We start from the raw sequence: 57,671 nt of genomic DNA on the forward strand, positions 1-57,671 counted from the left end.
GGCAGAGTCATAATTCCGTGTACTACTTCCTATACCACGCTGATCAAATCGTAATGTAGCAATCCCTTTTCTTACAAAATAATCCGCCAGCACAGCAAACGGACGATGGCCAAAAGTTTCATTATCCCTATCCGGATGACCAGCACCCGGAATGAGTATGATTACTTTATATGGCTCCTGTGCTTTGCTACCCGGTTTTGTCAGCGTACCACCCAGCAGCACTTTATCAATTTTATTGACAAATTTAATATCCTCAGTATCGTATGCAAACGGTGGCTTTGGCGTCTGCGGACGCTCCGCCGGCAAATCATCTTCCTTCACTTCTTTGCGGGAAAAGTAAATGCTCACCCTGTTGTTCACCTGGTAGAAGAAACCATTGTAGGTATTACGGTTCGTCCATGCACCCATAAATACCACACCGATACGTGGAATGGCAAACTTCAGACTATCGTTGGTCACGGCTATGGTATCCATGTCCACTGGTGCATCCTCTTCATCCGGATTCACCATCTGCCCTTCCCAATCACCATCTACTTTGTCGAAAGTGAGTACTAATCTTTGCTTCTGCCCCTGTGGGGTTTTCAGAATACCATACCATTTCCCGCTAATGTCAGGACCGGATTGTGCAAATACAAATCCTCCCAGGCATAAACCCAGGCAGGTCAAAACCACATATCTAAGCATAAGTTCGTTTATTTCTTAACGACCGCCAGCAACAGGCAAACCCATCCTGCGATGAAGAATACTCCACCGATCGGTGTCAGAATACCAATAATTGAAGGAAAATCTATTTTTGCGAATTTCACAAATGTAATCAGATAAAGGGAACCCGAAAACAGGATCACTCCAGTGATGAAGCAGCGTCCGGCCCATTGCGTAAGGGAACCTGGAATATGAACATATAGCAATGCAACAGCTATTAAAGCCAAAGCGTGGTAGAACTGGTAAGTCACCCCTGTCTTATAAGCCCTCTCTAAAAGCGTCGTAAATGGTTTTTCAGGATCAGCCAGGTCGTAAACCTTAGCCAGGTCATATAACTTATGTGCTCCGAAAGCACCCAGTATTACGCCTAATATGCCAAATACGGATGCCCAGATTAAAAAGCCCTTATGCATTATCGTTCAATCTTTTGGTAAATGTATCTAATGTTACGTTGTCAGATTCAGCTATTGTAATTTGCGCCTGTTGATAGAAAGGTTGCCTTTCGGCCAGTTTTTTCTCTACGAATGCCATGATCTCGTCATCAGGCAAATCCGCTATCAGCGGGCGTTTTGACTTCTTACGCTTCAGGCGGTCTACGATCAGAGACAGTTCCGGGTTCAACCAGATAGTGGTACCTCTGTCATTCATTACATCCATATTATCCTGGAAACAGGGTACTCCTCCTCCACAGGAAATCACGAAATGCTCCCCTTCTGACAGCTCACGCAGCCAGAAACTTTCCTTTGCACGGAAATAATCCTCTCCTTTGTTCGCAAAGATATCACTGATGGACATTTCTTCTGATTCTACAATTACATCGTCCAGGTCATAGAATGGTAACTCAAGATGCTCAGCCAGCTGTTTACCCCAATAGGACTTTCCGGCACCCATAAAACCTAATAAAAAGATTTTCAAGCAGTGTATATTTAAATAGTTAATGGATTAAATGGTCCAGGATAGGCACAGGCCGTCCGCAATAATGTATTGCAAAGATAGTCTGGCTTTTTTATCTGCTTTGTTAAAATTACAGTGCATAAACCCATATAATTGATATGGGAATGGCTCTAACTGCATATTTTCCTTAAAATCAACCTTTCCCAGGCCATACCACTTGAAAACCGCCTCCTTGGCACTCCAACAAATGGTCTTGTGAGCAAGAGCATCGGCCGGATCGATAAATTCCCGCTCCCTGGGTGACAGGAACTTATGGGAGACTTTCTCGATTTTATCGTTCATTCTCTCAATATCTACACCTACCGCACCTTCCTGGCTTACAATGGCGGCTACAAAATCGCCACAATGAGAGATAGAAAAGTGTAAACTATTACACATTAATATAGGTTTTTTGCTTTCCGTGATCTGGATACTATCCAAAGGAAAGCCTGGAAATAACTCCGTCAACAGGTAACGACCGGCAAAATGCTGCAGGCGTTTGTGCGGATGATGTATGGCCGGGGATATGTTCACCCTTTTCCTGAAGAAGGTTTCGTCCTCTCCGATCTGCCAAACCCCCAGCCGGCTGCCGGGAGATATTTGTATCGTACGTATTAATGGCATATCTTGCCAAATTAATACATAATAACCAAAAACAACTTACCCGATCTATGATCCTGTCAGACAAAAGGATATTGGAGGAAATTGAGAAAGGCACTATCGTCATTTCACCTTACGACCGGAAGTATCTCGGCACCAACTCTTACGACGTACATCTGGGCAAATATCTGGCTACATATAAAGACCGTGTACTGGATGCCCGCTTGCACAACGAAATTGAACATTTTGAAATAGGACCGGATGGCTTCGTACTACAGCCGGGTACACTGTACCTGGGCGTGACAGAGGAGTATACTGAAACACATGCACATGTGCCTTTTCTGGAAGGCAAGTCAAGTACAGGACGTTTGGGTATCGATATTCATGCTACGGCAGGTAAAGGTGATGTAGGTTTTTGTAATACATGGACGCTGGAAATAAGCTGTGCACAGCCCGTGAAGATATATGCGGGAATGCCGATCGGGCAGTTGATTTATTTTGTAGTGGAAGGGGATGTGGAGACTTTCTATAATAAGAAGGGGAATGCAAAGTATAACGGGCGTACTGTAAAACCGGTGGAGAGTATGATGTGGAAGAATCAGTTCTAAACTTATTTTAAATATCAAGTAAAAAAGCTTTTGCCTTACGGCAAAAGCTTTTTTACTTGAGGGCAAAGCCTGCAGCTGGTTTAAAAGCAGTGCAGACCTTACGCTTCGAAATTATTTCAACGAATTAATCCACGCCGCTATCTTCAGCGCATCTACCTTCGGCACCTGCGGCATCGGCGGCATTTCTGTCGCATACTCCGGCCAGTTCTGTGGCTTTGGATTCGCAATCAGTTTTAAGATCTGATCACTCGTGTATTTTCTCTTTGCAATTTCTTTATAAGCCGGTCCTACCTGGCGCTTATCAGGATTGTGACAGGCAAGACAAGTGTATTTGGCGAGCAAAGGTTTTACTTCTTCAAATGAAGGGATTTTCTTCGCAGCAGTTGCAGCATTTCCGGCATTAGTGGCATTTCCAGTTCCGACTGTTCCAGTGGCAGCTACTCCACCAGCGCCGGCTTTTCCGCCAGTTCCATTAGTTGCGGTAGTACCTTTAGTAGTTGCCGATGAACCACCAGCCTTTGCAGATGTACCAGCCGCCTTTTTCACCTTCTCTGAATTGTAAGTACTCACCTGACTCATTGCCAACTTAGCCCCCTGTGGAATATGATGCAATGTATAATACCCATTATTGTGAATCAGTGAATAAAAATGTTCCTTCTCTCTCACACCATCCAGCACGATATTATGTACATAATCCAGTCGCAGACTATCCACAATAATCCTTGCTTTCAATCCATCTTCTGATACCTTCACGCCTTTTACAGGACACTGACCAATATTCACCATAGGACTACCATACACCGCATGATACTTATACGTGAAGTTCTCTACATGATAAGACGCTACATCTTCCGCAGATTTTTTATCTACCGGCAACGTGAATTCAATCTCAAAACCATCCGGCATAGCCTTGATCGTTTTCATTTCAAACGGCATCTTTTCATTCCACACCAGTCTTTGCAAACCTTCATTCGCCTCACCGGCAGAACCCCAACCACGGTTGGTTTCACCTACAAACAAAGTATTGCCATCTTTAGCCCACGCCATTCTCAATACACCAGACTGAAATCCCTGACGGAAGTCAAAAGACACCCCCTGATATTCACCATCTACTTTCTCCATCACCACACGCATGATCTTACTCTGTCCCTGATCACCTACCAGCAACTGACCTGCAAATGGTCCAAAGCTACCTTCAGGGATCTGTACAATCTCAGAGTTGGAAATACCCTGTATACCATGTGGCAGGATCACCGCTGGCAATTGTAGATCAGGAATTTCTTTCTTTACATCCATCAACGTCACGAACTTTTCATTCACCACATTTTCTGGTTTGATATAACGACCTTCTGCATTTTTCGTGCGACGGCCATCTACCAGTGAAAAGAATTGTTTCTCTGTAACCTTTACAGGAGAATTGGGTTCCTGTGACCAGCGTAAACCTGCAGGGTGGCCGATAAAAGCACCTTTCTTCACCTGCCATACACCACCTGAACCTACCCAGTCACCCTGGTTCTCAGAGTAAAACAATTCCCCATTGATCATACCCAATCCGCAGGGAGAGCGGAAACCAGTAGCATAAGGCTCCATATGTCCATCTTCAAAAATGTGCATCATCCAGCCTCTCCATGGAACACGGCTCTCCCCTCTCCACCATTCTTCATCTCCAAAAGCAACGTTGCCGGATACAAAGAAAGATCCGTCAGGCGCTAATTTAGGACCAAAACTATATTCGTGATAATGACCGGAAAGCGGCCATGCATATACAGTTTCGTATACATCTGCCTTTCCGTCCATATTGGTATCCATCAGTTTTGTGAGTTCCCCGCGCTGTGCGCAGTACAACGCACCGTCTTTGTATACGAGGCCCAGGATCTCGTGCAGTCCACTGGCAAATTTTGTCCAGTAAGGATTACGGCTATCAGGACCATGTACCACCCAAATATCACCTCTGCGGGTCGATACACCCAGGTCTCCATTTGGCAAAACACAAAGCCCGCCTACTTCGAGCAGGATCCCTTCGGGGGCTTTCATTTTTAAGATCTTAAAATAGTCTTCTTCTTTCGGCGTTTCCTGTGCCTTTGTGACCATCGAAATTACGGCCAGCATCATACCGCAGAGCACCGCCTTTTTAAATATGTTTTTCATGTGCAGGATTCAAAAGATTAAGGAACGATTAGAAAAGAATGGCATAGCTCAGTTTACCGTGGATAGGAATGATCATTTCCTTTCCTTCGGCTGCATCACGGATAATCGGCTTTTCATTGCCGGTATCTTCCAGTTGCAGGTAATAAGCTTTGCCATCTACGATGTACAGATCTTTTGAAACAGGTTCTATTTTGCTACCTGCTACAATCTTTGCATACAATCCATCTACAGGATTTGCGACGGTTATTTCGCGATGTACACCATGACCTTCGGAGAGCACACGCACTTCATCGGTTACAGCAGTGCCATAGATCAGGTATTTGAACGTTGGGCGGTCTTTGTCATCAAGCACATAACCTTTTGGGCGATAACCGGTGCCGGTAGTATCCGTCAGCCAGGCCGCCTGCGCGTTGGCGAGTTTGGCGAGGGTAAAGGAAGGTGTGCCTAAAGTCTGCACAGTGCCACGTGGGCGGGAAGTACCATTGCCTCTGTCATGCCACATAGGGGTAGCGTCGAGGAAACCACCTCTCCATACCTGTGCCAGCAGGCCTCTATCCATATCGTAAGTGTAGTGTACCTGTTCAGGGCTACCTACGTTTACAGCATGTACAATGCGGAGGTTAGGTACGTCCATAAAGCTGCGAAGAACAGTGTTTACAGGGGCGTCTACGTAGATAGGATCTACATTGTCACGACGGTTGTTGGCCACCTGTGGTTCATTGGCTGCATCTCTTTTTTTGATGCTGATGTTCCTGAAAGCAACGGCACCATGATCACCCTGCAGGCGAAGTGGACCGGTAGCGCTTTCCGCCCCCCCTTCCATGGCGCCACGGGTAGCACCGAGGAGTTCTACATCTTCATGAATCACAGCGCCATTCAGGGTAATGAGGAGCATACGGGCATTGGCGATCTTTTTGCCATTGGCATCGAAGCGGGGCGCCTGGAAGGAAACTTTCAGGTGTTGCCAGAGGCCTGGCGCACGGCTTACATTGTAGCGGGGTGCATGGCCTTCGTAACCTTGTAGTCCCGAGGGACGGCTGTCTTCCCAGCGCTCATAAATACCGCCGTTATCGCCGGCAGTAGGGTTGGTTTTGCTCCAGCTATCAAGGAGCTGGATCTCGTACCTCCCTTCGAGATATACACCTGAGTTGGAGCCGGGAGCCATCATATAGTCCAGTTCCAGGTCTATATCTCCGTATTCGGCGTTGAAAAAGAGGTCCTGGCCCGGGTGCTTTTTGTCCGGGAGGTTCAGGAGCACACCGGTACCTGGGGAAAAGCTCAGTTCATGAGGTTTGTCTAAAGCGGCGGCAGCGTCACTGACGATGCTCCAGCTTGGACCTGGGTCATGAAAAGAGGATAAGTCCTGTAGTGGCAGACTGCCGGATTGCGCGAATGCTGGATTGACAAAAGCTGTTCCCATACCCAAAAGGCAAAGGAAGCCTATCAAAGACCGGCTAGCATGATTTTTCGATCTAAGTACCATAACGTTACGATAAAATTGCGCCAAAAGAATAAAGAATATGAAATTTTAGCGTTGAGACCTTTTGACGATTATGCAATATAGAAATTGAAATTGGGAAGTACAAGTGGTTAGGGATAGACGGAGGATAGTCTGGCTATAGTGAAGCTTTAGTGCTATAAGGGTACTATAAGGTCATCAAAAGGGCACTTCAATATCCTGGGGATATTCAGGTGCCCTTTTGGTGACCTATTGGTGATATATTGGCAGTATAGTTATACCGAAGACGCACCCTTATCAAGGTGGACTTATCCTCTTTTGAGGACCTTGGGGAAATATGTTAGAATGATGACAAGGACGAGACGCACCCTTATCAGGGTGGACTTATGCCTCTCTTATTCTTTAATAATGAGCCTATCCCCTTCCTATTCCCTAATAAAGGACAAATGAATATTCCGGTAAGAAGGTTTCGCCAACTGCACTTTCAGCTTTTTGAAAGTTTCCATTGGCCCTTTGGTAGCGAAGAGATTTACCAACCAGACAGGAATAGAACCTCCTGGGTCGGTTTCCAGTGTATAGTCAATATACACCATATTATTCTGAAGCGGGGTTAGTACCCACTTCCCATAGGAATTACTAACTCTTATAATATCTTTTTTCTCAGGCACATAATTGTGCACCACAGGGCCATCGATGGTCACTACTCTTGTCTTCGCATCCTGCGTAGCAATCAGGTGTGCTACAAAATCACGATTCGTAATCGGCCATGGCAATGCTACTTCAGAGTAGTAAAATAGTTCAGCGGGACTTACCTGTTTAAGTAAGGAGGCTGATTTTGTACTGTACACCCAATCTTTTGCCGATGAAATATCGAGAATGATGGATACTAATTGACTAAGGGTAGCTTCTACTGCAACTTTAACCCGGATGGCTTTTAAGTTGGAGTTTTCGACTGTCTTCGTGTAGATCTTAATCCCGTCCTTATTGTCTTTTAGTTTCCAGTCATTCTGGGCATAACAAAAGAGGGATAACAGCATAGCCGTGCTAATAATCATTAAACTTTTCTTCATGTCTGTGCCTTGGCCAAAAGGTTGATAGCAAAATGGCCGGGTTGCTTGCAATTTACGGATTAAATGATTCAGGGAAGTTGGGAAGGCGCTTTCCTAAGTGATAGTACTACATTTTAGCAATATTATAACACTTGTACAGGAAAGCGATTTCCCGGCTATTTAGCTGATCCGGTGGGCTTACTTCCAGCTTCATAAACTCACTGCATACACTACTCTATGGCCTGCTCCCAGCTTCATGAGCTAAAAGCATATACGATCCCGTGGCCTGCTTCCAACTTCATGAACTCACTGCATACACCACCTCATGCGCCTCTGTAATATCCGGCACCTCCAGCTTATGTACCAGCCGTTGCATAACCCCAGCCGGCACGATAGCCTCCCGCGCACTATTCTGTTTAAACAATGCTTTATACGGGACTTCAACATATATGACGATTATCTCCGCCGCATATTGTATACACAACGAAATTAATTGTTCCCTCATTGAATGTGTAATATTCGTAGCATTCCACACAAAACCCTGCTGGTTTCTCAGGTGCACCCTGGCCTGTTCTTTTGCCTCCTGAATCACCCGCCCATTACCAGATTTATCCGTTGGTGCAATCTTCATACTTACCCTGATAGCATCAAGTGAAACCACCGGCCAGTTTTTGTAATACTTTTGTACGTAAGTATCCTTCCCCGCACCTGGCAAACCACTCATGATCACCACCTTTGTTTTAGGTTGTTCAAAAGGTACATAGCTACGATCTGTACCTGCTTTTTGCAGATAATTCATCCTTGCATGTGCATTTGCAAAATAAGGCGCCTGCCCCCAACACTGTTGCTCTTTGCACAACTCTTCAAAGCATTCTATTTTATACAATAAGTCGGCCTGATCCGGACAAATTCTACCCAATACATCAGCCTTTGCGAACAACGCCAGCAAGCGCATATCTACCTGCAAAGCTGCGATGATCAAAGCTTTCACAGGATCCGATTTTTCAAACACCCACAACGGCAATCCATGAAAACGCACCTGTCTGGCAATCTGTTCCCTGATTGCAAATGGCGTAGGTATTTCTTTATACAAAATCTGCCGCGTCGTCATTTCTCCTTTACGCGCATGACCGGGAGACACCACCGATCCATCAGGCAGTATTTCCGTTGTTCCCGCTTTCTCTACATCATGCAGCAATGCAGTCGCCCACATAATTTCCTGTGTTTGTGCATCAAGTGCCTGATACGCTGGTAAACTGATCAATGCATCTGTCACCATTTGCGTATGTATCGCCACATTTCCTTCTGCATGATGTCGTGCATCCTGCGGTGTATCACGCATTCGTTTTACCCAGTCATACTGTTGTTCAAGATAATCCCATGATTTATTTTCACTGATAGTCCACATGTTGACCTCCTTCAAAATTTAATCGGGCACGACGCCAGTTGCGCGTCCAGTGCACATCTGTTTTTACGTGCCCTTTTCTTACATATTTAAATACGTGTTCAGCAAATGAAGATACCCGGTAACTACCTGCATCTCTTGTGACTACGCCTTCCATGGTGGCTGGTACACCAGTGAATGCATCGTGTGCGGCAAAGGCGCCAGGACCTTTGACAATATCCAGCAATTCACTTTCGAATGATTGTTGGGACGCAGGTGTAGTCTGTGTTTTTATCACTGGTACTACCGGCAGATCCAGCATAGCTGCATAAAAGCAGGTTTCTTCCCAACTGAGCCATTGCCCGTTTTCTCTGACTGCAAATACATAAAAATGATGATCGAGGTTGCTGTATGCGATAGAATGAATCGCATATACATTTTCCAGAAAAACTTCCAGATCCCCCAGATCGTTTTTTATTATCTGCCAGTAGCGGCGCAGACTCTCTGTCCAGGGCGATGTAGTGGGCGCTACATGAGAGCGCGCAAATACACCATGCCTGGAAAGACAATTATTTTCACCGTCCAGTTTTTCCGTATGTATAAGTGTGGGTATAGTGCTAATGTATTGCCAGTAATCATGCTGGATACGATCATCACTGGTTGTACCCGGTGAGAACGGAAAATGATAGGTACGGCCATATTTTTCTGAAATAGCCATATTAGTCAGGGTTTGGTTAAGACAAAGAATTCACAGGCCATGCCTGCAGGGGTGCAGGTGGCGGGAGCAGTGGTTAATATGCCTGTGAGATTACATGGCGCAAGGTTTGAATTGTTTTTTTTATTGGGCGCAAAGATAGACATTTTTCAGGCATGTAATTTGATTTTTTAATCGTAGAACTAAATTGTCTACAATATGAAACACAGATTCATACCATTGTTGTTGGGGATAGTATTGTGGGGCGCGAGTTGTGTGCCGCCCATCATGGACGGCCGCCAAAACCACCCAAACCACCAGGACCACCTCATGGAGCTATTCATGTAGAAACACCGGATACAACTTTCAAAACACCGGTAGTCGCAATACTATAAAAAGAATGAGCGTGTATCAAAACCTGAAGTGCTCACAAAAAGTCAGACACTTCAATTTGATACACGCTCTTATAATTCGGATACCTGGTGAAACCAGATTCCATTTATGTAATTCTCAGGAGTTTCATTGAATTATTAATACCCCTCTTAATTACTTTGTCCTGGTTTCTTCCTGTAACTGGTGGAGGATCGCATCCAGTTTTTTAGGATCTTTCATATAAGGAGAAAGATCAAATACCTCTATTTTCCTAAAATCAGTCGGCGCACTTTCACTCTGTATAGAGATCGTACCTTCTGTCAGTAAACGCCCTTCTTTCAACAGCGCAGGATCAGCACCTGTCACATTTCCACCACCTACCTGTGGTTTATTGTATACAATCACCGTATCGTTAAATACAATGTGTTTGATCACAGAGTCACCTAACACCAACGCACCTACTCTTACCCATTGCTCTCCATCATATGTTTTAGACGTACTGGTAATACAATGCTCTGTAATAAGCTTTCCATTCATCACAACATTGGTACCCGGTGTACATAAATTCGCGGTAGAACGAGGATCTTTACCATTACCACCTAACAACTGGTTTTCCAGAGAAATAGGAAAATCCTGGTTCAGACCCATGCTGGCAGCGCTTTGCCCATGCAGCATCAGCCCATTATTACGAAGTGCCCAGGCTGGGCCGCCGTTCACCTGTTCACCCACAAATCTATACTCTGCAATCAACAGATATGCAGAAAAATTCTTCCTATAAAACATGTGTCCATACAACTCTCCCCATTCTTTATATTGGTCATAGCGCACTTGAAGAATACCGTTTTCTACGCGGAAGGTATTGCCGAAATTATCATTCAGTTTATGACCTCTGATTTTAATATCCCAGTTTTTCAGATCTTTCCCATTAAAAAGTTGAATCCATCCTTTTTTAGGTTTTTGCTGGGCCGAGCAGGCGAGGGACAACAGCAGGCAGCCAACAGTCAACAGTTTTTTCATAACTCTGTTTTTGATTTTAGAAGTATTAAGATATGTCATGTTGACAATATTTCATAGGGGGTTGGCATGTTATTGGGGGCAATACTCATAAATATATTCGCATGAAAGTACTGTTTACGCTCCTCCTTTTCCTCACCTGCCATTTTACTTTTGCCCAGAATTCCTGGCAACAACCCCTGCAAAAAGTATTGTCCCAATTGGATACGGCAAAAACCTTTGGTACATGGCAAAGTAATATTAATGCACTCGAGCCTTTGGCCAAAGCACATCCCAACGAATTCCTATTACAATATTATATTGGCTGGGCATATACCCAATCCAGTTTTCAGGCCCCAAAAGGACAAGCTGAACCATTGACAGATAAAGCTGAGTCTTATGTTAAAAAAGCATTGGATATGCAGCCAACAAATACAGAAGCACTCACATTAATGGCCTACTGGTTGTCTGCAAGGATCAATGCAAGTCCTACCAGAGGTGCGACACTGGGATCTGATAGCAAAGAATATTCTGACAAAGCGATTGCAGCAGATAGTACAAATCCACGTGCTTATCTGCTAAAAGCATTGGTGGTGTACCATACGCCTGCCCTCTTTGGTGGTGGCAAAAAGAAAGCGGCGCCGCTGGTGGCAGAAGCTGGCCAGCGATTTGCGGCATTTAAACCGGATAATGCCTTAGCCCCTCATTGGGGAAATGACATCTATCAACAACTGGCCGCTGATTACAAAGACTAGCAGTCTGTGAATTTCAGTACTCAATTAAAAAAATTAATAACTACTGATTATCAACTACTTGAACCTTTAGCAACATTTTAGTATTACCAATTGTAAATGTGTTATTTATGAGCAAGTATAATCATCCTTTGAATGGTCATGGCGAACCCAGAGCCACAGCCTTATATGAACACTCCGATATACTGAATGTAAGTAAACCCGGGCGGATCGCTTCTATTGTAGGCGGTGCGCTGATGACTACCAGCGCTATCAGCCAGGTAAGCAAACATCCCATTTGTAGTTTGCTTAGACTGATTACCGGTGGTTATCTCTTATACAGAGGTATTTCAGGAAATTGCCCTATTTCCGCAGCAGCAGGCAGAAGCTCGTCTGATAAACACAATAGTGCGATCAACATTCGTACGAAATTCATTGTAGACAAGCCCCGTTTTGAAGTGTACAGTTTCTGGCGTGCTGTAGAAAACCTACCGCATTTTATGCGTCATCTTGCGGTTGTAACCGAAAAAGATAGTCATCATTCACACTGGGTAGCTACCGGCCCTGGCAAACTCGGCACCATAGAGTGGGATGCAGAGATTATTAAAGATGAACCCGGTGCTATGATCGGATGGCGTTCTGCTCCGGGATCAGACCTGGTAACTGCGGGCAAGATCACATTTAATGATGCGATCAGTGGCGGTACCGAAATGGAAGTGATCATAACCTATCGCCCACCAGCTGGCTATGTAGGTACAGGACTGGCGTGGATACTGAATCCTGCGTTTGAAAACATGATCAGAAAAGATATTCTGAGATTTAAAAACTATGTGGAAACAGGAGAAATTACGGCACTGTAATGCCGGGTTTCACATAATTTTCACATTCAACTGGCTGTGTCTGGCCTGATATTTGGCACACTATACATGCATTTTGTTTAACCTTATAAACTACTATTTTTATGAGCACAATGAAGTTAATATACGGCGCATTAGCAGGATTGGCAGCAGGAGTTGCAATCGGAATATTGACAGCACCAGAAAGTGGTGAAGAAACAAGGAAAAAGATCAGAAGGTCAGCTCATGATGTGAATAATCGGTTCAGACGTATAGTTGGAAAAGGTGCGGATGGCTTGTCAGAGCTGAAATTTATCTTCGAAAACGAGACGACCGGCTTGAAAGATGATGTAAAGGAACGTGTACTGAAGATCATAGATGAAAGCAATCAATCTTATACAAAATTTAAGAAAGAGGCGCTTTCCTAAGAGCACATAAACGGATGGCCACGCGAATAAAATAAAAAGGTCCTGCTGAGTGAGCAGGACCTTTTTATTTTATAGCAAGTAAAGATTATTTTATGGAAAATAAACGAGTGAACTTTTTTTATTCCGCTAATAATGAATTCACGAGTGCATTAAATTCCTTCTTAAACGCCTCATAGTGCTCTCCCGTACCAGGACCGGAAAAACCAGTATGCACTTCCTTCACATTTCCTTTCTTATCTATAAAAATAGTCGTCGGGAAACCTTTGATTCCCGTCAACTGTGGCAATGTCTTTTCTGCTTTTTGCGGATCCCCAGGTGTTACACCTGTAATCAATACAGGATAAGTCACATCGAATCTTCTCAGAAATCCTGCAAGGGATTTCTGAGATGTTGCAAAATCAGTCGTTCTTTCATAAGAAAGACCAATTACTTCTACCCCACGGGCTTTATTTTCCTTGTACCACGTACTTAAGAAACCGGTTTCATCCATACAGTTTGGACACCAGCTACCCATCAATGTGATCACCACTACTTTGCCTGCAAAACGCTGATCATTGATGCTTACTTTTTTACCATTCATATCAGGGAAGGCAAAATCGAGGCGGTTATTCCCCGGTTTGGTAGTCGCCAGTGAACGTTCATCAGGCAATGCAGCTTTATCATCTTTGCGGGCTACCCATTGTTCTTTACCTGCGCCAATGCCGGCATAGAAGGTGCCATTTTCAAGATAACCGTCTTTTACCAATGCCGTAAAGTAGTAAGCATGAGAACCATCGAAAGTAGAGAGTTTCAGACTATCCCCGTCTACAATGCCTTCCAGGAAACGGTAGTCGCCTGTAGACGTGAGGAAGGTTCCCGTTACTTTGCTGCCGGTTTGTTTAAATTCACCAACAGCATAAGATGAATCTGGTTTATTAGCGTTAAAGAACCAGGTAGCATAGCGACCGGTTACATTGAGTGCAGGAGGTGATTGTGCATGAAAGCGTTCTTTCACATTGTGTGCAGCAGTGAATGGAATCGTCACCTCTCCGGTGGGCAGATGACGCACCCATAATCCTTCCAAACCGCCATTACTGGTAACAGCTTTGAATTCAGAATCGAAGAACGGCATTTTGATGAATACAGAATCACCTTTCAGTTTTACATCGTCTACGAGCATGCGATCCTTCGCATTGAGGATATAGATCACTTTCTTATGCGCACTGTCCTTCACTTCAAAGTTAAACACGATATCTGCGCCATCTGCACGATGCAGGCTACCTTTCCAGGTACCGGCAGGCAGGTTCCCTTTTTCCAGGCTTTTACCGAACATAAATGCTGGCAGTAATGCCAGTAACCAACAATGCTTAAGCATGAGTATAGTCTATTAGTTTTGTGGGGTAAAGATAGGAAATTAATACCGCGCACCAAAAAGCATGCTGCCTATACGGACCATGGTACTACCTTCTTCGAGCGCGATGGTGTAATCGCCGGACATGCCAATGGAAAGTTCTGTGAGCGCCTCCCCTTCTGGTGCAAAGGTAGCTTTAAGCTGTGTTTGCAGCCCTTTTAAGTGCCTGAATTCAGCTCTTACCTGATCGGGTTTATCAGTGTTGGTAGCCATGCCCATGAAGCCGGCAATCAGGATATTTTTGAATTTATCTGCCTGTGCTTTCCATTGCGTGAGTAGGTCGGTGAGTTCCTTCTCGTCCAGGCCGAATTTGGTCTCTTCTTCGGCAATGTGCACCTGGAGAAGGCAACGGATGGTACGATTATTTTTAGCTGCCTGTTTATTGATTTCTTCCAGCAGGCGCAGACTGTCAACTGCGTGGATCATGGAAACGAAGGGAGCGATGTATTTTACCTTGTTCGATTGGAGGTGGCCAATGAAATGCCATTCAATATCGTTTGGCAGTACAGGGTGTTTTTCCTGCAACTCCTGTACATAGTTTTCGCCAAAAATACGCTGACCGGCGTCATACAGTGCTTGTATGTCGGAGGCTGGTTTTACTTTGGAAACCGCGACGAGTTTAGCCTTATGAGGGGCCAGTTCGCCGATGATCTTGTTATAAGCGGGTAAATTTACTGACATGCCGCAAAGGTAGTAATTGTGGCCTGTGGTGGCAAGGGGGAATTCTTTTGGGTTCTTAACTTGGGGTGGGACTTAGTCAATATGGCTGGCATGAGGATGATGACTCGTCATATCGGTATTATCCAATGGCGGCGTGGAATCATCCAATCCACTGAAATCGGGTCCGCTATTGTCAGGTACCGTATTATCTATAAAGGTTCCTCCATCGATATCGCCGTCTTCCTTCCCTCCTTTTCCTTTCTTCTTACCTATAGCTGTATTCAGTGATACCAAAGCAATCATAAATGCCACTGCCGCCGCTGAAGGTGCGATAAATATAAAAGGAACGGAAATAACAATCGCAAGCACTGTTATTATCAGGAAATGGGTGAAATCGTTGGAGGAATCTTGTTTATTAGACATAAAATTGGGTTTTAGCCGAGTATACTGCGCCCGATCACGATCCGCTGCACCTCACTGGTACCTTCATAGATCTGTGTGATCTTGGCATCCCTCATCAGTCGTTCTACATGATACTCTTTCACATAGCCATATCCACCATGTACCTGCACTGCCTCTGTCGTAACCCACATCGCTGTTTCCGAGGCAAACACTTTCGCCATCGAGCCGCTGAGGGTATAATCTTTATGTTGATCTTTTTCCCAGGCTGCCCTGAAACACAGCAACCGCGATGCTTCTATACGGGTAGCCATATCCGCCAGTTTAAACTGGATCGCCTGATGTTGACTGATTTCTTTACCGAAAGCCTTGCGTTGTTTGGAGTAGTTGACTGCTAGTTCGTAAGCGCCGGAAGCGATACCCAATGCCTGGGAAGCAATGCCGATACGGCCACCCGCCAGTGTTTTCATGGCGAACTTAAAACCGAATCCATCTTCCCCTATCCTGTTCTGCTTAGGTACTTTTACGTCCTGGAACATAATGCTGTGGGTATCGCTACCCCTGATTCCCATTTTATTTTCCTTGGCCCCTACTGTGACACCGGGACTGTTCTTTTCTACGATCAGGGCATTGATGCCTTTGCTGCTTTTGCCAGGGTGGGTCTGAGCGATTACAAGGTACACACTTGCACTGCTACCATTCGTGATCCAGTTTTTCGTACCATTGAGGAGGTAAAAATCGCCCTTATCTTCAGCAGTGGTACGCTGTGAGGTGGCATCGGAGCCAGCTTCAGGCTCGCTGAGTAAAAATGCACCGGTGATTTCACCTGTGGCAAGGGGTACCAGGTACTGCTGTTTCTGCTCTTCTGTACCATACTGCTCCAGGCCCCAGCAGACTAATGAATTATTTACGCTCATACATACAGAGGTGGAAGCATCAATTTTGGAGATCTCTTCCATAGCCAGTACATAGGAGATCGTATCCAGGCCGGCACCTCCATATTTTGGATCTACCATCATTCCGAGAAATCCCAACTCTCCCAGTTTTTTGATCTGCGCTGCGGGGTATATTTGTTTCTCATCTCTTTCTATGACGCCTGGTAAAAGTTCATTTTGTGCGAAGTCCCGGGCTGCCTTTTGAATCATCAGGTGCTCTTCAGTGAGTTGAAAGTCCATGGAATTTACGTTTTGTTGGAGTTATTGATATAAACGAATTTATTGTTTTTATACTTCTGAATTCCACATTTAGTCTTTATCCATTTTTATCATGAAAATATTAAAGATTATTTGAAGATAGCTGTCCCTTATTGGAATTATTGTATGTTTTCACGCAGGTATGTATATACCTCCACAGTGTAACCGGCCGCCCGTTCATTTAAAAACCATTAGCTTGCTAAACAGGAATAACATCCTTTTATGAAAAATATTAAGATCATTGAGGTGAAATCAGAAATTGGCGCGGGAACACGTGGCGCCAGCCTGGGTGTGGAAGCGATCAAGATAGCTGCACTGGACTTTATGAGCAACTTTTTTGTGCATTTCCCTACTGAAACAATTGAGACAGAAAATAAGCTGCTGTTTGAACCGATAGAATCCCCTTATGCGAAAAGGATTAAAGGTACCCTGACGTTGTATGAAAGGATCAGTAAGAGTGTGTGTGAAACAGTGAAGGCGAATTGGTTTCCGGTTGTTTTATCAGGAGATCATAGTACGGCGGGAGCTACCATTGCAGGGTTGAAGATGGCGAGGCCGAAGGCGAAGATAGGAGCGATCTGGATTGACGCGCATGCGGATTTACATACGCCGTATACGACGCCTTCAGGGAATATGCATGGGATGCCGGTGGCAATTTCAATTGCGGAAGATAATCTGGAATGTAAGGTGCATGATCTGGATGATAATACAATAAAACAATGGGAGGCGCTTAAAAATATTGGTGGGATTGCGCCGAAAGTATTGCCGGAGGATATTGTGTTTATTTCATTACGTGACTATGAGAAGGAGGAAGAGGCGTTGATAAAGCAGTATGGGATGAAGGTGATAACTACCAATGAAGTGAGGAGAAAGGGTGCGGAGCAGGTGGCGAGAGCGGTGTTCAGGTATTTGAGTGATTGCGAGTATATATATGTGTCGTTTGATGTGGATAGCTTGGATAGTTCTATTTCAAAAGGAACTGGTACACCGGTAACGAATGGACTAAGAGAGAGAGAAGTAGAGGATTTGATAGCGAAGTTTATGCAGCATAGGAAGATATGTTGTTTTGAGATAACGGAAGTGAATCCAACGTTGGATAAAGAGAATTTAATGGCGGAGATTGCCTTTAATATATTGCAGCGAAGTGTAAATGTGTTGTTGATGAATTAGCCCAAAAAAGGCGTTTACCTGCGGTAAACGCCTTTTTTGGGCGTGCAAGGGATTATTTTTTGACAGAGGCAAAAAATAATCCCTTGCGTATTTATCGCGGATTCGTATGCTTCATTCTGATCAGGTTCGCCACCAACCCGGTCCAACCCGTCTGGTGCGCAGCACCCAGCCCTTTCCCACTATCTCCATGAAAATATTCATGAAATTGTATCAAATCAGCAAAATGCGGATCGCTCTGCAATTTCTCATTATTCCCAAACACCGGCCTGCGCCCATGTTCATCCTTCCTGAATATCTTTAATAACCGATCCGCCAGCAAGGTACCCACTTCCTTCAATGAATAATAACAACCGGAAGCTGTCGGATATTCTATCCTGAAATCATCTGTATAGAAATAGTGAAACTTACGCAAACTCTCTATCAAGAGGAAATTCATCTGTATCCACACAGGCCCCCGCCAGTTAGAATTACCTCCATAAGTGATCGTATCACTTTCTCCCGGTACATATTTTACGATTAATTCTGTTCCATCTTCATACAGCCGATAAGGATCCGCCTCATATTTTTTAGACAAAGACCTTATCCCATACTCACTCAAAAACTCTGTTTCATCCAGCATCCTGTACAACAACCGCTTCATCCGATGCCCACGCAATAAACTCAGCAAATGTTTATTCTCCTTCCCCTCTTCATACCACCTTGACACCAGCTGTGCCAGATCTGGCCTATGCCGCAAAAACCAGGACATGCGTTCCGCAAAAACAGGATTATTTGCCAACGCCTCTTTTGAAATTACTTCTACCGCACAAAGTGGAATCAATCCCACCATACTTCTGAACTTCAACTTCACAATACGATTATCCGGCGCCCGTAACTGATCATAAAAGAACTCATCTTCCTCATCCCACAATCCACTATTCCCCGTACCCATACTCGCCATCGCACCAGCTATGTACATAAAATGCTCAAAAAACTTCGTCGCCATCCCATTGTACACCTTATTATGATTACACAATTCTAATGAAATGTGCAACATATTCAAGGCATACGTTGCCATCCAACTGGTCGCATCTGCCTGCTCTTCCCGAATACCATTCGGCAATGGCAGACTTCTGTCAAACGCACCTATATTATCCAATCCCAGGAAACCTCCTTCAAAAATATTACTTCCACTACTATCTTTCCTGTTCACCCACCACGTGAAATTGATGAGTAATTTATGAAACAACGCTTCGAGAAAATGATAATCCTTCTCCCCCTTTATCGCCGCATCCTGCTTGAATACACGGTATACCGCGCCTGCATGTACAGGTGGATTCACATCTCCAAATGCCCACTCATATGCAGGAAACTCTCCTGAAGGATGCATGTACCACTCCTCAGTCAACAACAATAATTGTTGCTTTGCAAAATCCGGATCCACCATCGCCAGTGTCACACAATGGAAAGCCAGATCCCACGCCGCATACCAGGGGAACTCCCATTTATCAGGTACGGAAATGATATCTTCATTAACAAGATGCTTCCATTCTTTATTGCGGCCATTCCAGCGTTCCGCAGGCGGTGCCGGTTGTGATGGATCGCCTTCCAGCCAGCGCTGTACTTTATAATAGTAGAACTGTTTATTCCACAGCATACCTGCTAATGCCTGACGCTGTATCAGCCTTTCATCTTCATCCTTAATCTCTGCCTGCAATTCTTCATAGTATGCATTTGCATCTGCAATCTTCGCCGCAAAGAGATCATCAAAACCTGCAAAAGGTTGCTCCTTGGCCTTATCAGTTAATCTTAATTTAATAGTATGAGAACCATGTGCAGGCACAGAAATATCATAATGCACCGCAGCCTTCGTACCTTTTTTATCAGGATTTACAGAAGATGCACCATGCAGGATATAATCATTGATCCCATCCTTTGCATAAGGTGTGATGGAATCTATATTATACAATCTTTTATTGTTGGATTCATTTTCACAAAACAGCATTTCCTGCCCTCCTTCCTGATACAGGTACTGCATCTGCAATTTCTCATGATCGAACCGGATAGTAGTAGCATCCTCCTGCCACAAAGCAGGTTTATAAGGTCTGCGCCCCCACACCCATGTATTGCGGAACCACACAGTAGGTAATACTGTCAAAGGCGCGTCCTCATTACTTCTGTTATGAATCGTGATTTTGACAAGCACATCATCCATATCCTCCTTTGCATATTCTATGAAGATGTCAAAGTATTTATCTTCATTAAAAAGCCCGGTATCAATCAGCTCATACTCCTCTTCCACCTTGCTCCTCCGGGCATTCTCCTGTATCAGTTGTTGGTAAGGATATTCCTGCTGTACATATTTATACAGCATTTTCATATAGGAGTGTGTGGGTGTTGCATCCAGGTAGTAATAGAGCTCCTTTACATCCTCCCCATGATTCCCCTCTGCATTGTTCAGTCCGAAGTAGCGTTCTTTCAGAATAGGGTCTTTCTTATTCCAGAAAGCGAGTGAAAAACACAAGTGCTGTCTTTCATCGCAAATACCCCCAATTCCTTCCTCCCCCCATCTCCACGCTTTACTCCTCGCCATATCATGCGTCGTATAATCCCATGAACTGCCGCTACCGCTATAATCTTCGCGTACAGTTCCCCATTGTCTGTCACTCACATAAGATCCCCATTTCTTCCAGCCTTGTATCTGAAGGCGTTGTTGTTCCTGATTCATCGTATGCTGCTTTTAATCAGTGAATGTGGAAGTAGGCCACCAGCCATCCCACCACTTCACTATAACTACGTATTCCTTTTTCCTGTTTATTAGCCTTCAGGTACTGATCATAAATCATAGAAGTATAATCATCTACCGGGCTGCTGTATCTGCGATAGAAATTCTTTAACTGATGGTAATCTTCATGCACACCAGGTACGGCTTTCTGCCACAAATTCTTCGCCATGGTCGTATCCTGCCAGCGCAACTGCCTGATACTGTACATAAACATCTCGAAATTAGCCGCGTATCTGAACCGAACATCCTTTGCATGACCTGCTACGAGGTAACCGATAAAATTAGCCTCTTCTTCCGCCCCATATCCCAATTGATGTGCCACTTCATGACAGATCGTAAATGGATGCATAAAACCCGGCGTAGTAACGTTTACCTGAGCTTCGCCGGTAAAGGGATTGAGATAGCCCCCTACATTCATATAATTCATCCAGGTTCCATACAGGGAAGTCTTGAGACAGGGATGCGTATATTTCAGCACCGGCCATTGTTTTGCCGCCTGATCATAGGCGACTACAGCCCGCTGAAAGAGCTGTGCGCTGTCCGCGCCCGGGCGTGTGGCGTTGAGTGTATCCCCCATTTCTATCCTGTTGGCATTTACCTGTTGCAACAGGGTATCTGCCAGTTTGTACAATTGCTCCGTACCGTACTCATTCACTTGTAGTTGCATATCTTTCTCCAGGGAGTAGCGGTCATAGTTAAAACCCCACAATACCAGAAAAGCCAGATATAATGTCAAAACAGCACTTATTCCCTTCAGAAAGTATAAAAAACTTTCCTTCCATTGGGTTTTGATCAGTTTATAACATAATTTTAACAAATAAATGCTACCTGTTATAACCCAGGCGGCATAAATTACGTCGCCAACACTAAAGAGTATGGATCCCAATGCCACCCTTAATAAGTTACTTATCCAAAAGTAGAACCTATGAAAATACCACCCTTCAAAATGATGGCTGAATGCGAGCAGCCCCTTCAAAATGATGATGCACAATATTGTTACCAAAATACGTACTCCTGTGTGCCTTATCTTTGTAATTGTATCCATACTAATCAGCGCGTAAAATGACAGATGAGATCTTATTGGGCGAACTTACGACAGCGCTATCCTGCCAGTCAGGAGTGAAAATACACATTAATTGCGCAGAAAAAATATCCGGTGGAGATATTAACGAAACATATAAGCTCTCCACATCTGACGGAACGTTGTTTCTGAAAATGAACGATGCGCATATCTATCCTGACATGTTCCTGCGGGAACTGAACGGACTCAATATACTCCGTAATACCAATGCCATCTCTGTACCCAGGCCACTGGCCACAGGTACCGTGGGAGACAAAGGTTTCCTTGTCACTGAGTTTATGGAAAAAGGCAGCGTGACGCCTGACTTCTGGGAAAACTTTGGTGCAAGCCTGTCAAGAGTACATCGCCAGACACAGACATACTACGGATTTCAGGAGACCAATTACATCGGTACCCTCAAGCAATACAATACGCCTTATAGCAGCTGGCCGGTGTTCTACGCATTTAACAGGTTGCAACCCCTGACCAGGGCTGCCTATGACCAGCAGGTGATGGACAAGGCAATGGTGGTACAGATGGAACACCTGTGGAAGCAGCTGCCAGGTATGTTTCCCGACGAAAAGCCGGCATTACTGCATGGCGACCTCTGGTCTGGTAACTTCATGGTGGGCAAAGATGGCAAGGCATGTGTGTATGACCCGGCGGTATATTATGGAAACAGGGAAATGGATCTGGCTATGACCAGACTGTTTGGTGGTTTTGATACCCGCTTTTACTTCAGCTATCAAACCATGTATCCGCTGGCTGAAGGATGGCAGTCCAGAATTGGTGTCTGCCAGTTATATCCGCTCATGGTGCACCTGCTCTTATTCGGAGGTAGCTATTATAATAATGTAAAGGAAATTCTTGACGAATTCTGATTACTGATAGATCTTCATTCTATCGTACTCTGCCTCAATAATTGGATAGAATTTTTCCACTTCTTCCGAAATATTGGCAAACAACGCATCTACCTCTTCAGGAGGCAGCGCTGTATTTGCATTCAACGTGTTTTCCAGATTCTGCATACGGGCACTAATCCATGTAAGTCCCACCATAGAGAAATTGGGTTTCAGTTTGTGCACCTGAAATTTCAGGAGTTCCCAATCCCGTGCATTTACTAAAGCCTGAATCTTCACCAGTTCTTCCCTGATCGTTTTCAAAAATATTTCAAAGAGATCCGCCGCGTACGAAATATTGTTCTCATACAGGGTATTGAGGTACTTTACATCCAGGTCCTTATGGAACTCAAAACCAGACGTGTTGTTTGTTTCTTCCATTATAAGTTCAGTTTCGTCTTCATTCAGGTATTTATTCAACACCTGTAACAATTGATCGGGGGTATATGGTTTCGTTAGTATATCGGTAATACCGGCCTGCCTTGCCTGTGTAAACGTACTTTCCATAGCGAGGGCAGTAGTGGCTACCAGTGGAGTAGCTACGTTCGGTTTATCTTCATCTTCTCGGATCCGGCCAGCCAGCTCCAGTCCGTTGAGTCCGGGAATCCGGATATCGATCAGGACCAGGTCATACTGTCTTGAATTCAAAAAATAGAGTGCATCCGGCCCATTGGTGGCCAGCTGGTGCTCCACGTTATATTTTTCCAGCAGGCTGTTAATGTAATGAAGGTTCATCGCATTGTCCTCAATCACAAGTACACTTGATCCTGAAAAACTGGCCTGCTTACGGCGTGCTCCCGCTCCGGGCGTGGTGACGGCCGACTTCCGGGTATCGATAAAGGGCAGGTTGAACGAAAAACAGGTATTGTAGCCCGGTGTGTCTTCCACACATATGGTACCTCCCTGTAGTTCAATCAGTTGTTTGGAAATGGCGAGTCCCAGACCGGTACCGCCATATTTTTCCCTGATTTCCTGTTCTGCCTGTTTATAATTTTTAAAGATCAGTTCCAGTTTGTCTTTACTGATGCCGATACCCGTATCACATATACGAAAGCGTACCCACACTTTGTCATCCTGCCAGCTTTCAGGGGTCACGCGGATGGCAATCTCTCCTTCCGGCGTAAATTTTTCTGCATTACCTAACAAGTTCATTAGGATTTGGTTCAAAAGCGTATCGTCTCCGACCAGGCGATTCTGGATACGGGGATCGATGGTCGCAGAAATTTTTACAGGACGCTGACCCAATTTGAGCTCAAAAGTGTGCCGGAGAGATTGAACCAGGGCGGTGAGGTTAAACTCCCGCTGATTGACCTGAAACTCCCCTGCTTCGATCTTGGAGATATCAAGAATATCGGAAATCAGTCCCAGGAGGATATTGGAACTATGTTTTAATATATTAATGTAGTCTTGCTGATGGCCGTCGAGGTTCGTTTCTTCCAGCAGGTGGGTCATACCGATAATGACATTGAGGGGAGTACGAATTTCGTGGCTCATGCTGGCCAGAAATTCTTTTTGTGCACCCCGGGCCTCTTCAGCCTGCTGCCGGGCCTGCTCAAGGGTAGCCTGCTGTAGTTGCCTGCCGGAAATGTCGGTTACCTGCCACATGCTGCCGTTAAAGACCCCGTTGTGCCAGAGCGGCGTATAGTTCAGTTCGAAAATGCGGCCGTCGGAAAAAAGGAGTTCCTGCCCAAAGTAGGGATTTTTCTGTGTTAACAGGTCTTCAACTGTGGCGAGAAATGCTTCAGGATTCCGGGCGCCCCTGGCCAGGTATCGGGCGATGGTAGCAAAGGGCAGATCGGGTACAAGATCAATATCTTCTCCTGTATATTGTTGAAATACAGCGTTTACCCATACGATGTGCTGCTCCGCATCGAGGAGAAGGATACCGGCATTGGTGTGCTGGAAATAAACGCTGATTGGCAGTGAAAATATGTCCGGCGGCGAAATGCTTCGGGTAATGGGATGTTTTCTCGTACCTTTGATCCGGGCCATTGGTTATGAATGGAAAGTGTACAGTGATACTGATTTTATACAGCACGAATATAATAATTAATTAATTGGTTTTCACTAATCTAGCTGTTAAAACCTGTTATTCGGGCGGATGTGAAAAAGCGAATGTAGGAAATTTTTGCATTTGCAAATATTTGGTTACCTTTGCATCCCTCTAAAAGTGAGGATTTTATTATGAAACAACTCCGTCAATTTGAAATTGCCTTTGTGGGGCTCAAACCCGGAGAGCATACATTTGAATACCAAGTTACGGATAGTTTTTTTGAAAACTACGGACCGCAGGATTTCAGCGACTGTAACGCAACAGTAAAGCTGACCTTAGACAAGAAAAGTGATTTTTTCCTGTTAAAGTTTGAAATTGGCGGATCAGTTAGCGTAATTTGTGACCGTTGTGGACAACCATTTAATCTTCAGCTCTGGGACGATTTTACCCAGGTGGTGAAGATGGTGGAGAATCCTGAGGAGATTGAAGGTGATGAGGATCCGGAAGTATCTTATATTTCGAGAACGGAATCGCACCTGAATGTCGGTGAATGGATTTACGAATTCATCAACCTGAGCATTCCTATGCAGAAGATACACCCGGATGTGGATGGCAAAAGCACATGTGATCCGAAAGTATTGGAAATGCTGGATCAGATGAACAAACAATCTGACGCTCAGGACAATCCAATTTGGAAAGACCTGGACAAATTCCGGAGCAATTAAGCCTGGATTTTAAGGGAAAAGATACTTATTGAAACATTAAACTAGGACAATTAAAAACTAAATACGATGCCAAATCCGAAACGCAGACATTCTCAGCAAAGATCAGCTAAGAGAAGGACGCATTACAAGGCCTTTGCGGATACTTTAAGCACAGATAGCGCAACTGGTGAAGTGCACCTGAGACATCGTGCTCACTGGGTAGAGAACAAACTGTACTACAGAGGAAAAGTTGTATTGGAAAAACAAAGCAGCGCTAAATAATTTTACTATTTTTACCCCGAGCAAAGACAAATTTAAACGTTCATGAGAATCGGGCTAGATATGATGGGCGGTGATTATGCCCCCGTCGAAGCAGTAAAAGGAGTAAAATTATTTTTAGATACTGTTGCAGCAGATGCACATCTGGTGCTGATTGGTGATGAGGTAGCCCTGGCTCCCTTATTATCTGAAGCGCAGTTGGACCAATCAAAATATTCAGTTGTTCATTCATCCCAGGTTATTGGGATGAATGAACATCCTACCAAGGCGCTGAAGGAAAAGCAACATTCTTCTATCAGTATTGGGTTTCACCTGTTACAGAGCGGGAAGATTGATGCATTCATCAGTGCTGGAAATACAGGCGCTATGATGGTTGGAACATTCTATTCCATCAAAGCGATTGAAGGGGTTCAGCGGCCAACGATATCTACACCAGTGCCAAGATTGGACGGCTCTATCGGGCTGTTACTCGACGTTGGTATCAATGCCGATTGTAAAGCAGAAAACCTGCTCCAATTTGCAATACTTGGGTCTCTCTATTCCAAACATATCCTGAATGTAAGTAATCCTACTGTAGGTCTGCTGAATATCGGAGAAGAGGAAGGTAAAGGTAATCTGCTGGCACAAGCCACTTATCCTTTGCTGAAAGAACACCCTGGTTTAAATTTCATTGGCAATGTGGAAGGTCGTGATGTACTGACTGGCAAGGCTGATGTCATTGTATGTGAAGGTTTTACGGGTAATGTTGTACTCAAGATGGCTGAGTCACTGCACGATATAGCAGTACAGCGGAATATTAATGATGAGTACATGGACCGGTTTAACTTCCAGAGCTATGGCGGTACTCCTGTATTAGGCGTATCAAAGCCGGTGATCATAGGCCATGGTATATCGAAAGATACTGCCTTTAAGAATATGATCGTGCTGGCACAACAAATGATCGAAACGAAACTGCTGGAGAAGATCCGGGAGAGTTTTGTGAAATAATTTACATCCTATTAGAACTAAAAATTATTGATACCAGTCGCAAGGCTGGTATTTTTTTGCGTTGTTTAAAAACAAGGTCGGACATAATGCCCGACCTTGTTTCTTTATACAGGATTTGCCGCCAGCGGCAACTTTACATAAAATGTAGTCCCAACCGTTAACTGTGTCTCAAACCAGATCTCTCCCCTCGCCTGCTCCACAATATTCTTACACATTGCTAACCCTAAACCAGTCCCTGAATTCTTCGTCGTAAAGTTCGGTACAAATATCTTAGACTGAACCTCAGGCGGAATACCATCCCCATTATCCGATACACTCACCACTACCCAACCCGGATCTACCTCCTCCATATTGATGGTGATCATCCCCTCTCTTTCTTCCGGTATAGCCTGTATCGCATTCTGCAGGAGATTTGTAAACAACCGGTTCATCTGTGTCTTATCTGCAAATACATAAAACGCATGCCCCGGATGATTGAACTGAATTGTACTATGTTCGTGGCTTTGGTACAGCTCTTTTAAAGAATGTAATACCTCATTCAGCATCAACACCTCACTATTCGCCTCCCCTATCCTTGCAAATGCAGAGAAATCTGATGCGATATTCGCCAGGTGTTCTATCTGCTCTACCAACGTACGCGCTACATTCGTAGACAGCTGTTTTACATTCGGTGCATCATTATCTATCGCCCTTTGCAGATACTGAATACTCAGCTTCATAGGTGTGAGCGGGTTCTTGATCTCATGCGCCACCTGTCTCGCCATCTCTCTCCACGCCCCTTCACGCTCACTCTTTGCCAGTCTTGCCGCACTCACCTCGAGCTTTCTCACCATTTTATTGTATTCTTTTACCACGGCCCCGATCTCATCATCCTTCTCCCATTCTATCTCATCATTCTGCTGCCCTAAGCTCACATGTCGCAAGCGCTCTGTCACTAAGGAGAATGACTTTGTAATAGAGTTGGTAATTAATAATGCTAATAACCCTGCTATTAAGAAAATAAACGCATTGAAATTGATGAGCGCCACTAAGAAGTTGGAGATCTGCTGGTTCAATTCCGTTTGCGTTGCAAAATACGGTACATTCAGATAAGCGAAGATCTCTCCATTATTACGCAACGGTGCATAGCCAGATAAGTACCCCATGGAACCGATCTTCTCCTTCTGGATCCACTGGATCTTTTGCTGACGCCCCAGTTGCATATATGCATCCGGATTTATTTTTCTGGACAACAGCCCTTTCTCTGTAATCAGTGGCTGCGTTGTTACCTGCAAATTTCCATCCCTGTCATAAATGTTTATATCCAACGCCCGCTCATCCGCAATCTCTCCAATGGATTCTGACAAACTGGCCTGGAATATCGGATCATACAGATCCTCCAGGTCATCAAACATGCGTTGGTTCGCAAATACCTTCTCCACTTCATGCGTCACCTCATTGATCGTATGGCTCAGACGCTCCTTATTCTCCCTTTCAGAACGATCAATGAAGAACAATACCGTGGTCAGACCTAAGATCACAAATGCAAATACCACAATGAAAATGATAGTCCCGGTTACCTTTCTTCTGATATTAATATTGACCAGTGATTTCAGGTTACCAATCCGCATTCTTGCTTTTACCAACAGATCCAGCACCCTGTAAATGGCAATGATCAACAGGAACAGGCAGAACATGTACGCAAAGAGCGTGATAAATTCTATAAAGCTCCTGATCTCTTTCGCCACAATCACGACCTTGTCTTTCGAAGCTTTGTAGTACATCAGCGAATACCCATTCACCGTCTTCACCGTCACTTCATCTGTAGGCATATCCGAATCGTACAACTTGACCGGAAACGAGTAATCATTGTTATTATTTACCAGTTGCCCCTTGTCATAAATCGCATAAGAATAAGTAGCATTAGACTCTTTTTCAGGGTCATAGATCTCTCCATCCACCAGCAATTCAGGATACAATCGTTGTGAATTGACCACCGCAGGCGTCAGCTCATATACCAGGTAACCTGCCTTATCCCCATTGCGGTAAAAGTCTTTCTGACCTATATAACTATAATCATTGAATCCCCTTTCATTATAATAGAGATCATTCCCGATCAGTTCTGATTCCACCAGCATCTTCCTGCTCAGTGAATAGAAAGAACTGGTGTCACCACCATAGATCGGCATCCCGTTCTCATCAAAAGCATAGATGTCTACCTTAAATCGACCCAGGTATCCTTTAAAATATTTTTGCTTCAACTCATTCTCCAGCGTACTCCTGGGCATATTCCCCCCATTCGCCTGCTGAAAAAAGTATTGTAACAGTTCATCCCGCTCCATCTGCTTTGTTACATCTGTGAGCAGCATTTCAAGATAAGGGTCCTTTTGTTTTGACAATTCTATCGCCATCCTCTCACGCAGACTAAGCTCCTTCTGGTCGTTGTAATACACCAGCACCGCAGAGGTCGTGATCGTCAGCAAAAACAACCAGAACAAAAACGGCACTGTCGCCAGACTATTCTCAAATTTAAACGCCAGTGCATCCAGCAGGATCACATAGATGATCAGCCATATCACCAAAGCAATGGAATAATGTATCTCCGGATTATGGATCCTGAACACCAGCCACACTACACCGACTATCGCCAGGAATACATACTTGGTACGATGCCTGAAACTGGTCAGCTCATTGAGCAGTGAATTCACAATCTGCGAAAAGAAGAGGAAGCTAAACGCGATGAACCCTAATATGATCGCACCGATGATGCTGTATTCATTCAGACTGAATGGATTCGCCACATCAAAAGAAATGCGGGAGTCGATCACCAGACTCTGAATGAGCTCAGACAAAAACTGTCCGACTACATACATGATATAACTACTCAGAATGATCACACCTCTTAGCTGCCATACATTCTTCACCGGCGGCGCTTTGATCGATTTTACATGCTGCCTGAAAAACAGTAACAACCAAAACGTCAGCGATACATTCAGCAACAGGTCACCCAGCGATCGGAAGATCTCATCCTTTGCATAGATCAAAGGCGTGAAGATATTGAGTGTTCGCAGGTTGAAAGGAAACGGGTACACATAGCTCAGTAACCTGAATACGACAATGACTGCCGCCAGGAACAGAAATCCATTCAGGGCGCTCTTCTGTCTTGCCAGAGTAGCGGCAAAGAGGTTGATGAAGATCAATACACAGATACAACCCATTACTCTGAGTATGACACTCAGCAGGTTAGGTGGCTTGGTATCCAGCGTTCTGTCGTAGTGCAGGTAAAAAAGGATCAGCCCTTTGCCATTGAGTACGGGTATACCCGGGGCTTTGAGATTAATATTGTATTCCCGCCCCAGCGCAGGTTTATCATAAAAGTGATCGACCAGGTAATTGTTCGTAATACTATACTCCATCATGACCGGAATTACACCGACCATAAAGCGTTCATGACCGGCCTCCGGACTAAATACCCGGCGGCACAGCACTTCATAATATCCGTTTTTTAATTTTACGAAGCGGTTTCCATCCACCAGCGGCACCTGCCATTCTTCCGGCGTCACCATATTGGTGCTCCAGAATACCAGCCAGCGGCCGGCCACACTGCTATCGTAGGCAAAAACATAAAAGTCCTTTGTATCCAGACTTTTTATTTCCTTCTCATTGTAATTGCGTGAAAAAAGATGGTTGAGCAGCAACTGATCTTTGATTATTTTTTCAAAGGACGCTTCCCGCTGGGAGATGCTTTTTTCCAGGCTGCGCTTCACTCCCATGGGGGAGGAATAGTAAGACCAGTAGTTACTAAACAGGAAGGAAAAGGTAAACAGCCAGGCTGCTACGATCAGTAGATATCCGTGTCGGATAAAGAAAAGCCGTATTTCTTTAATGTCTAACATTTTTTCGCTTCGTTCCAGAGTTCATCCATTTCACCCAGCGTCATTTCATCCAAAGATTTGCCTTTTTCGGCCGCTTTCTTTTCAATATACTGGAAGCGGCTGATGAATTTTTTATTAGTACGTTCCAGTGCATTTTCTGCATCAATCTTCAGAAAACGTGAATAGTTGACCAGAGAAAAGAGTACATCCCCGAATTCCCCTTCAATTTCGTCGGGATTGCCGGTAGCCACTACTTCTTCCAGTTCCTGTACTTCCTCTTTCACTTTATCCCATACCTGTTCCGTGGTATCCCACTCAAAACCGACAGTTTTTGCCTTGGATTGCAGGCGCATGGCCTTTACCAATGCAGGCAGGGATACAGGTACACCACTGAGTACAGAGGTCTTGCCTTCTTTCAGTTTCAGTTTTTCCCAGTTTTGTTTAACGGCATCCTCATCTTCGGCTTTGACATCGCCATAGATGTGCGGATGGCGGAAAATGAGCTTTTCACAGATGCCGTTGATCACATCTGTCATGGTAAACTGCCCTTGTTCGGCGCCTATTTTGGCATAAAAAACGATATGCAGCAGCAGGTCGCCCAGTTCTTCCTTAATGGATTTCCAGTCGGAAGTGGTGATAGCGTCTGCCAGTTCATATAATTCTTCAATAGATTGCTGACGCAGGGTGTGGATGGTTTGTTTTCTATCCCAGGGGCATTTTTCCCTGAGATCATCCATAATACTGAGTAGCCGTTCGAAGGCTGCGTTATTTTCCATTTGTCAAATATAAGGAATATGTGTCCGCTGCTAATTTCGGGCCGAAATTTGAGGATATCCGGCCGGCCATCATATGTTAATTTCTTTTTGCTGATGACAAAGGCATTTTCTTTACATTTGTCGGCCGGTTTAATCACCGTAAAAAGACTAATTTTCGTTTCATGAATACCAAACACATTGCACTTATTTCGTCTGAATTGGGCATTCCAGCCCGTTCAGCTGAGAATACCATGAATTTGCTGGCAGAAGGGTCTACGGTACCTTTTATCAGTCGCTACCGTAAGGAAGTGACAGGCAGCCTTGATGAGGTGCAGATAGGCCGTATTGAAGACCTCCAGAAACGTTACAAGGAGATTGATGAACGTCGTGCGTTCATTATCAAAACCATTACAGACCAGGAGAAAATGACCCCTGAGCTGCAGGACAAACTGGAAACTACCTGGGTACTGACAGAACTGGAAGATATTTATCTGCCATACAAACCCAAACGTAAGACCAGGGCTACTGTGGCAATTGAAAAAGGCCTGGAACCACTGGCTAAAATGCTGTTTGAACAACAGGAAGGTATACCACAATCCCTTGCAGAACAGTTCCTTAACGAGCAGGTAGCCTCTACGGACGAAGCCCTGAAAGGTGCCCGCGATATCATGGCTGAGTGGATTAACGAAAATGCTGAGCTGCGTGACAAAATGCGTAAGCTTTTCAACCATACTTCTGTTTTAACATCCAAAGTGATTGAAGGCAAAGAAGAGGAAGGCAATAAATACAAAGATTACTTCGATTTCAACGAAGATTTCAGCAAAATACCTTCTCACCGTGTACTGGCTATTCTGCGTGGAGAGGCGGAAGGATTCCTCTATGGCACCATCGCGCCTAATGAGGAAGATGCGATTGAGATCATGGATAAACAATTCATTACCACCCGCAATGCTGCTGCAGAGCAGATAGGAAAAGCGATCACAGATTCTTACAAACGTCTGCTGCGTCCTTCACTGGAAAATGAATTCCGTGCACTGGCAAAGGACAGGGCGGATCAGGAAGCAATCGAGGTGTTCGCAGAGAACCTGCGTCAGCTGTTGCTCGCTGCACCACTGGGGCCTAAAGCTGTAATTGCCATTGACCCGGGTTATAGAACCGGTTGTAAAGTGGTAGCACTGGACAACCAGGGTAATATGCTGGACAACGATGTAATTTACCCACTGGAAAAGAACTATAAACGTGATGACGCAGAAGCCCTGCTGAAAAAATGGGCTGATCGTTATGACACTTCTGCTATCGCAGTTGGTAATGGTACTGCTGGTAGAGAGACAGAAGAATTTGTGAAGAAGATTGATTTTGGTAAAAAGATCAACGTATTCATGGTGAATGAAAGTGGTGCTTCTGTGTATTCTGCATCTGAAGTAGCGCGTGAGGAATTCCCTGAATTTGATGTAACTGTGCGTGGCGCCATATCTATTGGCCGCAGACTGATCGATCCGCTGGCAGAGCTGGTAAAGATTGATCCGAAAGCGATTGGTGTGGGTCAGTACCAGCACGATGTGAATCAGTCTCAGTTGAAACAGAGCCTGGACAGAGTAGTGGTAAGTTGTGTGAACAATGTAGGAGTGAACCTGAATACGGCATCCAAGCACCTGCTGGCGTATGTATCTGGTTTAGGGCCAAGTCTGGCGGAGAATATTGTAAAATACCGTAAGGAGAATGGTGCATTCAGCAATCGTTCACAGCTGAAGAAAGTAACCCGTTTGGGTGAAAAGGCGTTCGAACAGTGTGCGGGGTTCCTTCGTATTGAGAATGGCGATAACCCACTGGATAATTCAGCAGTACACCCTGAGCGTTATAAACTGATTGAAAGCATGGCTTCCAAACAGCATTGTACTGTGCAGGATCTGATAGCGAAAGAAGATCTGCGTAAGCAGATCAACCCTAAGGAGTATGTAAGTGAAGAAGTAGGTCTGCTTACTTTGGAAGACATCCTGAAGGAGTTGGATAAGCCAAGCCGTGACCCACGCGATGAGATAGCGATCTTTGAATATGCGGAAGGGATCAAGAGTATGGAAGATCTGAGAGTAGGTATGACATTGCCAGGTGTGGTAACGAATATTACGAACTTCGGTGCGTTTGTGGATGTAGGGGTGAAACAGGATGGTCTGGTGCATATTTCTCATTTGAGCAATAAATATATCAGCAATCCTAATGAGGCGGTGAAGTTGAACCAGAAGGTGACGGTGACAGTGTTGGAGGTAGATCCATCCCGTAAACGTATATCATTGTCAATGAAGACGAATGAGCCTGCGCAGCAGCAGCAACCCAGAAACAGGGAGCAGCAGCGTAAACCGGATAATAATAACAACAATAGTAAAAAGGCTGCACCAGCACCTTTGAATGATTTCCAGGCTAAGCTGGCGGAGTTGAAGAAGAAGTTTAATTAATTCTTTGTTTTATAATTATAAAGAGGCCCATTCCTTACCGGAATGGGCCTCTTTTTGCTGAAAATGGTTTTATGCTAATGAGTGAATTCGCGGTTTCAGGAATGTTTCTTTTTCTGAAAAGGGACTCATTCTCATTAGTGAATTATCTCTTTTATGAATGTTTCTTTTTCTAAAAATAACCTCATTCCATTAGTGAATTCCCTCTTTCAGGAATGTTTTTATTTGACTTAATTACCGAATTTCTCTTTCCACTTTAGTAGTTTTTCCGGAAACCTCGGATCCCGCTGCTCACTATACAGCTTTACAATCCCATTTGCCGCCACACCTGCATATACGATATCAGATTTCATATCGATTGCAATCGCGGCTTCATCAGCCCCGCAATAGTGTTTACGACAGCCCTGGTTATACAGTACATCATTTTCTACTTCAATAGGAGGTGCGACGTCAAAACGCTCGCGCAGGGTATTGTTATCATTTCCCAACAAAGTCTTAAGCCGCGATTTGAGCGGTTCACGTTGCAGTATATCCGTTTCCGTAATATACTTGCCGTCGTACTGTTCAAAATGCTTCCAGGAGGTCACTTTCACGAGTTCAACCGCGTCGTTAATGGTTATCATTGTATCTGTCTCCGGCGCTTCAATGTTGTCTTTCTTCTCCCTTGCATTATTCATTGAGGGTTCTTTGCACCCGAAGATGCATGTAGCCATCACGGTGATGGCTGTCACTTGTTTGGTAAATGTCATGATTTCATTGTTCACGGCCTTTCTATAGCCGCTATCATTTTCCTTTAAATACAGGTACTCGTTTTTCTACAAAAGCCTGCATGCCTTCTTTCTGATCATCGGAGGCAAACAGCAGGTAGAAGTTCTTCCTTTCAAAATGTAAGCCTTCTTCCAGCGAGCTATCGAAAGCTTTCAGTACAGACTCTTTCGCCATGCGTACAGCGAGTGGACTCAGTGCTGCAATTTCGGTCGCTAACTGGATTGCTTCCTGCAAATATAATTCAACCGGAACGATACGGTTAATTAGTCCTGCATTTAATGCTTCAATTGCGGTAATAAATTTTCCCGTCAGTACCATTTCCATAGCAAGAGCTTTGCCCACGGCCCTTGTCAGGCGTTGGGTCCCTCCTGCTCCGGGCATCACGCCGATCTTGATTTCAGGTTGTCCAAATCGGGCGGTTTCACTGGCTATGATCATATCGCAAAGCATAACGAGTTCACAGCCACCGCCTAATGCAAAACCGCTTACTGCTGCAATCAACGGCTTTTTTGTTTTCTTTATTGTATCCCAGGTACTGAATTGATCTATATTATACATATCCATGGCAGTTTTCCCTGCCATCTGTTTGATATCAGCGCCTGCCGCAAAAGCTTTTTCATTTCCGCTGATCACGATTACGCGTACACTCTCGTCTGCGTCCAGTGATTTTAATGCGTCCTTCAGCTCTGTCATTAATTGCAGATTGAGGGCATTCAGTTCTTTAGGGCGGTTCAATTGGATGTGCGCAACATATGGCGCTACCTGCTGGTGTATGATTATAAATTCTGGTTGCATCCCCTAATTTACATCAAAATTGTAAGCAATAATGAAAACCCGGTGAAGACCAGTAAGAGGGTGAAACTATATAACAACACCAGTAATAATGCTTTCCAGAATGACTTGCCGCCATAGATTCTCTTTAATGACAGCATGAGGTAAATAAAGACGACGATAAGTCCAAAAACAGATATAAAATCTACATTAAAGAGCCAATCTAATATGGTGGTGAAAAGGTAGAAGATAAAAAAGAACGTATGGAAGTGTAGGGAGAAAATTGCATGGTCGGCATAGAACCATTGCTTGCTGCGGCGGTAAAACCATTTGAGGTAAAGGGCAAATAGCGGGAGTAAGACGAACATCATTTTAGGATAGTTATGCTGGAATCGTTCGTCCATGCTCTCCTCTCCTTTTTCCTTCCGTTCTTTCTGTTTAAAATACTGGCGGACAGCCTGTTTTGTAATAATCCCATCCCGCTGACTTTCAGGGAGGGCTTTTTGGGCGGCCAAATAGCCTTTTTCATCCTTGTACTTGTCCATTTTTTCGGCCCAGGCTTTGGCGACGCTATCCGTTTTGTCATAGTCATTCAGGTTGTAGCTTTCGGTGACCACCACTCCTGGGGTGTCACCTTTTTCTTCCTTATGCGTAAAGGCGAAATAACTGAAGAAAAAAACGAAGGACGTAAAGATGTAGAACTTAATCGGATTCACGTACCGGACCCTTTTGCCGGCGGTATATTCCTGGGTGAGGAACCCTGGCCGGAACAGCAGGTACTTGAGTGTGATTAATGTCTTTGAATCATAATGGATTACATCGGCGAAGAAGTGGTTGAACAGGTGGCCGAAAGTTTCGTGAGGAACGGTATTTTCCTGACCACAATGAGTACAGTAGCGCTCCGGAACTTCGGTGCCACAATTAAGACAGTTTTTTTCTGCCCTGATAGGTTGTGTTTTCAAATGGCTAAAGTGTTAGTCCTATAAATATAATTTTTTTAATCTGTTTTACGTTTTAGTGGAATACCAAATTGGGTTGGGACTGGATTTCAATAATTTACAAATCCTTCATCCATAACATCCCCTAAATCATTATTTTTGCATTTAATATGTACACGAGGAAAACTTTATTTACAATAGCCATATTTCTGGGACTTTACACAGGAGCCAGGGCCCAGTATTATTACCTGGATATCCTCAATACCAAACAGACGGAGGCCAACCAGGCTAATTTCAAAAAGGCCAAAGTACAATCTCAGATAGTAGTAAGTCTCGATGCCGAGGGACGGAAGACCGATTACGACTTTAAGAGTGAGCGGGATTTTCTGGACGACTACCGTCAGCTGATGACAGTGACCGCTTCCATCGCTACAGGCCGTTCCATTATGCGTACGTACTTTAATCCCCATGGTCAGCTGACGAAGATTGTGGATAGTACCCGTAATGTGATTACTACAACCATTTATACGTACGACAAGTACGACTCTTCCCATAATATCAAGGAAATTTACGTCAAAACCGAGGATCCCAAGAATAAATACACAGTATCAGAAACAAGACGGTATGTGTACGATTCTCTGAACAGACCTACCAGAATGATCCATTTCCGTGGGGAAAAGCTGGAGGACTCAACGACGGTTAAATTTGTACTGGATAGTGCAGGACACATAGTAGAAGAGCAGGAAACGAACAAAGGCAAGATCTATTACAAGTACAATGACCAGGGTTTACTGACAGATATTTACCGCTACTACCCTTCCAAACAGAAGATGTTACCGGATTATGTATTTGACTACGATGCGAAAAACAGGATTGGGGCGACTACAACTGTGAATGTTACATCCGGCGATTATATCATATACAGAAATACGTACAATGAGATGGATCTGTTAGAATCACAGGATGTATATGGCAGGCAGAAAGTGCAGGTAGGTGTGGTCAGGTACAGATATAAATTTTAAAGATTTTTAGAAAAGGCTGTGGTATCGCAGTCTTTTTTATTTACTTTAAAGCTGGGCTGGGCTTGATTTTCGGGTAGTGGGTTACAAATTTTAAAAAATAAGGATAAGATTTTTTTGTTTTTATAAAACAAATCCTATCTTTGCAATCCCAACGAAAAAACAACGGGTTGTTTCTGAGGGAAATAAGTTCTTAATACAAGCGGAAGTAGCTCATTTGGTAGAGCACGACCTTGCCAAGGTCGGGGTGGCCGGTTCGAGCCCGGTCTTCCGCTCACTGACAAACTTCCAAATTGCAGTGCAATTTGGATTTTTTGTTTAGGGCCACCCGGGTGGTGGAATCGGTAGACACGCGGGACTTAAAATCCTGTACATATTTGACTCAAAAAAATTGCCCTGGTGGTGGAATTGGTAGACACGAGGGACTTAAAATCCCTTGGAACGCAAGTTTCGTGCAGGTTCAACTCCTGTCCGGGGCACAAAAGGTCACTCTTAACGAGTGGCCTTTTTTTATGTCATTTTCAAACAATTTCCAAACATTGCCTTTTTGCTAGCCAATTATTTTCAATCAATTTGACGATTTGAGATATGAGGTCAAAGAACTTTCTATTGTAAAGATAACAAAAATAGTTCCCATCGTCCTTCTAAACCACTGCTTCTGCCATAAACTGCAGATCATACTCCATATTCTCGGATCACTGAAATTGTAAACGTCTTCCTGGTTTATCTTTTTGCAGGTATGTTCCTTGCTACTTCAAAAGGTGTCGTTATCTGCATCTATCCCGTATGTGAACGGATTACCACCTGACGGTTCAGTCAACCATTCACGGCCAGAAGGGATGCCATCTTTTGCATATTGTTCCACATCAAAGCGCAATGCTTTAGCATATACCCGTTTTACTGCCGCATCTCTAACTCCGCAACCCAGTCTATTTCAATCACAGGCAGTAATCAATCTTTCAAACAGGTTGGTTCTGATTTGGTTAAATGGCATTATCCATAATGGATAATAACCTATCTGCAAAGATACCTCTGCTTCGGCCCCCTTGTAGTGGAGTTGTGATGGTCGCCCCTCAGTAATTTTTATTAATTTCCCTCAATAAACCAATACCAAACCTCAGCTAACTATGAAGATTAAACAATGGCTACTGTCCAGGATGGTGCCCCAGAATATGCTGGCAGAATTAGGGGGGCGTTCTGCTTATTCTACTCAGCCAGGTAATTTTACTGCCTACTTTCAATACAAAATCGCGCCTTACCAGTCGGATTATTATTTATATTTCCCTAAAGAGCCCTTTGCCATCCGGTACACTAACGAAATTTTCAATAAGCTCTACGAATACCAGGGTTACGACATTATTAAATACCTGGAATTCCATTATAGCCGGTATCCCTACAAGGAAGATTTCCTGAAATTCCTATCCTACGAAATTCTCGTAAGGCAGCAAAAGGGTCCGAATAAAAGCCGTTACTTAAAATTGCATGCCACCCAAACCTGGGTAACAGAAAGACAACAGGAACGAGAGCAACAGCTTCGAACTGACTTGCAGGTCGAGCTAAAAGCGGCCATCGAAAACAGACAAAGTATTTCCCCCGAAGATAAAGAACAGGAGATTCAGGCGATCCAGGACAAAGTGATGCACCGGATGCATCAGTTCATGGACACTACTGAGGAAAGAATGGCCGCTATGACCCGGTCCCTTGTCACCGGTAATATGGTTTTCACAATGATACCCATGCAGAAAAACTGATCCAGCTCTGGGTTGTCCTTAAAGATCTGGGGATACCTAAAGGAGACCGCCTTTTCAAAAAGATCTCTGTGGCAGATATTACCGCAATGCTCCATCTGCATTTTGAGGAATTCAAAACGCTGAAACCGGAAACGATCAGGAAGAATATTAACAGCATTAACCAGGAAACAAAGGAGCACAATAAAGATTTCAGCGAGCTGGATGCCGCTCTGACCAATCACTTCTTTGGGAAAAGATAACCCGCTCCCCTGCTGCTATGCCTCCGAACTAAAATTAACTTATTAACACTCAATACTCAGAAATCTGTACCTAATCCGGCATTGTCCGGCTTTTCACGGCCTTCCATCTTTGCGTCCATAAACTCATTGTTATGGATACTTTATTTATTCCGAATGAAAATGACTTTCGCAGATGGATTAAGGAGGCGTTGAAGGAATGCTTGGTTAACACCCCGCCTGCTAATCCTGAAGAAGAGCCTTTACTGACCCGGAAAGAGATTGCGGGGTTATTCCGTATCTCCCTCGTTACCCTGCACGACTGGATGAAACGGGGCCTGCCTAGTCACAAGCAACGGGGTCGGGTATACTTCCTGCGCTCAGAGGTCCTGACCTATATCAAACAGAAAGGTAAACCGGAGCCCATTTTACTTGCTCCCAAGACCATTTTACCCCTAAAAGGTTAGTTACCCATTAAATCCTTTCAAGATGAAATCCATCCCCTGCATCCAAGCCAGGCAGATTGACCGGGTCCATTACCTGCAATCTTTGGGACATCGGCAAAGGTTTCCTCCAACGGCTAACACTTAATGCAATCATTTATGGCAAAAAAAATAACGCACCGTAGCAGAGAAGGTAGTGTAGAAAAGATTCCTCCTCCCTTTCTGCATGTAAAAAATTATTTCGACTAAAAAGGGTTGAGTGAAAAAGCAGCCGAAGGCTTTTACCAATATTACAAGGCCCGTAAGTGGAAAACGGAAAAAGGGTTCTCCATCTGTAATTGGAAAGTTGCAGCCGCAAACTGGATATGGATGCACCAGCAAAATAAGCCACTATCCGTTGAAATAAAACTCCGCTTGCAATTCCCATCACAACACTAATTCACTATGGCAGGTTCTACCCACAAATTATCCGATCAGGTATCCTTTTACTCGAAGACAAGCCTGAAAAGTATGTACCGGCTGGCCCAGGAAGCCGTTAACCTGGAGGAGCTTCGATTGCTGTTCGGGCATTACATTCCCGAAAATTGTTTGATTCACTTCCCTTTGCCGAGAGGTACGGGTAAGTCCTGGTTCTGTATGCAGCTTTGCATTGCCATAGCAGCCGAATGGCCATCCTTTCTTGGGGAGGCCATTACGTTACATGGCAACACACTTTATATCAATAATGAATTAAGTGAAAAAAGCGTTCAGCGACGGTCTAAAAAGCTGTTGGACAATGCGCCGCTACCACTTGGCGAGCAATACAAGGCAATGGTATATACTTCCCGCCGCAATATGCTGGATGATTTGCACAACATTGTAACTATTATCGAAAGAGTGAAGCCGGTACTGATTATTATTGATAACCTGCGCATGGCCTTTACAGATGTCGACACGAACAACAACAAGGAAATCACCAAGCTAATGTTCACCTTATTGGCACTGTGTGAAGGCACGCAAACGTCGGTCTTAGTTACCGATCACTTTAGGAAGCATACCAATTCTTTACTTAGTGAAAGCGACCTACAAGCAGGTTCCGGGATCAAAACAGATCTTTCCGACGGCGACTTCTTCTTACGCAAGAGCGGCCAGGATAAGGGGCTGCGCATTCTGAAGCGCGGAAAATCTCGTCATTTTGAAGAAGAGGATAACGCGAAACTCATCCGCCTGAGACCGGACAGCTGCTGGTTCGAGCTGGTCTATGAGGGGGTTAATGAAGCCGAACATGTAGGAATTAGATCCTTAAAAGATAAGGACGAACAAAAAGATCTAGCCAAGGCATTACGCAGCCAGGATAAATCCCTTGACGAAATAGCGCACATCCTGGGCAAGGGGTCGAGTAGGCAAAAGGAATTTCACCTTAAGCCTCTCACTAAACCGTGCTTAAGCGTCGCCGCTTACACGGCTTTTATTATCCTAAACCTTACACTCTCACACCAAACCGCCAATGAGCCATTAAACAAGGTTTTCGATCTACGATCTTTCTTATCCAGTCTTTAGCTTTGACTCTTTGCTTGTGAAATCTTTTGTATTTCGTCATTACCCATTTTTGTATCCAAAGATTCACATGCTTCAGCACATTTATCAATTTTTCTTTGTGATACTTCCCATAGTAATTTATCCAACCGGTAATCATAGGATTGATTACTCTCGCAACATCTTCTAATTTACCACATGCCCTCGATGTTAGATTCCATGCTCGCATCTTTTCACGGATCGTTTTGGCTGCCTTATTGCTGATTGCTGGCGAGAAACTTAAGAAACTGATTCCATACTTATCAAGCGATTTCCTCGGTCTAAAGGTATAGCCTAAGAAATCAAATTGTACATCATGATACAATTCCTTTTTGCGTCCTCTTCTGCAGTAAACTATTTTGGTCTTGTCTGGATGCATTTCAACTCCACATTCCTTCAGCCTTTTCATCAACTGTTCTTTCAATTTCTCAGCTTCCGACTTTGTTTGACAATGAAATACACTATCATCTGCATAACGCTCGAATGGACAATTTGGAAATTTGTGTCTTACCCATTCATCCATACAGTAGTGAAGAAAAAGATTAGCCATTATTGGGCTAACAACACCGCCCTGAGCTGTTCCTTTAGTTACTTCTGTAATTGTACCATCCTCTCGTTGTAATGGTGCCGTTAGCCATCTTTTGATGTACAGCAATACCCATTTGCAATCAATGTGTTTTTCCATAGCCTTCATCATCAGCTCATGCGGAATGCTGTTAAAGAAATCTTTGATGTCTACATCTAACACCCATTTGTACTGCCAGCAACGTTCTCTACATTTACCTACAGCATCCAGTGCTGACTTGTTTGGCCTATAGCCATATGAGTCTTCGTGGAATACCGGGTCAATAAGTGGTTCAATCTGCATTTTAACTACAGTTTGGGCAATGCGATCTGAAACAGTTGCAATACCTAAAGGGCGTTTACCTCCATTTTTCTTAGGTATTTCCACCAGTAATACAGGAGGAGGTATATAGCTTCCAGAACTCATGCGGTTCCATATCCGATAAAGATTGTTTTTCAAGTCTTTTTCAAACTTTTCTAAACTTACTTCATCAACACCCGCACTTCCTTTGTTTGCTTTTACCCTTAGGTAAGCATCCATTACAGCTTGCTTTGAAATACAAAAAGGTTTTGTTTTGTTCATTTCAGTACCTCCTGAAGTCACCCTCAGTTTTCTTAGTGAGTAAAACTGGATAATACTTCCCCTTCAGTCCACTCTCATTACAAGAGCTTCATTCCTATTACGAGAAGTTCCGCCCATTGAACCCGCATCGGTACTCTACCTCTTGTAATTCCATTACTTGAGGGTCTCCCTTAACATCGGGACGAAGGTTCCTACGTTCCAAATATCAACCTGTATTAAGATCGCGCCATTTCTACGCCGGATGCCGTAAGAGCAGCATAACAGATAGCATCTCTTACTTATCCCGAAGCAGTCCTCGCCTCCGGTTTTGACATCGTCTAAGGATGTTTCGACGCTTCATCAATGGTTCATTTACATTCGCCTTCTTAATACATACCTGACGTTTTAACAACGCCTTTTCCTTATCGCTCAATACCACAGCTTTTGGCTGCAGCACCATAAGGTAGTTTGGAATCATCATCTGCTTAACGAATCCGAGGGGCCTACCCTCATTTGATATTTAGCATCAGAGTATACCCTTTATTATTATACTCTGTTCGTAGCGCACAAAGACCACCGTCCATCGATGGCTGAAGAATGAACAACTCGATGAATAAGATCATTCCGCTCCCACTCAATAACCTGAAACGTTCCATTCCATCTTTTTGCCGAAGTGGAACAAAAAAAGGAAGTTCGCCTTGATTGCCAACCACTTCCCCGCCCATTAGAGGAACAGAAATGCCACCTGTGGAACAAAAATGGAACAAATTCTGGCTCAAAAAGGCAATGGAACAAAATACTCCCACAATGCATTGATGATCAATATCTGTCCACCCGGAAATGGAACGGGCATAGGAACGACCAGGACAAATCGGAACTGGCGTATACGTTAGGACTTCCTGCTCCAGATTTTTGATGCATAGCCAACTCTTTCTTTGCTTAACCTATTTATCCAAAAGCCTATCTCTGGTTTTGAAGTTGATTTCAATTAGATTTAAAACTTGGGCTAATATTTCTCCGCTGACATCTGGCCAACAGTTAGGCAAGGAAAATAAATTAGCCGATCGACTATTTATGTGGAAGAATTGGAAGTAAATCTGACGGGGTACATTCTAAAGCCTCAGAAAGCATGTAAATCACTGTTAAACCCGGTTCATTATGGCCATTCTCCAACCGTGAAACGTATCCCGGTGTGGAATTTAATGCTATCGCGACATCCATCTGCGTAAGATCTTTCGCTTGCCGCAGTGCTTTGAGGTTTTCCCCAAATACTTTTAATATGTCAACCTTACTTTTCATAGAAGGCAAACGTATATATAATTTATACATTTCAATACACCTGATTATGCATGCTTAATTCGGTAATTTTTCCTATATTACAATTCGATTAAACGGTATGATCATAAATACCACAGAACAAATCCCCGAAAAGCTCAGGTGCTGCTTTTCGTTTTAACGTTGTAAGATATCAATGTGTATGGTCAATGGTACTGTCTATAAATTCAAGTTCAGAAATAAAGCAGAAACTGAATTATGCTAAAAAGAATTGGCCAGCAGCGGTGGATAAATATGAAAAGCAGGAAAAGGAACTGGGGCATCAAAGAAACAGTTTAAGCAAAACAGATACTGACGCTACGTTTATGCATATGAAGGAAGATCATATGAAAAACGGGCAATTAAAACCGGCGTACAATGTGCAGATAAGTACCAATAACCAATATATTCTTTCTTATAGCCTTCATCAAAATGCAACGGATACCAATACCCTGATTCCACATTTAAAGCAGCATATCAAAAATCATGGTATAAAGGCCTCCAATATTACCGCAGATTCAGGTTATGGGAGCGAACAGAATTATCAGTGGCTTGAAAAAAGACGGATCACAGGGTATGTAAAACACAATCAATTTGACAGGAATCAGCACAAAAAAACACGGGATAAAAAACCTTACTCTTCCGATAAACTACGCTACGATGCTGCCAGGGATATTTATTATTGTCCGAAGGATAAACCCATGAGAAACGTGGGAACTTATACCCAAAAGACAAGCACTGGTTTTGAACAGACTATTACCAGATATGAGACTGAAAGTTGTAAATGGTGCAGATTACGGGAACAATGCCATAATAGTAAGGGAAATCGAATCATATCAATCAATCACAACCAACAACGGCTAAAATCAAGAGCAGACAAACGATTAAAAACCAGGCGAGGAATAGCAAAACGTAAACAACGTTGTTTTGACACCGAACCTGTGTTTGGTAATATCAAGCATAACCATAACTTCAAAAGATTTATGCTTCGTGGGCTTGAAAAAGTCAGGGTTGAAACAGGATTATTGGCATTAGCGCATAACCTGAGAAAGAAAATAGCTTAAAAAGGGGAGAAATCCCTTTTTTAGTGCCCCTTTTATCGCTACCCGCTCCATAAAAGTTAATAGGATCATAGCTTATCACAAAAGCTTCTAAATATAAGGCTTATTATAGCGCATGGTATAACAAGAAAAAAGCGCCTCATTTATTTATGGGACGCCCTCATGCCTTAATATGTAATAATTATATTAAATATAACGTAACTGCCCTAAATATGTTACAATGGAAATTTAACCGGTATAAAGGAATATTGCTGATTGGGGTGATCTGTTGCAACCTGACACGAATAACCCGGAAATTGGTCAATCCTATGCAGATACCAGGTTATATTATCCAATATCACCTGATTAAAATTACTCACTTCCAGTGAGGAGAGGTCATCTATCAGACCTCTTCCATCAGCTTTCAGGATGGCCTCCTTGGCCGTCCAGTGATCGTAAAATGAGGTAGTTGGTGCAGCATGCTGATGAATGTAATGCCATTCGGCAGCTGTAAACTGCGGCGTAAAATCTGTCATTTTCAGGGGTTGATGCATTTCAATATCAATCCCGATTCTGCCATGAGTTGTCAAAGAGCAGGCAACTAAATTGCCCGAATGGGTAATGTTAAAATCTCCCACCCCATGAATGTAAGGACGGCCACGCGTAGAATATTTTATGTCAGTTAATTTATAATCAGATCCATCCAATGCATGGCGCAGTAAAGTCCGTCCTAATACATAAGCATGTGCATCCTCCCATCGCCGGTAGGCAAAAGCTTTACCCTGCATGACGAATGGCAATGAAAATATAAGCTCATCCAATTGAGATTGACTGAGCCTGTCAATATAGTAACTGTAATAAATTTTGCATGAATGCATACAACTACAATTGCTGTGAGATCTTTTTATAGACTGTTCGTAAGGTAACCTTCTTCCTTTTCTTCTTCATAATTTCGAGAATTTTACTTTTATGGACAACCCCAATAGCCCTCCACCATGCAAGAAATGAGATACTTAACCAGAATAAAGGATACAGTAAAATCAACCAGGTGCTACCTTTTCGAATTTCTGTCCGCTCGTATTTGTTAGCTGCAAACAGGGTGAAATAATACAAGATACTTAACAGATAAGCGCCAACAACCAGGGATGCTGTCAGTTTAAGGCTCACAATTGAAAGGATGATCAGTTCCAATGGGAGTAATAATAAAACTAATACCCCTAACAGATCCTGCAGTGTTCTGATACCGATCCTATGGAAACGCAGGATTTTCGAGACGTAAAATTTATTTTCCTTCAACACCGTTTCAAGGTAGCCCGCATACCATCGCTTACGCTGATTGGCCAATACCTTAAAAGTTAATGGTGGACGGGTTAATGCCAATACCTTATCCGCATACATTGTTTTATATCCCTTCTCCATTCCAAGCACTGTTGTTTCCCTGTCTTCACCATTTCGTAAACCACTATGTTCATGATATAGTTCTATCAGCATGTCGCGTTTAAAACAGGAACCCGCACCAGGCATTACCGGTACGCTTTTATCTTTATCATGAAATTTATAATAGATACGTGCAAAGGAATATTCCATTTGCTGTAACTGGAAACAGAGGCCACTTCCTTCATAAGGGATCATTTTGAAATAAGCCCCCATCATGTCAGGATCTTCATCAAGTTGTGACAGGCTCTGTTCCAGATTTTGCAGACACATCAAATCTGTATCAAAATCAGACAGTATAACGAACTCGTGTGGCAAATTATTTGCGACTGCGTATAGGGCACCCACTTTTTGTGCATTGGGTGTCACAGCGGTCAGATAAAATGAGTCTGAATGGTTCGCCACAAACTCCTGCATTACTGACAAACTATTATCAGTTGAGCCATCATCAATCAATATAACATCGACAATATGCTTATATTCCTGGGCTAATTCTTTAAAGTAATATAACCTTTTTTCCATGTTACAATTCATACCTTCATTATACTGTGGAATTAACAGTGCAACACGATTACAAACTAATGGCAGGTTATGAACCCATTCTAAATGGAAATCCGATAAATTCACGTTATTAGGTATTATATTTTTGAAAAAGACTAAAAAAAATTAAGCTCCTGTAAACAGTATTCAGGTATCACATGATCACTTGCCAGGCAAACCTGATGGTCACCATCCAAGCGCGGAAAATGAAGATACCAAGTCATATCTCCATGATGGGCAGTGCCGGCCTTTGCATTAATTATTATGTTTTCCATACGCTTGTTGTATATACCATGTCCTATAGCTTTCATGACACTTTCCTTCACCGTCCATCGGTTTATAAATTCCCGGCCAGGTTGTTCAGAAAGGATAATTTCCTGCCATTGCGCATCACTCATGGTATGCTTATAAAAGGTAATATCATCCTGTGCATAAGGCTCTACATCAATACCTAAGCGAATATTTCGCCCCATTGCACAAATCACATATTTGCCTGCAGCCGAAATATTAAAGTCAATGTCACCTTCTACGAATGGTCGGTTGAATATGTTGTACTGCAGGTTTTCCAGTGGGTTAACAGATGCACCAAGTGTCTGAAAACCGCTATTCAACAATAATCTGCCTAATAAATGCCTCTTCTTTTCCGCTTTATGCCCGTACGACAGATTCCTTTTTCTACATGCAGGCGAGAGCATTTTAAAATGATAATTCCAGGTTGCATCTTCACAAGGTGTGTCAATGGTTGAATAATAAAGCAGCATTCTTCATATTTTAAATGAATGGATTAACAGGGCATCATTTTTATTGATGGTTGCTTAACAATTGGATGATTGCAGGTTTATGATCGTGGATAAAAAAATGTCCGCCTTCGAATCTATATACATTAAAATCGCCCTTCGTATAATCCCGCCAACCTTCTATCTGTTCTGAAGTCAGGTCTTCCTGATTTCCTATGAGCAGACTGATATCACAATCCAGTGGATGAATGATCTGTTCATCAAACTCTGTTTCTGCCAGCGTAAAATCACTTATTAACAGTGGCAGAAACAACTCCATTAACTCAGGGCTATCAAAAAAGCCTTCTGGTGTACCGCCTAGGTTCAACACCTTTTCTTTAAATTCAGGGAATGGCATTTTATGATATTTCTTTTTGTCAGGGCGGTTATTGTGCGGTGTTCCCTTTCCTGACACAAAAAGATGAAGTGGCTGAGGCAATCCTCTTTTTGCAATTTCACTTGACAACAAGTAACTGATCAATCCTCCCATACTATGTCCGAAAAGTATATATCTTTCTCTGGTGATATGGGGCTGAATGATGGACAATACATCCTTTACTACAGCATGTATGTCTTTATAAAGCGGATCGGTCATCCTACTGCCTCTTCCTGCCAGTTCTACAGGTACTATTTCGATTGTAGAAGGTGCTAATTCCTTCCATGTATTATAAATTGCAGCACTTCCTCCTGCAAATGGGATACAGAATACTTTTATCCTTTCAGCCATATTATTATCTATCATATTTAGGTCAAAACACACTGGTTACAAGGTAGTCATTCACTATTGTCTATATGGCTTACCATATTGTTCTATACCGAAGTTACTTATGGCCTCCTGGTGTACCTGGTAAGTACCTTCAATAATCTCGAAGATCTTCGCCTCACGAAATAAACGTTCCACCGGATAAGCATTATGGCAACCGTTGGCACCATGCACCTGTATAGCGTTGTCTGTAGCTGTTCTGGCTATCTTTGATGTAAAACACTTCGCCATGATTGTTTCTATGTATGCATGCTCATGCTTTTCACGTCTTAGTGTACCGGCATTCAAACACATTCCTCTGGCACTATGGACATTTATCGTTGTATCAGCGATCATATCCTGTATAGACTGGAATGATGACAACCGTTGTCCAAACTGTTTTCTGTTGATAGCATAATGACACATTGCATCAAGGGATTCCTGGGCGAGCCCTAAACCGGCCCAGGCCACACTATACCTACCATAATCCAAAGCAGTATTAGCAATATAGGTAAAGCCGCTTCCTTCAGACAATAGCATCTGTTCTTCAGATACTTCTAAATCAGTAAATGTAATTTCGGCGATGTAAGTACCCCTGTTTGCCATAAAGCCTCTCATGGGTGTTACAGTCACCCCGGGTGTATCTGCATCCACGAGAAATGCCGATACTGTTCCATTGTCCTGTGCAACAACCAGGAAGACATCTGCAATTTCAGCAAAAGAGATCCACTTCTTTTTGCCATTTATCAGGAATTTTGTGCCCTGTCTGCTATAGGCAGTTCTGATATTCCTTGCATCAGACCCTACTTCCGGTTCGGAAAGTGCAAACGCTGCTATTTTTTCGCCAGCAGCGATCAGTGGTAACCATTTATTCTTTTGCTTATCGCTCCCCCATCTCAGGATAGTCTCGCCTACCAGGGAAGTATGCACTGTCAATAAGGCTCTTGCTGAGGAACATGCTTTGCTAAATTGTTCTGTCACTAAACCATAACTGATACAATCCATGGCCATACCACCATACTTTTCAGGGAAAGTAGCCCCCAGATAACCTGCCCTGGCCATTTCTTTTATCAGATCTTCGGATATACCCTGTTCTTCATCGAACCGGGTTGCGAAAGGTCTGATATAGCTGGCTGCAAATATCCGGGCATTCTCCTGGATCTGCTTTTGATCATCTGTCATTTTTATTGGTTTTCTTTTCAATCAAACTAACAATGTTATGAACGGTACTAAAGTTTTGCAGCTTGATATCCTCATTTTCTACTGTGAACCCGAATTCATTTTCAATAAAACCAAGCAGTTTCATTCCAAACAATGAATTCACATATCCTTTCTTAAAAATATCATCATCATCATGTAAGGTTACCGAACTTTCCTCATCAAACACGACAATGTTCTTCAGTATGAACTTTCTGATTTTCTCTTTTACTTCCATTTTTGTTATATTATTTCAACATTTATATAATTAGGTATTCCAGGGATTTCTTCGAGATCATGACCAAACTGAATGTTGCCATTTTTGTCATTGCGTAGCTCATAGAAATTTGCGAACTTAAAGGTGACATACATCATTCTATTCCGGTCTGTCTGTTTAAAATCTGCTAATAATCTGACATTGTTCTTCTTTGCTGCTGACATAATATGTGATAGCATCACCGTTCCCACGCCCCGTGATACAACCCGGCATGACATTAACAACAGTTTACAACACCAGGTTTCCGGTGATTTTTCAACCAGTGCGATGCCAATCTTACCGTATGAACCGAATTTATCTGACAGTTCGCACACAAACAGATCATAATCCTGTGCTTTTGAAAAGTGCAATAATTCTTCATAGCTATACGTTACACCGGTTGCATTCAGCTGGTTGGTACGTATCGTTAATTCTTCCACACGCTTCAGGTCCTTTTCCTCTGCTTTGGAGATAATAAAGCGCAGATCCAGCCCTGCCATGAATTCTTCCTGCGGACCTCTAAACTCTTCTTCCTGATTTTTTCTGTCGATATCAGCTTTGTACATCAATCTCCTGTTAGCAGTATCCTCTGTTATCACGCTGGGATTAAACCGTTCCAGGGAAGACAGCTGCAGATACATCTTTGCATCTATACATTCTATTTCCGGATGTTGGCTCAGGACCTCTTCACGTTCAAAGATCTGGTCATCGACAAATACGATGGTATCTTTTCCGATATTTAATTGTTGCTGAATAACAGTAATCGCATATGACTTGGCATCCCAAGCGATCTGCGGATAAAGAAAATAATGATCTATACCAAACTCAGATAGTTTCTTCATCGCATCATCTGCATTATTTTTACTGGCTATAGAATGAAGAATTCCTCTCTCGTCAAATTGTTTCAACAGCTCCCTCATTTCTGGTTTTAACCTTACATCTGCATCTTCCAGTAATGTTCCGTCCCAGATAGTATTGTCAAGATCCCAGACAATACACTTTACTTCTTTTGGCATATTTTGTATTTTCTAATCAATCAATATTTAAAAAACCCTTCTCCTGATTTTCTTCCTAACAGGCCTTTACCGACCATTTCACGCAACAGCTTACAACACATAAAGCGGTTATCTTTATAGCTATCATATAGTACCTCCAACGAATTAACCACTGTATCAATTCCTATCAGATCTGCAGTTGCCAATGGCCCCATTGCATGACCATATCCCAGGGTGAAAATCTGATCAATATCTGCTGCTGATGCCACCTGTTCTTCCAGCAACATAGCTGCTTCATTCATATATAGATGGGAAACCCTGTTACTGACGAAGCCCGGCTTATCATTTACCACTATTGCCTTCTTGCCCAGCGTTGCCAGTGTCTTCTTCATATCTGCCAGTGTATCTTCTTCTGTAAGCGGTGATTTGATAACCTCTACCATTTTCTTTAATGGAACCGGGTTCATAAAGTGCGCACCTATTACACGGTCAGGATGATTGAAACAGGTGGCTACTTTTGCAATTTCAATACAGCTGGTGTTGATGGCAAGGGTCATGTCCTTTTTCATCAATGGGTTCAGCTCTTTATATAATTGTTCTTTCAACTGCCAGTTTTCCGGGATATTTTCAATCACGAAGTTTGCTTCCGCCACACTTTGCAACCCAATTTCAAACCTGATGCGCCCCAATACTTCTTCCAGCGTAACCTGCTGAAACTGCTCTTTTACCATTTTTACCATCCTCAAGTCTGATCTCAATTTTGATTTGGCGGTATTCAGCACTTCTTCACTTATATCAATCAAAACTACATTGTATCCATTCAGGGCAAAGTCAAGCGCAATGCCTGTACCCATTATACCGGCTCCTATTACTGCTATCATAGTTTAAAATTCTTCTTTAAGGAAATACTTATTAGTCGATGAATAATTTGCTCAGATCCTCATTATCCAGGTCCACCAGATCAAGGTCAATACCTGGCAAATGCAATTCATTTCCGTTGATGGAGCTGCGGGAGAATTCTTCCAGATAATTTTTATAATTCTCCAGAAAGATGGCTATATCAGTCTTTAAAAATGCATATTGGTCATATGCCACATTTATCCGCAGGCTACCATTCACGATCATACAGTTAATGTCGATCTTTGCTGTCCGGTGATTTTTATTACCTATATTATTCCTACCTGTGGTTGCAACATAGGTGAACAAATCATTGCTTAAATCCCGGTCAAAAACACCCAGATAATTGAATCTTACTTCCGAAATTTTGTTTAAATCAGCGAAAGCACGCTTCATAAACATTAATATTCCAAAGCCAATCCCATTATCAGGCACGTGGTCTATCTGCCTTTTAATGCGTTGTAACTGCATCCCCAAATCGCCGCATTTATAATGGAATACCTGTGGATACATGACAGTAAACCAGCCAATGGCATTAGACACATCCAGCTGCCGGAATGATCTGCCATGGCTTTCCAATTCGAGGGTAATATTTGTTCTTCCCGTCCACTTATTCAATGCTTCCAGCAATCCGGCTATCAGCAATGCCTGTAGATCCGTATTAGGGAATAATTTGCTATGCTGTATGATCTCATCAGTTGTAGCTGCATCAAACAACAATTCCTCTTCCTGGTAATTCTCATGCAGCCATGTTGTAACAGCTACCTGTACCGGCAATGCAAAGTCGTTTTGCACAATATCATTCCAATACTCAAACTGATCATTGATGTAAGACTTATCTATAGAGTCAGCCAGCAGCTGATGCCAGTCTCTGGCAGACGCCGTCTTTTGATATGCAACAGGAGAAAGGCTATTGTCAAACAACAGGTATAGCTGATGTATATCTGCCAAAAGGGTTCTCCATGAAACGCCATCGATAACCAAATGGTGCACCATAATATACAGATAGTCTACCTCGTCTGCCACGGTGATCAGAAATACCCTTATCAGCAAATCATTTTCGAGATCAAAAGAGGTATTCAGCTGGCTGAGCTCCTGTTCCAGCTGCGCCTGTGTTGCGATGGCTGATGTCATCACAGGCAGATCCTGTTGTAACGCTTCCCTGTTATAATTTACAAGCATACGGTGGAGATCGAAATTTTGTCTTAACCCATCATAGCGAAGCAATATTTCGTTCAGAACTTTGGTTAAGATCATCTTATCCACCCGCCTATGCATTTTAAGCAGGGTTGTCTGGTTATATATACCTGGCTGCGCAAGGGATAATCCGGCAAACCAGCTTTCAATCGGTATAAAGCCTCTGGTACCAGATAAAATGCCCTGTTCAAACTGGTTAACGGGCTGCAATTCTGCCTGTTTGCTGATTTGTGCGATAGTTTGCCCCAGCAGAATATTCTTTGTATTTACATTGATATGATACTGTGACAGGCGGGAAACGATCTGTACCGCTTTTATAGAATCGCCTCCTAATTCAAAGAAGTTATTGTAGATACCTATATGTTCCTGCTCCAACAACTCCTGCCATACTTCTATCATCCGTTGCTGCACATTATTTTCAGCTTGTGCATATGCTACCTGTTCCGGTAAAACAGGCAGGGCCAATAATGCTGGTACATCTACCTTACCATTATTATTTATTGGAATACGCTCCAGAAAATAGTACTGTCGGGGTATCATGTAGAAAGGCAGCTCCGCCGACAGCTGGTCCTGTAGTTCCTGCAAAGCAGACTTACGGAATTCCTGTAGACTGAGCGTTTCTTTGTACTGATTTTCAAAAACAATATATGCGCATAATATACCGTCATTATTTCCATTGCCGGTTACTTTTACTACCGCCTCCTTCACCAGCCTGGATTTTAGCAGCTGCGCCTCTATTTCTCCCGGCTCAATGCGGAATCCTTTTATCTTCACCTGATTGTCCGACCGGCCTTTGTACATCAGGATACCATCATGCGACCATACACCCAGATCTCCTGTTTTGTAGAGCTTTGCTCCCTGAATAAAAGGATGCGGGATAAACTTTTCACTGGTGAGGGCTTCATTGCCTACATAATATTTAGCCAGACCATGGCCGCCTATATAAATCTCTCCAATTGCTCTGATGCCTACCGGCTTTAAAAATTTATCCAGTAAATAAATCTGGGTATTATCGATCGGCTTACCAATTGCCACTCCAACATCTGTATCCTTTGACAAATCAAACAGATGTATCATACAACCAACCGTGGCTTCGGTTGGTCCATATTCGTTAAATATCTCCACCTTGTTGTGGTACTTACTGCTTAGCAGCCTGGCCAGTGATACCTTCAGTTCCTCTCCACCTACAATAAACCGGCTGATCTTACTATTATTGTTTACTGGCAGAAAATCTGTGAGTAAGGCCAGATGTGATGGTGTCACCTTTACGACATCTACCCTATTATCATTTACTACCTGTTCGATGGCTATACCAGCAGCATTGTCCCTGTAAATGATAATCCGCCCGCCACTCAGCAAAGGCACAAATATCGAGGTAACGGTGAGATCGAATGATACGGAGGTGAACAAAGGAAATACCAGCTTCTCTCCTTTACAATATACCTTAGCCGCCCAATAAATATAGTTTACCAGCGACTGGTTGGAGATAGCTACACCCTTAGGGGTACCAGTAGTACCAGAGGTATAAATCACATAAGCTGTATCAGCTGGCTGTGGTATGTGCTCCGCTACTGTTGTACCTTCGTATGGTAATTCATCCAGTAATAAAATAGGTGGATGATCAGACAATCCCCTGCCCAGTTCAGCACCATGTACATCATACCAGTTCTTAATGCTTATGACCACTGTAGCCTGGCTATCTTTCAGGATATAACTGATTCTGCTCAACGGCATACTGGTATCTATCGGTATGTAGTAGCCACCTGCTTTGATAACTGCCATTAATGCTGCTACCTGATCATGATCTGACTCCATAATAATCGCCACAGGCTGCTTGCCTGTTACACCATGCTGTTGCATAACAGCAGCTAACTGGTTGATCCTGGACTGTAAATATCCATAGCTCCACGCTACACCATTATACTCAACGGCAGTAGCATCCGGCTGCATGTTCACCATTTCTTCAAATAATGTAACAACCGTTTTTTGTGCCGAATAAGCTCTTTCTGTGTCATTAAACTGATGTAGGATCTCATTGATGGAGGCAGCACTGTGTGTTGACATATCAGCCAGCAGCTGATCTGTATTTTCAGCAATATGGTGCAAGATCTTCAGGAAACTTTCAGCATAGCCATGCATAGTCTCCTCTCTGAAAAGGCTAGTTGCATACTCTATACTGAATGCCAGTTCATCTGCCTGCTCAAATATTTCAAAGGACAGGTCAAACTTGGAGAAACCAGGGTCAAAATCCTTTTTGCGGATGAATACTCCTTGTACATCAGGGATGTTTAATTCCATATTCTGGTAATTAAACATTGTATCAAATACCAGGTGGTTACTTAAGGTCCTGTGCCTGTTTGTAACATCCACAAGCATTTCAAACGGATATTCCTGGTTATCCAGCGCAGATAATATATACTGTTTTAACTCTTTTAAATATGCTTTATAACTTTTGCCTGCTTCCGGAAAACTCCTCACCACCAGATTGTTTACAAACATTCCGATCAGATCTTTGATCTGTGGTTGTGTTCGGCCAATGACCGGCACACCTACCAGTAGATCTTCCTGTCCGGCATATTTAGATAAAAGAATCTTATATGCAGACAGTAACAATGTGAACATGGTAGTCTTTTCCTGTTTTGCCACTGCCTGTAACGCACGGAATAATTCCTGACTTACCGGGAAGGTCAACCGCTTGCCTGCAGTGTTAAAAGAGGTAGTTCTTTGCAGGTCAACCGGCAAATTCAGCACCGGCAGTTCATCTCCCAGCCGCTGTTGCCAAAAAGCAGTACCATCCTGGTAAATGCTGCTATGCTCATTTTCCCAGGCGGCATAATCCCTAAAATGCAGGGCAGGTGCTGACAGTACGTCACCATTGTATACTTTAAAAATATGTTCCAGCAGGATATAAATGGAAGAGCCATCTGCTATGATATGGTGGCAATCGATAAATAATACTGATTTATCTGACTGGCATTTGAGATATACAACTCTAAAAAGCGGCCCATTATGCAAATCAAATGGCTGAACCAATGCCTTCAATTCGGAACCTGTAACTTCATCAGCCGTCTCCAGCATCTGAAAGGCAAGCATTGCATCGGGGTTGATTACCTGAAGCGGGAGGCCATTTTCGATGATAAATGTTGTTCTTAAAATATCAATTGACGCATATATGTCACTGATTGCATTTTTCAGCTTCACCTCATCAACAGGCCCATCAAGTGTAATTGCAAATGGAATATTATAGGCAGTGCTATTTTTATCTGCTTCCCAAGTATAATATATTCTTCTCTGGGCAGCTGACAATACGTAATGCGGTTGCGCTTGCAGGGCAGGAATAGCCTGCAGAACATGCTTTTCCTTTTTTGTAATCAGTTCACTTAAGCTAAAAATATTGCCACAACCATAGATTTCCTCGAAAGTGATCTTTATCCCAAACGCATCCTGTATATAAGCCACCAGGGAAGCCATTTTGATAGAATTGCCTCCCAGGGTAAAAAAGTTATCGCCAACGCTCAGCTGATTGCCATACAACAGCTTTTTCCAGTATTCCAGTAACCTGGCCTGTATGTTATTTTGTGGTTCAATATTCAGCATACCTGCAGCTGATGGTTTTGGCACAACAGCTGAAATTTCTTCCACAACAGTATCGAATACTCCACTATTATACAATTCGATCAACTTGTAGCGCTGCACTTTTCCACTGGTGGTTTTGGGTATCTCCCTCACCGGGATCACTTTATCTATTTCTATACCCAAAGTACTGTTGACCCTGTTAGTTAACTGTTGTAACAGTGGCAGGAAGGTCTCCACCTTTCCTTTGAACAAAACAAAAACGAATAATTCTTCCCGTTGAGTGATATGGTTGGATTGACCAGCTACGGCCACTTTTCCCAGGTCAATACCATCTATAGTTTCAATTACATTCTCAATATCATGGGGGTAAAAATTTTGTCCGTTCAGGAAGATAATATCTTTTGCCCTGCCGGTAACAAATAAACAACCTTCATGCACAAATCCAAGATCACCCGTGCGTAACCAGGCATCAGCAGTGATTACTTTTTCAGTTGCTGCTGTGTTATTATAATACCCTGCTGTTACATTTCCTCCTTTTATGAGGATTTCACCAATTGTATTATCGGAAAGTGCATTACCGGTTACATCAGTAATTTTAACGTCACAGTTCCAAACTGGTTTACCAAGGTTCACACAGGCAAATGTGTTATCCTGCTGGTCTAATAAGACCTTGTCTCCCATACCTACATGATCTCGGCTTACATGCAGGACCTTCATATTTGCTTCCGGCTGGGAAAATGTTACTGCAAGACTAGCCTCTGCCAATCCGTATACAGGGAAAATAACATTACTTTTTAAACCATATCTGGCCAGTTCCGTCGTAAATTCCTGACACAGTGATGCGGAGATAGGCTCAGCACCATTTGTGATAATACGCAGGCATGACAGATCATAAAGACCATCTTCCGTATTTCGCAAAGCATTCAGCAGGTATCTGTAGCCAAAGTTGGGGGATGCTGTAAAAGTGATGCTGTGAATGGAGATTTTTTGCAACCACAGCGTTGGCCTTCTTATGAACAGTTCTGTAGGCATAATAAAATGCTTCCATCCCATATACATTGGTGTCAGATGGTAGCCTATCAATCCCATATCGTGCGTAAGTGGCATCCAGGAAAAGAAAAGATCACCTGTGGCAGGAGCAGCTATTCCTTTCAAAATAGCATTAACATTCGTAACAAGATTCTTATGTGTGAGTACAACACCTTTAGGGTTGCCGGTAGAACCAGAGGAAAATTGAATATAGGCTATATCATTCACACCGGGTGTATGCATAATACCTGGTGTATGATCTTCATTAATGATCGTATCAAAACAATATCTTGTATTTACCTGTTCGTAAACAGTCGTTTCGTTTTCTCCCCAGATGAATGTTGTTATTCTGGAAAACTGCGCTTCATATGTAAATAAGTAAGGCTTATGCAGTGTTTTCCATACATTGATTAGTTTTCTCTTCTGGTCATCATTTCTTCCCAAGCTTAAGGGTACAGGAATGATTCCTCCTAACAGACATGCCCAGAATACGATTATAAATGAACGGTTATTATCCAGCTGGAATACCATCTCATCGCCTGGCTGAAGACCCAGCTGCTGCAGGTATCCTAACACACTTACAGATTGTTCATAAGCATCAG

General features: G+C 43.3%; 50 protein-coding genes and 2 tRNA genes (2 of these 52 only partly in view). 19 read left to right on the plus strand and 33 right to left on the minus strand.

Annotation, left to right across the window (positions count from 1 at the left end; all coding sequences use genetic code 11):
- The 4 genes in view from QQL36_RS32315 to QQL36_RS32330 are tightly spaced (at most 27 nt apart) and all read right to left on the minus strand, a layout consistent with a single transcriptional unit that may run on beyond the window.
- Positions 1-684: the start of an alpha/beta hydrolase gene (locus tag QQL36_RS32315; RefSeq protein ID WP_321568095.1), read on the minus strand. It extends 741 nt beyond the left edge of the window; the window shows 684 of its 1,425 coding nt (coding positions 1-684); the start codon lies at positions 682-684; its stop codon lies beyond the left edge, outside the window.
- A gap of 8 nt (positions 685-692) precedes the next feature.
- The gene (locus QQL36_RS32320; RefSeq protein ID WP_083725558.1) at positions 693-1,115 is read right to left on the minus strand and encodes a DUF423 domain-containing protein; all 423 of its coding nucleotides are present in this window, start codon (positions 1,113-1,115) and stop codon (positions 693-695) included.
- A complete protein-coding gene (locus QQL36_RS32325; RefSeq protein WP_083725556.1) occupies positions 1,108-1,617 on the minus strand; it encodes a shikimate kinase in 510 nt (169 codons plus the stop codon). The genes QQL36_RS32320 and QQL36_RS32325 overlap by 8 nt, the downstream gene beginning before the upstream one ends.
- A 27-nt stretch (positions 1,618-1,644) precedes the next feature.
- The gene (locus QQL36_RS32330) at positions 1,645-2,259 is read right to left on the minus strand and encodes a 4'-phosphopantetheinyl transferase family protein (RefSeq protein ID WP_083725554.1); all 615 of its coding nucleotides are present in this window, start codon (positions 2,257-2,259) and stop codon (positions 1,645-1,647) included.
- A 47-nt stretch (positions 2,260-2,306) separates the two neighbouring features.
- Between QQL36_RS32330 and dcd the strand changes: the two genes are divergently transcribed.
- Complete coding sequence (gene dcd, locus QQL36_RS32335) at positions 2,307-2,843, plus strand: dCTP deaminase (RefSeq protein ID WP_083725552.1); 537 nt, start codon at positions 2,307-2,309, stop codon at positions 2,841-2,843.
- A gap of 111 nt (positions 2,844-2,954) precedes the next feature.
- Here dcd and QQL36_RS32340 read toward each other — a convergent pair whose 3' ends face one another.
- From QQL36_RS32340 to QQL36_RS32360, 5 genes are all read right to left on the minus strand, one after another.
- Entirely contained in the window at positions 2,955-4,991 is a 2,037-nt protein-coding gene (locus tag QQL36_RS32340) for a hypothetical protein (protein WP_321568096.1), read from the minus strand.
- A 28-nt stretch (positions 4,992-5,019) separates the two neighbouring features.
- Positions 5,020-6,411 (minus strand): DUF1080 domain-containing protein, encoded by a 1,392-nt coding sequence (locus QQL36_RS32345; protein ID WP_321568097.1) that lies wholly within the window; start codon positions 6,409-6,411, stop codon positions 5,020-5,022.
- Between the two features lie 464 nt (positions 6,412-6,875).
- Complete coding sequence (locus QQL36_RS32350) at positions 6,876-7,520, minus strand: START domain-containing protein (RefSeq protein ID WP_083725546.1); 645 nt, start codon at positions 7,518-7,520, stop codon at positions 6,876-6,878.
- Between the two features lie 277 nt (positions 7,521-7,797).
- A complete protein-coding gene (locus tag QQL36_RS32355; RefSeq protein ID WP_083725544.1) occupies positions 7,798-8,907 on the minus strand; it encodes an AAA family ATPase in 1,110 nt (369 codons plus the stop codon).
- On the minus strand, positions 8,891-9,601 hold the full coding sequence (locus QQL36_RS32360; protein WP_321568098.1) for an RNA ligase family protein: 711 nt from the start codon (positions 9,599-9,601) through the stop codon (positions 8,891-8,893). Before QQL36_RS32360 ends, QQL36_RS32355 begins: the two co-directional genes overlap by 17 nt.
- Positions 9,602-9,796: 195 nt before the next feature.
- Between QQL36_RS32360 and QQL36_RS32365 the strand changes: the two genes are divergently transcribed.
- Positions 9,797-9,925 carry a hypothetical protein gene (locus QQL36_RS32365; protein ID WP_321568099.1) on the plus strand — a complete coding sequence of 43 codons (129 nt, stop codon included), beginning with the start codon at positions 9,797-9,799 and terminating at the stop codon, positions 9,923-9,925.
- A gap of 198 nt (positions 9,926-10,123) precedes the next feature.
- Here the strand turns inward: QQL36_RS32365 and QQL36_RS32370 are convergent, their stop codons facing one another.
- Complete coding sequence (locus QQL36_RS32370; RefSeq protein WP_321568100.1) at positions 10,124-10,966, minus strand: DUF1080 domain-containing protein; 843 nt, start codon at positions 10,964-10,966, stop codon at positions 10,124-10,126.
- Positions 10,967-11,067: 101 nt separating this feature from the next.
- Between QQL36_RS32370 and QQL36_RS32375 the strand changes: the two genes are divergently transcribed.
- From QQL36_RS32375 to QQL36_RS32385, 3 genes are all read left to right on the plus strand, one after another.
- Positions 11,068-11,697: a hypothetical protein gene (locus QQL36_RS32375; RefSeq protein ID WP_321568101.1), complete on the plus strand. Its 630-nt coding sequence runs from the start codon at positions 11,068-11,070 to the stop codon at positions 11,695-11,697.
- A 107-nt stretch (positions 11,698-11,804) separates the two neighbouring features.
- Entirely contained in the window at positions 11,805-12,533 is a 729-nt protein-coding gene (locus QQL36_RS32380; RefSeq protein ID WP_321568102.1) for an SRPBCC family protein, read from the plus strand.
- A gap of 101 nt (positions 12,534-12,634) precedes the next feature.
- Positions 12,635-12,937, plus strand: coding sequence for a YtxH domain-containing protein (locus QQL36_RS32385; protein ID WP_083725536.1), 303 nt, complete (start codon positions 12,635-12,637; stop codon positions 12,935-12,937).
- 118 nt (positions 12,938-13,055) lie between these two features.
- Here QQL36_RS32385 and QQL36_RS32390 read toward each other — a convergent pair whose 3' ends face one another.
- From QQL36_RS32390 to QQL36_RS32405, 4 genes are all read right to left on the minus strand, one after another.
- Positions 13,056-14,291 (minus strand): TlpA disulfide reductase family protein, encoded by a 1,236-nt coding sequence (locus QQL36_RS32390; RefSeq protein ID WP_321568103.1) that lies wholly within the window; start codon positions 14,289-14,291, stop codon positions 13,056-13,058.
- Positions 14,292-14,330: 39 nt separating this feature from the next.
- Positions 14,331-15,008, minus strand: a complete 678-nt coding sequence (locus QQL36_RS32395) for a YggS family pyridoxal phosphate-dependent enzyme (RefSeq protein ID WP_083725532.1) — start codon at positions 15,006-15,008, stop codon at positions 14,331-14,333.
- 72 nt (positions 15,009-15,080) lie between these two features.
- Entirely contained in the window at positions 15,081-15,410 is a 330-nt protein-coding gene (locus QQL36_RS32400) for a hypothetical protein (protein ID WP_083725530.1), read from the minus strand.
- Between the two features lie 11 nt (positions 15,411-15,421).
- Entirely contained in the window at positions 15,422-16,561 is a 1,140-nt protein-coding gene (locus QQL36_RS32405; RefSeq protein WP_083725528.1) for an acyl-CoA dehydrogenase, read from the minus strand.
- Between the two features lie 240 nt (positions 16,562-16,801).
- Here QQL36_RS32405 and QQL36_RS32410 point away from each other — a divergent pair, with 240 nt between their 5' ends.
- Entirely contained in the window at positions 16,802-17,749 is a 948-nt protein-coding gene (locus QQL36_RS32410; RefSeq protein ID WP_083725526.1) for an arginase, read from the plus strand.
- A gap of 91 nt (positions 17,750-17,840) precedes the next feature.
- On the opposite strand, the gene QQL36_RS32415 is transcribed toward QQL36_RS32410, so the two are convergent.
- Complete coding sequence (locus tag QQL36_RS32415; RefSeq protein ID WP_321568104.1) at positions 17,841-20,456, minus strand: MGH1-like glycoside hydrolase domain-containing protein; 2,616 nt, start codon at positions 20,454-20,456, stop codon at positions 17,841-17,843.
- A gap of 16 nt (positions 20,457-20,472) precedes the next feature.
- Positions 20,473-21,558, minus strand: coding sequence for a DUF3810 domain-containing protein (locus QQL36_RS32420; RefSeq protein WP_321568105.1), 1,086 nt, complete (start codon positions 21,556-21,558; stop codon positions 20,473-20,475).
- Positions 21,559-21,575: 17 nt separating this feature from the next.
- Here QQL36_RS32420 and QQL36_RS32425 point away from each other — a divergent pair, with 17 nt between their 5' ends.
- Positions 21,576-22,454: a fructosamine kinase family protein gene (locus QQL36_RS32425; protein WP_083725520.1), complete on the plus strand. Its 879-nt coding sequence runs from the start codon at positions 21,576-21,578 to the stop codon at positions 22,452-22,454.
- Here the strand turns inward: QQL36_RS32425 and QQL36_RS32430 are convergent, their stop codons facing one another.
- Complete coding sequence (locus QQL36_RS32430; RefSeq protein WP_083725518.1) at positions 22,455-24,464, minus strand: ATP-binding protein; 2,010 nt, start codon at positions 24,462-24,464, stop codon at positions 22,455-22,457.
- 192 nt (positions 24,465-24,656) lie between these two features.
- On the opposite strand from QQL36_RS32430, the gene QQL36_RS32435 reads away from it, so the two are divergent.
- From QQL36_RS32435 to plsX, 3 genes are all read left to right on the plus strand, one after another.
- Positions 24,657-25,190 (plus strand): YceD family protein, encoded by a 534-nt coding sequence (locus QQL36_RS32435; RefSeq protein WP_083725516.1) that lies wholly within the window; start codon positions 24,657-24,659, stop codon positions 25,188-25,190.
- Positions 25,191-25,256: 66 nt separating this feature from the next.
- Positions 25,257-25,451 (plus strand): 50S ribosomal protein L32, encoded by a 195-nt coding sequence (rpmF, locus tag QQL36_RS32440; RefSeq protein ID WP_072356725.1) that lies wholly within the window; start codon positions 25,257-25,259, stop codon positions 25,449-25,451.
- Positions 25,452-25,493: 42 nt separating this feature from the next.
- Complete coding sequence (plsX, locus tag QQL36_RS32445) at positions 25,494-26,435, plus strand: phosphate acyltransferase PlsX (protein ID WP_083725514.1); 942 nt, start codon at positions 25,494-25,496, stop codon at positions 26,433-26,435.
- A gap of 104 nt (positions 26,436-26,539) precedes the next feature.
- Here the strand turns inward: plsX and QQL36_RS32450 are convergent, their stop codons facing one another.
- Together QQL36_RS32450 and mazG are read right to left on the minus strand one after the other, a co-directional pair.
- On the minus strand, positions 26,540-30,310 hold the full coding sequence (locus QQL36_RS32450; RefSeq protein ID WP_083725512.1) for a sensor histidine kinase: 3,771 nt from the start codon (positions 30,308-30,310) through the stop codon (positions 26,540-26,542).
- On the minus strand, positions 30,304-31,065 hold the full coding sequence (mazG, locus tag QQL36_RS32455) for a nucleoside triphosphate pyrophosphohydrolase (protein ID WP_083725510.1): 762 nt from the start codon (positions 31,063-31,065) through the stop codon (positions 30,304-30,306). The genes QQL36_RS32450 and mazG overlap by 7 nt, the downstream gene beginning before the upstream one ends.
- Before the next feature lie 161 nt (positions 31,066-31,226).
- Between mazG and QQL36_RS32460 the strand changes: the two genes are divergently transcribed.
- The gene (locus QQL36_RS32460; RefSeq protein WP_321568106.1) at positions 31,227-33,494 is read left to right on the plus strand and encodes a Tex family protein; all 2,268 of its coding nucleotides are present in this window, start codon (positions 31,227-31,229) and stop codon (positions 33,492-33,494) included.
- A 227-nt stretch (positions 33,495-33,721) separates the two neighbouring features.
- On the opposite strand, the gene QQL36_RS32465 is transcribed toward QQL36_RS32460, so the two are convergent.
- The 3 genes from QQL36_RS32465 to QQL36_RS32475 are packed head-to-tail and all read right to left on the minus strand — an operon-like array spanning position 33,722 to position 35,992.
- Positions 33,722-34,240, minus strand: a complete 519-nt coding sequence (locus tag QQL36_RS32465; protein WP_143708941.1) for a hypothetical protein — start codon at positions 34,238-34,240, stop codon at positions 33,722-33,724.
- Positions 34,241-34,274: 34 nt separating this feature from the next.
- Positions 34,275-35,054: an enoyl-CoA hydratase-related protein gene (locus QQL36_RS32470; RefSeq protein WP_083725504.1), complete on the minus strand. Its 780-nt coding sequence runs from the start codon at positions 35,052-35,054 to the stop codon at positions 34,275-34,277.
- 8 nt (positions 35,055-35,062) lie between these two features.
- The gene (locus tag QQL36_RS32475; RefSeq protein WP_321568107.1) at positions 35,063-35,992 is read right to left on the minus strand and encodes a DUF3667 domain-containing protein; all 930 of its coding nucleotides are present in this window, start codon (positions 35,990-35,992) and stop codon (positions 35,063-35,065) included.
- A gap of 146 nt (positions 35,993-36,138) precedes the next feature.
- Here QQL36_RS32475 and QQL36_RS32480 point away from each other — a divergent pair, with 146 nt between their 5' ends.
- The 7 genes from QQL36_RS32480 to QQL36_RS32510 all read left to right on the plus strand — a co-directional run bounded on the left by QQL36_RS32480 (position 36,139) and on the right by QQL36_RS32510 (position 40,935).
- Entirely contained in the window at positions 36,139-36,990 is an 852-nt protein-coding gene (locus tag QQL36_RS32480; protein ID WP_321568108.1) for a hypothetical protein, read from the plus strand.
- A 199-nt stretch (positions 36,991-37,189) separates the two neighbouring features.
- Positions 37,190-37,262: transfer RNA gene (locus QQL36_RS32485), tRNA-Gly, on the plus strand.
- A gap of 118 nt (positions 37,263-37,380) precedes the next feature.
- Positions 37,381-37,466, plus strand: a tRNA-Leu gene (locus QQL36_RS32490).
- 648 nt (positions 37,467-38,114) lie between these two features.
- The gene (locus QQL36_RS32495) at positions 38,115-38,738 is read left to right on the plus strand and encodes a hypothetical protein (protein WP_321568109.1); all 624 of its coding nucleotides are present in this window, start codon (positions 38,115-38,117) and stop codon (positions 38,736-38,738) included.
- Between the two features lie 68 nt (positions 38,739-38,806).
- Positions 38,807-38,977 carry a hypothetical protein gene (locus QQL36_RS32500; RefSeq protein WP_321568110.1) on the plus strand — a complete coding sequence of 57 codons (171 nt, stop codon included), beginning with the start codon at positions 38,807-38,809 and terminating at the stop codon, positions 38,975-38,977.
- A gap of 131 nt (positions 38,978-39,108) precedes the next feature.
- Positions 39,109-39,420, plus strand: a complete 312-nt coding sequence (locus tag QQL36_RS32505) for a helix-turn-helix domain-containing protein (protein WP_321568111.1) — start codon at positions 39,109-39,111, stop codon at positions 39,418-39,420.
- Between the two features lie 420 nt (positions 39,421-39,840).
- A complete protein-coding gene (locus QQL36_RS32510) occupies positions 39,841-40,935 on the plus strand; it encodes an AAA family ATPase (RefSeq protein ID WP_321568112.1) in 1,095 nt (364 codons plus the stop codon).
- Here the strand turns inward: QQL36_RS32510 and ltrA are convergent.
- The gene (ltrA, locus tag QQL36_RS32515) at positions 40,859-42,097 is read right to left on the minus strand and encodes a group II intron reverse transcriptase/maturase (RefSeq protein ID WP_321568113.1); all 1,239 of its coding nucleotides are present in this window, start codon (positions 42,095-42,097) and stop codon (positions 40,859-40,861) included. The two genes, QQL36_RS32510 and ltrA, sit on opposite strands and share 77 nt — an antisense overlap.
- A gap of 1,047 nt (positions 42,098-43,144) precedes the next feature.
- A complete protein-coding gene (locus QQL36_RS35850) occupies positions 43,145-43,405 on the minus strand; it encodes a helix-turn-helix domain-containing protein (RefSeq protein WP_415751043.1) in 261 nt (86 codons plus the stop codon).
- A 155-nt stretch (positions 43,406-43,560) separates the two neighbouring features.
- Here QQL36_RS35850 and QQL36_RS32520 point away from each other — a divergent pair, with 155 nt between their 5' ends.
- Positions 43,561-44,454: a transposase gene (locus tag QQL36_RS32520; protein ID WP_321568114.1), complete on the plus strand. Its 894-nt coding sequence runs from the start codon at positions 43,561-43,563 to the stop codon at positions 44,452-44,454.
- 212 nt (positions 44,455-44,666) lie between these two features.
- On the opposite strand, the gene QQL36_RS32525 is transcribed toward QQL36_RS32520, so the two are convergent.
- The 9 genes in view from QQL36_RS32525 to QQL36_RS32565 are tightly spaced (at most 40 nt apart) and all read right to left on the minus strand, a layout consistent with a single transcriptional unit that may run on beyond the window.
- On the minus strand, positions 44,667-45,308 hold the full coding sequence (locus QQL36_RS32525; RefSeq protein WP_321568115.1) for a 4'-phosphopantetheinyl transferase family protein: 642 nt from the start codon (positions 45,306-45,308) through the stop codon (positions 44,667-44,669).
- 4 nt (positions 45,309-45,312) lie between these two features.
- The gene (locus QQL36_RS32530) at positions 45,313-46,491 is read right to left on the minus strand and encodes a glycosyltransferase family 2 protein (RefSeq protein WP_321568116.1); all 1,179 of its coding nucleotides are present in this window, start codon (positions 46,489-46,491) and stop codon (positions 45,313-45,315) included.
- A 29-nt stretch (positions 46,492-46,520) separates the two neighbouring features.
- Entirely contained in the window at positions 46,521-47,165 is a 645-nt protein-coding gene (locus QQL36_RS32535; RefSeq protein WP_321568117.1) for a 4'-phosphopantetheinyl transferase family protein, read from the minus strand.
- Between the two features lie 40 nt (positions 47,166-47,205).
- Complete coding sequence (locus QQL36_RS32540; RefSeq protein ID WP_321568118.1) at positions 47,206-47,922, minus strand: thioesterase II family protein; 717 nt, start codon at positions 47,920-47,922, stop codon at positions 47,206-47,208.
- Positions 47,923-47,961: 39 nt separating this feature from the next.
- A complete protein-coding gene (locus QQL36_RS32545; protein WP_321568119.1) occupies positions 47,962-49,104 on the minus strand; it encodes an acyl-CoA dehydrogenase family protein in 1,143 nt (380 codons plus the stop codon).
- The gene (locus tag QQL36_RS32550) at positions 49,094-49,357 is read right to left on the minus strand and encodes an acyl carrier protein (protein ID WP_321568120.1); all 264 of its coding nucleotides are present in this window, start codon (positions 49,355-49,357) and stop codon (positions 49,094-49,096) included. Before QQL36_RS32550 ends, QQL36_RS32545 begins: the two co-directional genes overlap by 11 nt.
- A gap of 5 nt (positions 49,358-49,362) precedes the next feature.
- Positions 49,363-50,391: an HAD-IIIC family phosphatase gene (locus tag QQL36_RS32555; RefSeq protein WP_321568121.1), complete on the minus strand. Its 1,029-nt coding sequence runs from the start codon at positions 50,389-50,391 to the stop codon at positions 49,363-49,365.
- Between the two features lie 20 nt (positions 50,392-50,411).
- Entirely contained in the window at positions 50,412-51,251 is an 840-nt protein-coding gene (locus tag QQL36_RS32560) for a 3-hydroxyacyl-CoA dehydrogenase family protein (RefSeq protein ID WP_321568122.1), read from the minus strand.
- 31 nt (positions 51,252-51,282) lie between these two features.
- Positions 51,283-57,671: the 3' portion of a non-ribosomal peptide synthetase gene (locus QQL36_RS32565; protein ID WP_321568123.1), read on the minus strand. 103 nt of this gene lie beyond the right edge of the window; the window shows 6,389 of its 6,492 coding nt (coding positions 104-6,492); the start codon falls outside the window, past its right edge; its stop codon occupies positions 51,283-51,285.

Origin of the sequence: Chitinophaga sp. LS1, assembly GCF_034274695.1 — a bacterium.
In the GTDB taxonomy this organism is placed as follows: domain Bacteria; phylum Bacteroidota; class Bacteroidia; order Chitinophagales; family Chitinophagaceae; genus Chitinophaga.

What these genes read in the sequence shown, in the direction of transcription:
- QQL36_RS32520 (WP_321568114.1), top strand. Translation starts at nt 43,561, where the DNA reads ATGGTACTGTCTATAAATTCAAGTTCAGAAATAAAGCAGAAACTGAAT.
- QQL36_RS32535 (WP_321568117.1), bottom strand. Translation starts at nt 47,165, where the DNA reads ATGCTGCTTTATTATTCAACCATTGACACACCTTGTGAAGATGCAACC.
- QQL36_RS32400 (WP_083725530.1), bottom strand. Translation starts at nt 15,410, where the DNA reads ATGTCTAATAAACAAGATTCCTCCAACGATTTCACCCATTTCCTGATA.
- QQL36_RS32385 (WP_083725536.1), top strand. Translation starts at nt 12,635, where the DNA reads ATGAGCACAATGAAGTTAATATACGGCGCATTAGCAGGATTGGCAGCA.
- ltrA (WP_321568113.1), bottom strand. Translation starts at nt 42,097, where the DNA reads ATGAACAAAACAAAACCTTTTTGTATTTCAAAGCAAGCTGTAATGGAT.
- QQL36_RS32430 (WP_083725518.1), bottom strand. Translation starts at nt 24,464, where the DNA reads ATGGCCCGGATCAAAGGTACGAGAAAACATCCCATTACCCGAAGCATT.
- mazG (WP_083725510.1), bottom strand. Translation starts at nt 31,065, where the DNA reads ATGGAAAATAACGCAGCCTTCGAACGGCTACTCAGTATTATGGATGAT.
- QQL36_RS32495 (WP_321568109.1), top strand. Translation starts at nt 38,115, where the DNA reads ATGAAGATTAAACAATGGCTACTGTCCAGGATGGTGCCCCAGAATATG.
- QQL36_RS32555 (WP_321568121.1), bottom strand. Translation starts at nt 50,391, where the DNA reads ATGCCAAAAGAAGTAAAGTGTATTGTCTGGGATCTTGACAATACTATC.
- QQL36_RS32395 (WP_083725532.1), bottom strand. Translation starts at nt 15,008, where the DNA reads ATGTCAGTAAATTTACCCGCTTATAACAAGATCATCGGCGAACTGGCC.
- QQL36_RS32465 (WP_143708941.1), bottom strand. Translation starts at nt 34,240, where the DNA reads ATGACATTTACCAAACAAGTGACAGCCATCACCGTGATGGCTACATGC.
- QQL36_RS32450 (WP_083725512.1), bottom strand. Translation starts at nt 30,310, where the DNA reads ATGTTAGACATTAAAGAAATACGGCTTTTCTTTATCCGACACGGATAT.
- QQL36_RS32410 (WP_083725526.1), top strand. Translation starts at nt 16,802, where the DNA reads ATGAAAAATATTAAGATCATTGAGGTGAAATCAGAAATTGGCGCGGGA.
- QQL36_RS32425 (WP_083725520.1), top strand. Translation starts at nt 21,576, where the DNA reads ATGACAGATGAGATCTTATTGGGCGAACTTACGACAGCGCTATCCTGC.
- dcd (WP_083725552.1), top strand. Translation starts at nt 2,307, where the DNA reads ATGATCCTGTCAGACAAAAGGATATTGGAGGAAATTGAGAAAGGCACT.
- QQL36_RS32350 (WP_083725546.1), bottom strand. Translation starts at nt 7,520, where the DNA reads ATGAAGAAAAGTTTAATGATTATTAGCACGGCTATGCTGTTATCCCTC.
- QQL36_RS32330 (WP_083725554.1), bottom strand. Translation starts at nt 2,259, where the DNA reads ATGCCATTAATACGTACGATACAAATATCTCCCGGCAGCCGGCTGGGG.
- QQL36_RS35850 (WP_415751043.1), bottom strand. Translation starts at nt 43,405, where the DNA reads ATGTATAAATTATATATACGTTTGCCTTCTATGAAAAGTAAGGTTGAC.
- QQL36_RS32560 (WP_321568122.1), bottom strand. Translation starts at nt 51,251, where the DNA reads ATGATAGCAGTAATAGGAGCCGGTATAATGGGTACAGGCATTGCGCTT.
- QQL36_RS32360 (WP_321568098.1), bottom strand. Translation starts at nt 9,601, where the DNA reads ATGGCTATTTCAGAAAAATATGGCCGTACCTATCATTTTCCGTTCTCA.
- QQL36_RS32340 (WP_321568096.1), bottom strand. Translation starts at nt 4,991, where the DNA reads ATGAAAAACATATTTAAAAAGGCGGTGCTCTGCGGTATGATGCTGGCC.
- QQL36_RS32550 (WP_321568120.1), bottom strand. Translation starts at nt 49,357, where the DNA reads ATGGAAGTAAAAGAGAAAATCAGAAAGTTCATACTGAAGAACATTGTC.
- QQL36_RS32435 (WP_083725516.1), top strand. Translation starts at nt 24,657, where the DNA reads ATGAAACAACTCCGTCAATTTGAAATTGCCTTTGTGGGGCTCAAACCC.
- QQL36_RS32460 (WP_321568106.1), top strand. Translation starts at nt 31,227, where the DNA reads ATGAATACCAAACACATTGCACTTATTTCGTCTGAATTGGGCATTCCA.
- QQL36_RS32375 (WP_321568101.1), top strand. Translation starts at nt 11,068, where the DNA reads ATGAAAGTACTGTTTACGCTCCTCCTTTTCCTCACCTGCCATTTTACT.
- QQL36_RS32320 (WP_083725558.1), bottom strand. Translation starts at nt 1,115, where the DNA reads ATGCATAAGGGCTTTTTAATCTGGGCATCCGTATTTGGCATATTAGGC.
- QQL36_RS32405 (WP_083725528.1), bottom strand. Translation starts at nt 16,561, where the DNA reads ATGGACTTTCAACTCACTGAAGAGCACCTGATGATTCAAAAGGCAGCC.
- QQL36_RS32540 (WP_321568118.1), bottom strand. Translation starts at nt 47,922, where the DNA reads ATGATAGATAATAATATGGCTGAAAGGATAAAAGTATTCTGTATCCCA.
- plsX (WP_083725514.1), top strand. Translation starts at nt 25,494, where the DNA reads ATGAGAATCGGGCTAGATATGATGGGCGGTGATTATGCCCCCGTCGAA.
- QQL36_RS32470 (WP_083725504.1), bottom strand. Translation starts at nt 35,054, where the DNA reads ATGCAACCAGAATTTATAATCATACACCAGCAGGTAGCGCCATATGTT.
- QQL36_RS32415 (WP_321568104.1), bottom strand. Translation starts at nt 20,456, where the DNA reads ATGAATCAGGAACAACAACGCCTTCAGATACAAGGCTGGAAGAAATGG.
- QQL36_RS32480 (WP_321568108.1), top strand. Translation starts at nt 36,139, where the DNA reads ATGTACACGAGGAAAACTTTATTTACAATAGCCATATTTCTGGGACTT.
- QQL36_RS32525 (WP_321568115.1), bottom strand. Translation starts at nt 45,308, where the DNA reads ATGCATTCATGCAAAATTTATTACAGTTACTATATTGACAGGCTCAGT.
- QQL36_RS32545 (WP_321568119.1), bottom strand. Translation starts at nt 49,104, where the DNA reads ATGACAGATGATCAAAAGCAGATCCAGGAGAATGCCCGGATATTTGCA.
- QQL36_RS32365 (WP_321568099.1), top strand. Translation starts at nt 9,797, where the DNA reads ATGAAACACAGATTCATACCATTGTTGTTGGGGATAGTATTGTGGGGC.
- rpmF (WP_072356725.1), top strand. Translation starts at nt 25,257, where the DNA reads ATGCCAAATCCGAAACGCAGACATTCTCAGCAAAGATCAGCTAAGAGA.
- QQL36_RS32505 (WP_321568111.1), top strand. Translation starts at nt 39,109, where the DNA reads ATGGATACTTTATTTATTCCGAATGAAAATGACTTTCGCAGATGGATT.
- QQL36_RS32345 (WP_321568097.1), bottom strand. Translation starts at nt 6,411, where the DNA reads ATGGGAACAGCTTTTGTCAATCCAGCATTCGCGCAATCCGGCAGTCTG.
- QQL36_RS32370 (WP_321568100.1), bottom strand. Translation starts at nt 10,966, where the DNA reads ATGAAAAAACTGTTGACTGTTGGCTGCCTGCTGTTGTCCCTCGCCTGC.
- QQL36_RS32355 (WP_083725544.1), bottom strand. Translation starts at nt 8,907, where the DNA reads ATGTGGACTATCAGTGAAAATAAATCATGGGATTATCTTGAACAACAG.
- QQL36_RS32510 (WP_321568112.1), top strand. Translation starts at nt 39,841, where the DNA reads ATGGCAGGTTCTACCCACAAATTATCCGATCAGGTATCCTTTTACTCG.
- QQL36_RS32420 (WP_321568105.1), bottom strand. Translation starts at nt 21,558, where the DNA reads ATGGATACAATTACAAAGATAAGGCACACAGGAGTACGTATTTTGGTA.
- QQL36_RS32380 (WP_321568102.1), top strand. Translation starts at nt 11,805, where the DNA reads ATGAGCAAGTATAATCATCCTTTGAATGGTCATGGCGAACCCAGAGCC.
- QQL36_RS32390 (WP_321568103.1), bottom strand. Translation starts at nt 14,291, where the DNA reads ATGCTTAAGCATTGTTGGTTACTGGCATTACTGCCAGCATTTATGTTC.